The sequence below is a fragment of the Paenibacillus antri genome, from assembly GCF_005765165.1.
Classification (GTDB): domain Bacteria; phylum Bacillota; class Bacilli; order Paenibacillales; family YIM-B00363; genus Paenibacillus_AE; species Paenibacillus_AE antri.
Window position 1 is genome coordinate 56,544 of the sequence record NZ_VCIW01000003.1, and the last position, 57,671, is coordinate 114,214.

49 protein-coding genes (2 of these 49 cut by a window edge) are annotated in these 57,671 nt (G+C 62.0%); 43 read left to right on the forward strand and 6 right to left on the reverse strand.

Annotated elements, in window-relative coordinates:
• The 5 genes in view from FE782_RS05910 to FE782_RS05930 are tightly spaced (at most 20 nt apart) and all read left to right on the forward strand, a layout consistent with a single transcriptional unit that may run on beyond the window.
• Positions 1-452, forward strand: partial view of an SDR family NAD(P)-dependent oxidoreductase gene (locus tag FE782_RS05910; RefSeq protein ID WP_138193149.1) — the 3' portion only. The gene continues 346 nt to the left of window position 1, outside the view; 452 of the gene's 798 nt are visible here — the last part of the coding sequence; its start codon lies off the left edge, out of view; its stop codon occupies positions 450-452.
• A gap of 13 nt (positions 453-465) precedes the next feature.
• Positions 466-693, forward strand: a complete 228-nt coding sequence (locus FE782_RS05915; RefSeq protein ID WP_138193150.1) for a hypothetical protein — start codon at positions 466-468, stop codon at positions 691-693.
• Positions 690-1,076 (forward strand): D-ribose pyranase, encoded by a 387-nt coding sequence (rbsD, locus tag FE782_RS05920; RefSeq protein ID WP_138193151.1) that lies wholly within the window; start codon positions 690-692, stop codon positions 1,074-1,076. Before FE782_RS05915 ends, rbsD begins: the two co-directional genes overlap by 4 nt.
• A gap of 20 nt (positions 1,077-1,096) precedes the next feature.
• Positions 1,097-1,870, forward strand: coding sequence for an SDR family NAD(P)-dependent oxidoreductase (locus tag FE782_RS05925; protein ID WP_138193152.1), 774 nt, complete (start codon positions 1,097-1,099; stop codon positions 1,868-1,870).
• A 15-nt stretch (positions 1,871-1,885) separates the two neighbouring features.
• Complete coding sequence (locus tag FE782_RS05930) at positions 1,886-2,788, forward strand: fumarylacetoacetate hydrolase family protein (protein ID WP_138193153.1); 903 nt, start codon at positions 1,886-1,888, stop codon at positions 2,786-2,788.
• Positions 2,789-2,903: 115 nt separating this feature from the next.
• Here FE782_RS05930 and helD read toward each other — a convergent pair whose 3' ends face one another.
• On the reverse strand, positions 2,904-5,318 hold the full coding sequence (gene helD, locus FE782_RS05935) for an RNA polymerase recycling motor HelD (protein WP_138193154.1): 2,415 nt from the start codon (positions 5,316-5,318) through the stop codon (positions 2,904-2,906).
• A gap of 366 nt (positions 5,319-5,684) precedes the next feature.
• On the opposite strand from helD, the gene FE782_RS33085 reads away from it, so the two are divergent.
• The 5 genes from FE782_RS33085 to FE782_RS05955 all read left to right on the forward strand — a co-directional run bounded on the left by FE782_RS33085 (position 5,685) and on the right by FE782_RS05955 (position 9,654).
• Positions 5,685-5,813 (forward strand): hypothetical protein, encoded by a 129-nt coding sequence (locus FE782_RS33085; protein ID WP_274388707.1) that lies wholly within the window; start codon positions 5,685-5,687, stop codon positions 5,811-5,813.
• Between the two features lie 280 nt (positions 5,814-6,093).
• A complete protein-coding gene (locus FE782_RS05940) occupies positions 6,094-6,927 on the forward strand; it encodes an electron transfer flavoprotein subunit beta/FixA family protein (RefSeq protein WP_138193155.1) in 834 nt (277 codons plus the stop codon).
• Between the two features lie 23 nt (positions 6,928-6,950).
• A complete protein-coding gene (locus FE782_RS05945; RefSeq protein WP_138193156.1) occupies positions 6,951-8,024 on the forward strand; it encodes an electron transfer flavoprotein subunit alpha/FixB family protein in 1,074 nt (357 codons plus the stop codon).
• 32 nt (positions 8,025-8,056) lie between these two features.
• Positions 8,057-9,367 (forward strand): FAD-dependent oxidoreductase, encoded by a 1,311-nt coding sequence (locus FE782_RS05950; RefSeq protein WP_138193157.1) that lies wholly within the window; start codon positions 8,057-8,059, stop codon positions 9,365-9,367.
• A complete protein-coding gene (locus FE782_RS05955; protein ID WP_202914481.1) occupies positions 9,364-9,654 on the forward strand; it encodes a ferredoxin family protein in 291 nt (96 codons plus the stop codon). Before FE782_RS05950 ends, FE782_RS05955 begins: the two co-directional genes overlap by 4 nt.
• Positions 9,655-9,681: 27 nt before the next feature.
• Here FE782_RS05955 and FE782_RS05960 read toward each other — a convergent pair whose 3' ends face one another.
• On the reverse strand, positions 9,682-10,575 hold the full coding sequence (locus FE782_RS05960) for an AraC family transcriptional regulator (RefSeq protein ID WP_158299268.1): 894 nt from the start codon (positions 10,573-10,575) through the stop codon (positions 9,682-9,684).
• Between the two features lie 229 nt (positions 10,576-10,804).
• On the opposite strand from FE782_RS05960, the gene FE782_RS05965 reads away from it, so the two are divergent.
• From FE782_RS05965 to FE782_RS06010, 10 genes are all read left to right on the forward strand, one after another.
• On the forward strand, positions 10,805-12,046 hold the full coding sequence (locus FE782_RS05965; protein ID WP_138193160.1) for an ATP-binding protein: 1,242 nt from the start codon (positions 10,805-10,807) through the stop codon (positions 12,044-12,046).
• Positions 12,047-12,280: 234 nt separating this feature from the next.
• Positions 12,281-12,514, forward strand: coding sequence for a hypothetical protein (locus FE782_RS05970; protein WP_138193161.1), 234 nt, complete (start codon positions 12,281-12,283; stop codon positions 12,512-12,514).
• A 212-nt stretch (positions 12,515-12,726) separates the two neighbouring features.
• Positions 12,727-13,392, forward strand: a complete 666-nt coding sequence (locus tag FE782_RS05975) for a chromate transporter (protein ID WP_238392364.1) — start codon at positions 12,727-12,729, stop codon at positions 13,390-13,392.
• Positions 13,393-13,959 (forward strand): chromate transporter, encoded by a 567-nt coding sequence (locus FE782_RS05980; protein ID WP_138193162.1) that lies wholly within the window; start codon positions 13,393-13,395, stop codon positions 13,957-13,959.
• A 19-nt stretch (positions 13,960-13,978) separates the two neighbouring features.
• Positions 13,979-14,965, forward strand: coding sequence for a formylglycine-generating enzyme family protein (locus FE782_RS05985; protein WP_138193163.1), 987 nt, complete (start codon positions 13,979-13,981; stop codon positions 14,963-14,965).
• A 179-nt stretch (positions 14,966-15,144) separates the two neighbouring features.
• Positions 15,145-18,228 (forward strand): beta-phosphoglucomutase, encoded by a 3,084-nt coding sequence (pgmB, locus tag FE782_RS05990; RefSeq protein ID WP_138193164.1) that lies wholly within the window; start codon positions 15,145-15,147, stop codon positions 18,226-18,228.
• Positions 18,229-18,302: 74 nt separating this feature from the next.
• Positions 18,303-18,953 carry an SGNH/GDSL hydrolase family protein gene (locus FE782_RS05995; protein ID WP_138193165.1) on the forward strand — a complete coding sequence of 217 codons (651 nt, stop codon included), beginning with the start codon at positions 18,303-18,305 and terminating at the stop codon, positions 18,951-18,953.
• Between the two features lie 84 nt (positions 18,954-19,037).
• On the forward strand, positions 19,038-20,321 hold the full coding sequence (locus FE782_RS06000; protein WP_138193166.1) for an ATP-binding protein: 1,284 nt from the start codon (positions 19,038-19,040) through the stop codon (positions 20,319-20,321).
• 91 nt (positions 20,322-20,412) lie between these two features.
• Complete coding sequence (gene glpX / locus FE782_RS06005) at positions 20,413-21,390, forward strand: class II fructose-bisphosphatase (protein ID WP_138193167.1); 978 nt, start codon at positions 20,413-20,415, stop codon at positions 21,388-21,390.
• A 3-nt stretch (positions 21,391-21,393) separates the two neighbouring features.
• Positions 21,394-22,425 (forward strand): lactonase family protein, encoded by a 1,032-nt coding sequence (locus tag FE782_RS06010; protein ID WP_138193168.1) that lies wholly within the window; start codon positions 21,394-21,396, stop codon positions 22,423-22,425.
• An 8-nt stretch (positions 22,426-22,433) separates the two neighbouring features.
• Here FE782_RS06010 and FE782_RS06015 read toward each other — a convergent pair whose 3' ends face one another.
• A complete protein-coding gene (locus FE782_RS06015; RefSeq protein WP_138193169.1) occupies positions 22,434-23,945 on the reverse strand; it encodes a sulfatase family protein in 1,512 nt (503 codons plus the stop codon).
• A gap of 273 nt (positions 23,946-24,218) precedes the next feature.
• On the opposite strand from FE782_RS06015, the gene FE782_RS06020 reads away from it, so the two are divergent.
• The 14 genes from FE782_RS06020 (at position 24,219) to FE782_RS32545 (ending at position 46,148) form a co-directional block, all read left to right on the forward strand.
• On the forward strand, positions 24,219-25,577 hold the full coding sequence (locus tag FE782_RS06020; protein WP_138193170.1) for an ABC transporter substrate-binding protein: 1,359 nt from the start codon (positions 24,219-24,221) through the stop codon (positions 25,575-25,577).
• A gap of 79 nt (positions 25,578-25,656) precedes the next feature.
• On the forward strand, positions 25,657-26,610 hold the full coding sequence (locus FE782_RS06025; protein WP_238392365.1) for a carbohydrate ABC transporter permease: 954 nt from the start codon (positions 25,657-25,659) through the stop codon (positions 26,608-26,610).
• The gene (locus tag FE782_RS06030) at positions 26,607-27,485 is read left to right on the forward strand and encodes a carbohydrate ABC transporter permease (RefSeq protein WP_138193171.1); all 879 of its coding nucleotides are present in this window, start codon (positions 26,607-26,609) and stop codon (positions 27,483-27,485) included. The genes FE782_RS06025 and FE782_RS06030 overlap by 4 nt, the downstream gene beginning before the upstream one ends.
• 7 nt (positions 27,486-27,492) lie before the next feature.
• Complete coding sequence (locus FE782_RS06035) at positions 27,493-28,158, forward strand: aspartate/glutamate racemase family protein (protein WP_138193172.1); 666 nt, start codon at positions 27,493-27,495, stop codon at positions 28,156-28,158.
• 47 nt (positions 28,159-28,205) lie between these two features.
• Entirely contained in the window at positions 28,206-29,129 is a 924-nt protein-coding gene (locus tag FE782_RS06040; RefSeq protein ID WP_138193173.1) for a class II fructose-bisphosphate aldolase, read from the forward strand.
• On the forward strand, positions 29,126-30,511 hold the full coding sequence (locus tag FE782_RS06045; protein ID WP_138193174.1) for a protein O-GlcNAcase: 1,386 nt from the start codon (positions 29,126-29,128) through the stop codon (positions 30,509-30,511). Before FE782_RS06040 ends, FE782_RS06045 begins: the two co-directional genes overlap by 4 nt.
• Positions 30,508-34,029, forward strand: coding sequence for a glycoside hydrolase family 38 N-terminal domain-containing protein (locus FE782_RS06050; RefSeq protein ID WP_138193175.1), 3,522 nt, complete (start codon positions 30,508-30,510; stop codon positions 34,027-34,029). Before FE782_RS06045 ends, FE782_RS06050 begins: the two co-directional genes overlap by 4 nt.
• Positions 34,026-34,754: an MBL fold metallo-hydrolase gene (locus FE782_RS06055; protein ID WP_138193176.1), complete on the forward strand. Its 729-nt coding sequence runs from the start codon at positions 34,026-34,028 to the stop codon at positions 34,752-34,754. The genes FE782_RS06050 and FE782_RS06055 overlap by 4 nt, the downstream gene beginning before the upstream one ends.
• A 25-nt stretch (positions 34,755-34,779) precedes the next feature.
• Positions 34,780-37,239 (forward strand): alpha-mannosidase, encoded by a 2,460-nt coding sequence (locus FE782_RS06060; RefSeq protein WP_202914482.1) that lies wholly within the window; start codon positions 34,780-34,782, stop codon positions 37,237-37,239.
• Between the two features lie 48 nt (positions 37,240-37,287).
• The gene (locus FE782_RS06065; RefSeq protein WP_138193177.1) at positions 37,288-38,094 is read left to right on the forward strand and encodes a DeoR/GlpR family DNA-binding transcription regulator; all 807 of its coding nucleotides are present in this window, start codon (positions 37,288-37,290) and stop codon (positions 38,092-38,094) included.
• Positions 38,095-38,116: 22 nt separating this feature from the next.
• Positions 38,117-40,768 carry a glycoside hydrolase family 2 protein gene (locus tag FE782_RS06070; protein WP_138193178.1) on the forward strand — a complete coding sequence of 884 codons (2,652 nt, stop codon included), beginning with the start codon at positions 38,117-38,119 and terminating at the stop codon, positions 40,766-40,768.
• Between the two features lie 29 nt (positions 40,769-40,797).
• Entirely contained in the window at positions 40,798-42,147 is a 1,350-nt protein-coding gene (locus FE782_RS06075; RefSeq protein WP_138193179.1) for a sulfatase family protein, read from the forward strand.
• Between the two features lie 829 nt (positions 42,148-42,976).
• Positions 42,977-45,559 (forward strand): beta-mannosidase, encoded by a 2,583-nt coding sequence (locus FE782_RS06080; RefSeq protein WP_138193180.1) that lies wholly within the window; start codon positions 42,977-42,979, stop codon positions 45,557-45,559.
• Positions 45,560-45,914: 355 nt separating this feature from the next.
• Positions 45,915-46,148 carry a hypothetical protein gene (locus FE782_RS32545; RefSeq protein ID WP_202914483.1) on the forward strand — a complete coding sequence of 78 codons (234 nt, stop codon included), beginning with the start codon at positions 45,915-45,917 and terminating at the stop codon, positions 46,146-46,148.
• Positions 46,149-46,223: 75 nt separating this feature from the next.
• Here the strand turns inward: FE782_RS32545 and FE782_RS06090 are convergent, their stop codons facing one another.
• Positions 46,224-47,399: an ROK family transcriptional regulator gene (locus tag FE782_RS06090; protein WP_138193181.1), complete on the reverse strand. Its 1,176-nt coding sequence runs from the start codon at positions 47,397-47,399 to the stop codon at positions 46,224-46,226.
• Positions 47,400-47,564: 165 nt separating this feature from the next.
• Here FE782_RS06090 and xylA point away from each other — a divergent pair, with 165 nt between their 5' ends.
• The gene (gene xylA, locus FE782_RS06095) at positions 47,565-48,869 is read left to right on the forward strand and encodes a xylose isomerase (protein ID WP_138193182.1); all 1,305 of its coding nucleotides are present in this window, start codon (positions 47,565-47,567) and stop codon (positions 48,867-48,869) included.
• A gap of 166 nt (positions 48,870-49,035) precedes the next feature.
• Complete coding sequence (gene xylB, locus FE782_RS06100; RefSeq protein ID WP_138193183.1) at positions 49,036-50,532, forward strand: xylulokinase; 1,497 nt, start codon at positions 49,036-49,038, stop codon at positions 50,530-50,532.
• A gap of 57 nt (positions 50,533-50,589) precedes the next feature.
• On the opposite strand, the gene FE782_RS32550 is transcribed toward xylB, so the two are convergent.
• Entirely contained in the window at positions 50,590-51,102 is a 513-nt protein-coding gene (locus FE782_RS32550) for a hypothetical protein (protein ID WP_202914484.1), read from the reverse strand.
• A gap of 164 nt (positions 51,103-51,266) precedes the next feature.
• On the opposite strand from FE782_RS32550, the gene FE782_RS06110 reads away from it, so the two are divergent.
• Positions 51,267-51,803 (forward strand): GNAT family N-acetyltransferase, encoded by a 537-nt coding sequence (locus FE782_RS06110; protein WP_138193184.1) that lies wholly within the window; start codon positions 51,267-51,269, stop codon positions 51,801-51,803.
• Here the strand turns inward: FE782_RS06110 and FE782_RS06115 are convergent.
• The gene (locus tag FE782_RS06115) at positions 51,800-53,596 is read right to left on the reverse strand and encodes an ABC transporter substrate-binding protein (protein WP_138193185.1); all 1,797 of its coding nucleotides are present in this window, start codon (positions 53,594-53,596) and stop codon (positions 51,800-51,802) included. The two genes, FE782_RS06110 and FE782_RS06115, sit on opposite strands and share 4 nt — an antisense overlap.
• 123 nt (positions 53,597-53,719) lie before the next feature.
• Here FE782_RS06115 and FE782_RS06120 point away from each other — a divergent pair, with 123 nt between their 5' ends.
• The 6 genes from FE782_RS06120 to FE782_RS06145 all read left to right on the forward strand — a co-directional run.
• Positions 53,720-53,938 carry a hypothetical protein gene (locus FE782_RS06120; RefSeq protein ID WP_138193186.1) on the forward strand — a complete coding sequence of 73 codons (219 nt, stop codon included), beginning with the start codon at positions 53,720-53,722 and terminating at the stop codon, positions 53,936-53,938.
• Positions 53,939-54,033: 95 nt separating this feature from the next.
• Complete coding sequence (locus tag FE782_RS06125; protein WP_138193187.1) at positions 54,034-54,534, forward strand: DedA family protein; 501 nt, start codon at positions 54,034-54,036, stop codon at positions 54,532-54,534.
• A gap of 99 nt (positions 54,535-54,633) precedes the next feature.
• Positions 54,634-54,822: a YfhD family protein gene (locus FE782_RS06130; RefSeq protein ID WP_138193188.1), complete on the forward strand. Its 189-nt coding sequence runs from the start codon at positions 54,634-54,636 to the stop codon at positions 54,820-54,822.
• A 168-nt stretch (positions 54,823-54,990) separates the two neighbouring features.
• Positions 54,991-55,842: a sugar phosphate isomerase/epimerase family protein gene (locus FE782_RS06135; protein WP_138193189.1), complete on the forward strand. Its 852-nt coding sequence runs from the start codon at positions 54,991-54,993 to the stop codon at positions 55,840-55,842.
• Between the two features lie 32 nt (positions 55,843-55,874).
• Complete coding sequence (locus FE782_RS06140) at positions 55,875-57,047, forward strand: Gfo/Idh/MocA family protein (RefSeq protein WP_138193190.1); 1,173 nt, start codon at positions 55,875-55,877, stop codon at positions 57,045-57,047.
• 19 nt (positions 57,048-57,066) lie between these two features.
• A protein-coding gene (locus FE782_RS06145) for a Gfo/Idh/MocA family protein (protein WP_439116421.1) crosses the window boundary here: on the forward strand, positions 57,067-57,671 show its 5' portion. The gene runs 472 nt beyond the window's last position; the window shows 605 of its 1,077 coding nt (coding positions 1-605); it begins with the start codon at positions 57,067-57,069; its stop codon lies off the right edge, out of view.

Sequence of the window (57,671 nt, forward strand, 5' to 3'; positions counted from 1 at the left end):
ACACGAATGTGAAGTCGATCTTCTTAGCCTCCCAGCTCGCGGCCGGGAAGATGATCGCGAAGGGCTACGGCAAAATCGTCAACGTGCTGTCGACGGCGAGCCTCGTCGTGACGAGCCCGGTCATCCCGCATTATCAATCGTCGAAGGCGGCGGCGCACATGCTGACGAAGGGAATGGCGATCGAGCTCGGCAAATACGGCATCAACGTGAACGCGGTCGGCCCGAGCACGGTCGATACGGACATGTGTACGGATTACCTGGCCGATCCGGCCATTCGTCAGAAGGAAATCGAGGCGAATCCGATGAAGCGTCTCGGCACCGCGCGGCAGATTGGCGACGCCGTCGTATTCCTCGCTTCGGAAGAAGCGATGCAAGTGAACGGTCACCTGCTAATGGTGGACGGCGGCCTGACCGTGAAGGCGGCGCAGCCGGACGACCATCTCGATCGCTAAGGAGGCTTTGCCAATGGCGGCAGCGCGATGGGAATACTTCCGTGCGAACGCGTTCGAGGAGCTCGCGGCGCTCGGCGAAGCAGGCTGGGAGCTCGTGAGCGTCGCGGCGAACGGGAACGGCGGGGAGACGTTTTACTTGAAGCGGCCTTACCCTTCCATACGGGAGGAGCTGACGAGGTCGCAGCGCGAGCAGGCGCTGCGGGCGTCGGGAAGCGGCCATGCGAAGGGGGAGGCGCCATGAAGCGGGGCGGCATTCTGCACCCGACGTTGAACCGAATCCTGTCGGAGACGGGGCACACCGATTTACTGACGATCTGCGATCGCGGCTTCCCGGTGCCTCCCGGGCCGGAACGGCTCGACCTCGCGCTCGTGGACGACCTGCCGACCGTCCTGGACGTGCTCGCCGCCATAAGCGGCGAGTTCGTCATCGACTGCATCATCGTCACCGAGGAGATGGCGGCGGCGAGCCCGGAGCGGTACGCCAAGCTGCGGGCGGCGTACCCGGAGCTCGCGTTCCAGGTCGTGACGCACGAGCGGTTCAAGGCGATATGCCCCGAGTCGCGGGCGGTCGTCCGCACCGGAGACGCGACGCCGTACGCCAACATTATCGTCGTCTCCGGATAAACCTACGAAGGAGTGTAAATATGAGACTAGCGGATAAGGTTACCCTGATTACGGGCTCCGGCTCCGGCATCGGCAAATCGAGCGCGCTGCTGTTCGCCCGCGAAGGCGCGACGGTCGTTGTGAACGACCTGAACGCGGAGCAGGGACAAGCGACGGTCGACGAAATCGTATCTAGCGGCGGGAAGGCGGCGTTCTATCAAGCGGACGTCACGAATCCGGAGCAGGTGAAAGCGATGGTCGACCGGATCGTCGCCGATTTCGGCCGCATCGACGTCTTGTTCAACAACGCCGGCATCAGCGGCGTCGGCCGACTGCACGAGGTCGAGCCGGAGGCGTGGGACCGCGTCATGACGGTCAACATCCGCGGCGTGTTCCTGCCGTCGAAATACGTGCTGCCGCACATGATGGAACGGATGAGCGGCTCGATCATCAACATGTCGTCCTGCATCGCGGAGATCGGTCTCGCGAAGCGCGCGTCCTATTCCGCGACCAAAGGCGCGGTGTTGGCATTGACGAAGTCGATGCAGGTGGATTATGCTCCTTACAACATCCGCGTGAACGCGCTGCTGCCGGGAACGATCCTCACTCCGTTCGTAGAGGACTACCTGCGCAAGTCGTACGACGACCAGGAAGCGGCGTACGCCTCGCTAAAGACCAGACAGCTGAGCGGCGACTTGGGCCGTCCCGAGGACGTGGCGCAGGCCGCGCTGTTCCTCGCTTCGGACGAGTCGAAGTTCATGATGGGATCGCCGTTGTATATCGACGGCGGCGTCGTTTTCGGAAAAAACGCATAGGAGAGGCTGGGGAGCATGAAACTGCTAACGTTTGTTGAAAATGGGGAATTCCGTCTAGGCGTCGTAACGCCGACGGGCGTCGTCGACGTCGCCGCGGCGACGGCGCTGCTGCCGAGCGTCGGCAACGTGCCGACGGACGTGCATGCGGTCATCGAAGGCGGGAACGACGCGGTAGGCGCGCTCGCGAAGCTGGTCGAAGCGGCCGCTTCGGACGCGTCCGTCTCTTCTCGCGTTACGCGCGTCGAGGACGAGCTGACGTACGGACCTTGCGTCACGCATCCGAACAAGATCATCTGCGTGGGTCTCAACTACCGCAAGCATGCGGAGGAGACGAACGCGCCGATCCCGAAATATCCGATCTTGTTCAACAAATTCAACAACACGCTTACAGGCAAGGGCCATGACGTACCGCTGCCGCGCGTCTCGAACGAAGTCGACTACGAGGCGGAGCTCGTCATCGTCATCGGCAAGGAAGCGAAGTACGTCGACAAGGCGGAGGCGCTCGACTACGTCTTCGGGTATTGCAACGTGAACGACTTGTCCGCCCGCGACCTGCAGATGCGTACGGCGCAATGGCTGCTCGGCAAGTCGTGCGACAAGTTTTCGCCGCTCGGCCCGTATCTCGTGACGGCCGACGAAGTGGGCGATCCGAACGCGCTCGACATTCGCTGCATCGTGAACGGCGAAGTGCGCCAGAGCTCGAATACGTCGGACATGATTTTCCATTGCGACGAGATCGTCAGCTACATCTCGCAGCATATGACGCTCGTCCCGGGCGACATTATCTTGACGGGCACGCCGGAAGGCGTCGTGCTCGGCTTGCCGCCGGAGCAGCGCGTCTATCTGCAGCCGGGCGACGTCGTCACGATCGAGATCGAAAAGCTCGGTTCCCTGACGAACCGCATGGTCGCCGAATAATTCGGAACGCGAAACAAGCCCTTCGGATCGCCGAAGGGCTTGTTTTCGTCGGATGGGATGGCTTCGACGGATCCGGATCCGAATCGGCGTCGTTCGATGATATCTCCTTAGGTGTCTATGTCTCTTCTCTATACGATACTGACGCCGACTCGGGCGCGGCGGTTGCAGACGATTCGTTGCCAATGATTTCCGCTTCTTCGACGACGTAGGCGTCCGGCTCGACCTGCCGCAGGAACGGGGACAGCGGGCCGGCCGCGTACAATCGCAGCCGGTGCATCGCTCGGGTGCAGGCGGTATAGAACAGCTTGCGCTCCCGCTCTTTGCCGTATGCCCGCTCGGAAGCGTCCGCGATGAGCACGGCGTCGAATTCTACGCCCTTCGCCAAGTAGGAGGGGACGACGCACGGCCCCTTCGGGAAGCGAGACGTCTCTCTCGTAACGAGCGCGAGCTCGTCGACGAGCGGCTGCAGCCGCTCGAATGCGGCGGCGCCGTCCGCGGCGGTCTTCGCTACGACGGCGATCGTGCCGTAGCCTTCCTCTTGAAGGCGGCGAACGTCCTTCGCGACGGCGGCGTAGACGGCGTCTTGATCGTCCGCGCGGACGAGGACGGGCCGCTCGCCGGGGCGATCGAACGGCACGATATCGGAGCCGCCGTCCGCGAGCAGCCGTTTGGCGAAGCCGACGATCTCCCGCGTCGACCGGTAACAGCGCGAGAACGGCACGAAAGCGGTGTCCGCTTCGCCGTACAGCCGCAGCATGGCGTCGTTCTCGTGAAGCGCTGCGGCGAACGGGAAGATGGCTTGACGGAAGTCGCCGACGATCGTCATGCGCGCGACCGGGAACAGCCGCTTGATATACTCCAGCTGGAGCGGGGAATAATCCTGCGCTTCGTCGATGAGGACATGTCTTACGTCGCGCCGCTCGCGGCCCCCTTCCAACGCGTCGCGCAGGTGGAGGTACAGCGCCGCGTCGTCGTACGGCATCCGCTTCGACTTCAGCGATTCGGCGGTTCGCTCGGTCGCGCCCGACCAGACGAGATCGTCGCTTGAGCGCCTTGAACGAAGGAAAGCGACGTACAATTCCGGCATGTCAATGAAGCGAAGCCGTTTGACGCGGCGGCGCAGCGTCTCGAACCGTTCCTTCGCGATCAGTTCGCGAAGGATGCGTTCTTCGAGCGTATTCTCGTTGAAGACGGCGTCTCGGCCTCTCTGCCGTTTCCGCACTTCCTTGTACGCCAGCCGCAGCAGGTCCGCATCGACCGTCTCCAGCTCCGCGGTTACCCAATCCGCGTCGCGCTCGGCGACTTCGCATTCGGAAAGCTTGCGAAGCAGCAGCTTCTTCGCGGCGAACAGCCGATCGGGGAGCTTCAGGCGTTCGTCCGTCGACGCGAAGACGGCTCTGACGGCGTCGCGGGAGACGAGCGTCTTGCCGTTCAGGCGAATGCCGCGGAACGGGATCGTCTCCGCCGCGAGCCGCTTGACGAAGTCGTCGAGCTCGACGAGCAGCGCCGGGTCCGACTTCGCGCGCACGGTTCGCTCGGTTCGCGCGGCCGCCTCCTCGTCCGTCTCGCCGAGCAGCGCCTCGAGCGCGTCGAACGGCTGCTCGACCTCGAACTCGCGGCCGAATCGATGCTCGAGATACTGCAGGAAGGTCGTCTGGCCGATCGGCTCCTCGCCGAGCTCCGGCAGGACGGTGTCGACGTAGCTCATGAACATCGGATTCGGCGAGAAGAGCAGCATCTGCTCGGACTTCAGCGTATCGCGATGTTTGTAAAGGAGATACGCGACCCGCTGCAGCGCGGCGGACGTCTTGCCGCTGCCGGCCGGCCCGTGCACGACGAGCAGCCGCTTGTCGTCGTTGCGGATGGCGGCGTTCTGCTCCTTCTGGATCGTCGAGACGATCGTCTTCATGCGCGCGTCGGAGTTCGTCGCGAGCATGCGGCCGAGAAGCGCGTCGCCGATCGTGACGCCGCTGTCGAACGCGCCGACCCAATTCCCTCGCTCCGTCAGGAACTGGAGCTTGCGCGTCATCTCGCCGCGAACGAGCCCGTCGGGCGATTCGTAGGCCGCTTCTTCGCCGGGCTGATGATCGTAATAGAGCGACGCGATCGGCGCGCGCCAGTCGGTGACGAACAGCGTCTCGCCGTCGTCGCCGAGCAGGGTGGAAGAGCCGATGTAGACGGAGTGTTCCGCGGCGGGCGAGCCGCCTTCTTCGCGGAAGGCGACGAAGCCGAAGTAGGGCGCTTCGCGCAGCCGCTTCAGACCGGCGATTTGACGAACTAGCGCGCGGTGGGCGCGTTCGCGTTCGCTCACCAGCCTCGCCTGCTGAGTGACGTTGGCGGCCGTCTCCAGCGCTTCGTCGTACGAGCCGAAGTTCAAGGTGACGTCGTCCCAGAACTGCTTACGCAGGTCTACGACGAGATCGCGCTCTTCGCCTGCGAGGGGCTCGAGCCGTTCGAGACGGTCGACGATGAGGCGCCGCACGTCCTCGAATCGGCTTCGTTCCGCTGCCCAGGGGTCGGTTGGATGCAAAGAAACCACTCCTTGAAGAGGATGTTGACATTCGCGCGAGCAGATGATACAATATAATTGAGAAGATTATAAGTATCAACTAATATCGCACGACATGCATTTCTACAGTGTACACTATTAAACCCATACGTTCAAGATGCGGTCGCCTTTTTGGCGACTTTTTTTGTTGCTCCCATATCTGCGCGCCGTGCACTGCCCATCGAACGAACCGCCGCAGCCTCGCCCCGCACCCGACGCTTCACACGCCCAAAGCTGTGCATAGCGCTATAAAGCGCAATTCGGATCGGCACGGCGTATAAACCTTTATGGTTAAACAACGGCCGTCGCGGCTCGCCTGTTCCGGAACCCTTGGGAGATGACCGAAGGTTGGAACAAGCCGCGGTTACCGATCAGGAAGTCAATCCGAAATTCCTGTCCAATGAACAGGAAATCCTCCCGTCCATCGGCCAAAATAATCCGGTTTTCGTTAAGCGAACGGGAAAAGCTCCTGTTTAATCATGCGATGATTCCGAAAACGATCGGTTTTAGCGAAATAAGAGGGAAGTTTTCCCTCTCATTGTTCGTTTATCCTGTTTAATGCGGAATTGAGCCGGAGGTTTTCCCGTTCACGGTGCGGGACATTCGCCCAAATTTCTGTAAGCGGTAACATTTTTGTTGAAGGATGTTTTCGACGCGTCTAGAATAGGTATATATAGATTGTCAGAAAATCACAAAAATTCAGACACCTTGTCCAAGATCATGTACCATTTTTCACAAATGAAAGGATGATCGCTCGTTGCTGCACATCGTCGTATGCGTAAAGCAAGTGCCCGACAGCCGTGAAATCCGCATCGATCCGAAGGACAATACGCTGATCCGCCAAGGCGTGCCCAGCATCGTCAACTTCTACGACCTGCACGGTCTCGAAGAAGCGCTGCGCATCAAAGACGAGCTCGGCGCGCGCGTCACGGTCGTGACGATGGGACCGCCCCCGGCGGAGAAGGGGCTTAAGGAATGTATCTCGCTCGGCGCGGACGAAGCGGTGCTCGTCACCGATCGCGGCTTCGCCGGGGCGGATACGCTGGCGACGTCGTACGTCGTCGCGAAGACGATCCGCAAGGTCGAGGAAACCTGGGGGCCGGTCGACCTCATCTTCTGCGGCAAGCAGACGCTCGACGGCGACACCGGTCAGGTCGGACCGGGCGTCGCCTGCCGGCTGGACACCGAGCAGCTGACGTACGTTTCCAAGGTCGTCGAGGTCGACGAACCGAGCCGTACGATTACGGTTCATCGCCATCTCGAAGACGGCGTCGAAGTGGTGCAAACCCGGATGCCGGCGCTCATCACCGCGCTCAAGGAGCTTAACAAGGTGCGCCGCGCGACGCTGCCGGGCATGCTCCGAGCCGCCCGGTATAAGCCTGTCGTCTGGACGACGGCGGATTTCCCCGATATCGAGCGGTCGAAGATCGGACTGAAGGGGTCGCCGACGATCGTCTCCAAGACGTGGGTGCCGGAAGCGCGCAAGGCGAATACGACGATGCTTCCGGCGGATACGCCGCAGCAAGCGGCGGAAGCGCTGGCCGACAAGCTGTGGGCGAGCGGGCTGCCCGAACGGCTCGGTTGGGCGTAACGGAGAAGGAGGGACGATAGCGAATGAGCGAGAGGGATAAGGATACCGCCATGCCCGACTGGTCGGCGTATCGAGGCGTCTTGATTTTCGTCGAGCAGCGCGGCGGTCGAGCGAAGAGCGTCTCCTGGCAGCTGCTCGGCGAAGGGAAGAAGCTGGCCGACAAGCTGGAGGTGCCGCTGAAGGCAGTCGTCATCGGGCACGACGTCGAGCGGCTGGCGCAGGAAGCGGTCTGCTACGGCGCCGACACCGTCTACCTGTGCGACGCGCCCGAGCTGAAGGAGTACCGGACGCGCCCGTACAGCCGCGTGATGCTTCGCCTCATCGAAGACGCGAAGCCCGAGATCGTCTTGTTCGGCGCGACGGCGACGGGAAGGGACCTTGCGGGCGCGATCGCGACGCATCTGCCGACGGGGCTGACCGCGGACACGACGGAACTGGACGTGGAGCCGCATCCGTCTCGGCTGCTGCTGGCGAGCCGGCCGGCGTTTTCCGAGAAGATGATGGCTACGATTCTATGCAAGCAGTACCGGCCCCAGATGGCGACGGCGCGTGCCGGCGTGTTCCAAGCGCTGCCGCGCGACGCGTCGAGACAAGGCGAGATCGTGCGGATCGAATGCCCGCTGAAGGAGGAGGACATCGCGACGCAGGTGCTGGACTTCCTCGAGGAAGCCGGCGGGGTCAACCTGGAGGAGGCGGAAATCATCGTAGCGGGAGGCAGGGGGCTCGGCGGTCCCGAAGCGTTCCGGATGCTGGAAGCGCTTGCGGACGCGCTGGGCGGCGTCGTCGGCGCCTCTCGGGCGGCGGTCGACGCCGGGTGGATCAAGCATGAGCATCAGGTCGGCCAGACCGGGCAGACGGTGCGCCCGAAGCTGTATTTCGCGATCGGCATCTCCGGCGCGGTGCAGCATACGGTCGGCATGTCGAACGCCGAGACGATCGTCGCGATCAACCGCGACGAGAACGCGCCGATCTTCCGCATCGCCCATTACGGCATCGTCGGCGATTTGTTCAAGATCGTGCCGGCGATTACGGAGCAAGTCAAAGCGCGGCGCGGCGTCGGGGGCATCGCCCGAGCGAAGGCGTCGGAGACGGCGTAGGGTCATTTTCCGAGGGGGAAGGGGTTGGGCGTATGGCGGAAAAGTTCGACGCGGTCGTCGTCGGCGCGGGACCGGCGGGCGCGGCGGCGGCCATGACGATGGCGCGGGCCGGATTGTCCGTGGTGCTGATCGAGCGGGGCGAGTTCCCCGGCGCGAAAAACTTGTTCGGAGGCGTGCTGTATCGCAAACAGATCGAAGAACTCGTGCCGGAGTTTTGGACGGAGCGGAACGCGCCGATCGAACGGCATATCGTGGAGCAGCGCATCTGGCTCATGGGCAAGGAATCGATGGTGACGCTCGGTCACCGGAACGAGGCGTATAAGGCGCCGTACAACTGCTTCACGGGCCTTCGGGTCAAGTTCGATCAATGGTTCGCGAACAAGGCGGTCGAGGCGGGCGCCATCCCCGTGTACGAGACGGTCGTCACCGACGTCATCCGGGAGGGCGACAAGGTCGTCGGCGTGCGGACCGATCGGGAGGACGGAGACCTGTACGCGAACGTCGTCGTCATCGCCGACGGCGTCAACTCGCTGCTCGGCAAGGCGATGGGCATACATCGGGAGTGGGAGCCCGATCAAGTGTCGTTGGCGGTGAAGGAGGTCATCGCGCTGCCGCGGGAGAAAATCGAGGACCGGTTCAACCTCGAGGGCGACGAAGGCGTGACGATCGAGTTCATGGGCGAGACGTCGCTCGGCATGGCCGGCATGGGGTTTCTCTACACGAACAAGGAGACGATCTCGCTCGGCGTCGGCGTCATGGTGAACCATCTGCGCGACAAGAAGGTGAAGCCGTACGCCGTGCTCGACGCGGTAAAGCAGCATCCGATGATAAGGAAGCTCATTCAAGGCGGCGAAACGAAGGAGTACTCCGGACATCTCATCCCCGAGGGCGGGTATCATTCGATTCCGCCGCTGTCGGGCGCCGGCTGGGTCGTCTGCGGCGACGCGGCGCAGCTCGTCAATTTCGTGCACCGCGAGGGCACCAATCTGGCGATGACGTCGGGGCGGTTGGCGGGAGAAGCGATCATACGGGCGCGGGCGGTCGAAAATTATTCCGCGGCCTCGCTCTCGTCCTACGACCGGAACATCCGCGAGTCGTTCGTGGCGAAAGACCTTAAGAAGTACAAAGGCATGCATCAGCTGCTGAAGGACGAAGATCCGGAGCTGTTGTTCGACAAGCTGCCGCGCGCGGTGAACGAGGCGGCGTACCACATGTTCCTCGTAGACGGGGAGACGAAGGCGGCGAAGCAGCGGAAGGCGGTGGAGATCATCAAGAAGGCGGCCGGCGGTCCGATGAATCTGATGAAGCTCGGCTACAAGGGATGGAGGGCGATGAACGGATGAACGGAAACAGCGCGGTGACGGATCGATTGTTTACGATCCGATACAAGTGCGACGATCAATCCCATCTGATCATTAAGGAGCGGGATACGTGCCTCAAGTGCACGACGAAGGATTGTAATTATTTCTGCCCGTCGGACGTGTACGAGTGGGATAAACAGCAGAAGCTCACGACGGTCGCGTACGAAAACTGCATCGAATGCGGCACGTGCCGCATCGCCTGCCCGTCGCACAACATCCATTGGGTGTATCCGAAAGGCGGGCACGGCATCACGTACAAGTTCGGCTGAGCTTCGAGCGGCGCCGAGGCAGACGGCTTACGTCCGGTACTCCCTCGGCGACATGCCGGTCCAGCGGCGGAACTGCTTGCTGAACGTCGCGGGGTCGTCGTAGCCGAGCTTCGCCGCGATCGCTTCGACGGTGAGGAACGGGTCGAGCAGCAGCAGCTTCGCCTCGCGCAGCGTGACGGCGGAGCGGTACGCGCGCGGCGACATGCCGTACGCTTCCCGAAAGACGCGCGCGCAGTGCGACGGGCTGTAGCCGAGGGAGCGGGCGATTCGCAATATCGCGTCGTCCTCCGCTTCGCCGTGCGGGCCTTCGGCGACCGACCGTTCGATGCGCCCGGCGATCGCCTCCGCGAGACGCGCGGCGCCCCCTGCTTGGGCGGGCTTGTCCGCGCTCCGCCGATGCGGCTGCGGCTCTTCGGCGAGGGCGGCGAGCAGCGCGTAGACGGCGGACAGCGTCCGCATGCGGAGCGCGGCGGATTCCGCGTCGGCGTCGGCGGTGGCGAGCTCGATCAGGCGGGATATTGCCGGACCGATCCGCCGCTCGACCTCAGAGCCTTGCGGATACAGCCCGCGATCGAGCGCATGCAAGCTTCGCCGCAGCAACGGGTCGTCCGCTTGGAAATGAAGGCAGAAATAAGCCATCGTCTTTCCGTCGTCCGCCGTCGCCGCATGCCGTTCGCCGGGCCGGACGATCGCGATATCCCCGGGGCGCTGTTCGAGCGTCTTCGACTCGATCGCGAACCGCTGTACGCCTTCCGTTACGACGTTCAGCTCGAACATGGCGTGCGCATGCGGCGGGTACGACCACGGCGCGTCGACCCGCCGCAGGTGCGCGGCGAACAGCTGGAACGTCGTCCGGACGTCCGGCAGGACGTGAACCTCCTTCGTGCCGTGCAGCCGCATGCGTCCATCTAGGTCCTCCATGAGCGTCTCCACTCTCCTTCCGGCTATCATTATACACGATTCGACGAATCCCGCGGGAGGGCGCTGTCGTCGAAACGATGACGGATTTCGGCGGTTTCCCCAAAAAATAAGGCCTTATTCCTAGTGGAATGAGGCTTTAATTCTATCCAATCATTGGCATTTAATGGTATAATGAGGCAAAATTCGACGTCGAGAGGCTTTGAGGACCGATGATTGGGTTTAAGGGACCATGAACAATCTCACATCCATCCTGGTGAATGTCATGCTCATCGCTTTTCCGTTTCTCGTCATTCAGACGTTCTCGCAGCGCTTGCCGTTCCACCGCGCCGGTCCGCTCACGATCGGTTTTTTCATGGGCGTTCCGCTCGTCGGCTGCATGTTTTTCCCCTACACATACGGTCACGGTCTCACCTACGACCTTAAATTTATTCCGCTCATCGCCGGAACGTTATACGGAGGCTGGCCGGCCGGGCTGGCGCTGTCGCTCGTCTCCGCGGCCGCAGGGATCTATATCGCCGAAGCGTATTGGCTCGAGGAGCTGGCCGTCGCAGCGCTTATCGCGTCGCTCGTCGCCGCGGCGCGAACGAAGTTCTTCGCGGCGTCCTGGCTGAGGAAGATGTTGTGGGCGGGCGTCTTCTCCGTCGCGACGGCGGCGTTGACGTTCGGCGGCATTGCGATGTTCGGCGAGACATTGCCGATCGACGAGGCGCTTCTATTCGCCGCCGTTCAAACCGGGCTGCTGATGACGACGCTTGCGCTCGGCGAGCATATTCGCGAGACGGACTCGGTCCGTTCCGAGATCGCGCGGATGGAGAAGCTGACGGTCAGCGGCAGTCTCGCGGTGTTGATCGCGCATGAGCTTCGCAATCCGCTGACGACGGTCAACGGCTTCCTGCAATTGATCAAACGGCAGCATCCGTCCGAGCAGATTCTCTATTACGTCAATACGGCGATGCAAGAATTAAGCGAAGCGGAGAAAATCATTCATACCTACTTGACGATCACGACGCTGAAGGAAGCGGAGAAGAAACACGTCTCGCTCTCGGCGGGCATCGACGGCGCGCTCCGCGACATCTGGCCCGCGATCGAAGCCAAGAAGATCGATCTCGTGAACGCGGTGTCGGACGATATTACGCTGTATTGCAACGAAGATCAGCTAAGGTTATGCCTGATGCATCTGCTGCGCAACGGCGCCAACGCGCTGCACCGCGGAGGCCGGCTGACCGTCTCTTCGTATTGGAAGGGCAAGGAACTCGCGATCGTCGTGTCGGACAACGGCGTCGGCATGACGGAGGAGCAGCTGGAGCAGCTCGGCATGCCGAAGTACAACACGCGCAGCAGCGGGACGGGGACCGGGCTGATGTATTGTTTTCATTTCGTCCATTCGCTGCAAGGCCGACTCCGCATTCAGAGCCAGCCCGGGCGAGGAACGACCGTCACCGTGACGGTCCCGGCGCTTCGGACGACGTAGCCGGAGCGTCGTCTACGGCATGCAATTACGAATATGAATAGATTAGTCCGACGAGATATAGAACGACAAGCGCGTACACCGGCAGCGAATGCAGGAAGTCGGAATACCCGATCGCCGCATGGATGCCAAGCCCCGCGGCGAAGCCTGGAAGATGTGCGTTCCATTGTAACATAGGGCGGAATGGTCTATACTACTCCACATATTCTAGCAGGTACGAAAGGAACGCCAGGTGCTATGATCCCTTTTTCCCATGCATGGCCGTATGAGATTCTCGGGGAGGACGTGTACGTCTCGGAATGTCCGTTCTGCGGGACGAGCAATGTGATCCTGCCGATGCGCAAGAAGGAATTGAAGGAGATCCGAGAGGGCAAGAAGAAGCTGCTCGTCTTCCCGTGCTGCAAGGGCAGCGTCTATATCGTCGATACCGACGCCGATTATTTGTTAGCCAACCGCCGGCTGCGCAAATAGCCGGCGTTTTTTCTTTGCGCCGGGTATTCGCCTAATTCCAAGCGGAAAACTCGACTTAATATCAAAATGGTTGAATGATACCTTCATAAGCAAAAATTATGGCTTATATATAAAAGTAAATAAGAAAATCAGCAAAAGTTTATGCCAAAATAGAAAAAACTACGGTATAATGAACGTAACAAGCATCATCATTCGGAAAGGGAGGGATCGCCGTGCTGCGAACCGGGCTGGAGAGCGGCATCGAACTGAACCGCCGCACATGGCTGGAACGCTTCAGAATGCTGCCGTCGATTTTCCTCTGCTTCCTAAAGATCGGTCCGGTCACGTTCGGAGGCGGCTTCGCGATGATTCCCTTGATCGAGAAGGAAGTCGTCGAACGCCGGAAATGGCTCGAAACCGAGGATGTCGCCGACGTCTTCGCGGTGGCGCAATCGGTTCCCGGAGCGGTGGCGATCAATTCGGCCACGTTCATCGGTTACCGATTGGCCGGAACGGCCGGCGCCGTCGCCGCGATGGCTGGCGTGCTGCTGCCGACGTTCTTCATCGTGCTGCTGCTATCCGTTTTCTTCCTGCAGCTGCACGACCATCCGAAGGTGGAAGCGGCGCTGTTCGGCATTCGCGCCGGGGTCGTCGCTTTGATTTGTTATGCGGGATGCAAGATCGCCAAGACGGCCGTCGTCGACAAGACGACGCTCGGCGTCGCGATCGCTGCGATGCTGGCGCTGTTCGCGGGGCTTCACCCGTCGTTCGTCATCGTCGGCGGTTTCGTTCTCGGGATCGCCCTCGTCGCCTGGCGGGCGCGTCTCGGGTTGAAGACGGAAGCGAAGCCGGAAGCGGAATCGGAGGAATGGGGCTACATGATGGGAGATGGCATCTAGATGGATTCGACGACGGTGTTGTGGGAGCTGTTCGCAACGTTTCTGTTGATCGGGGCCGTGTCGTTCGGCGGCGGGTATTCGATGATCCCCGTCATCGAACGGGAGGTCGTGCACCGGCACGAATGGATGACCTTGCCGGCGTTCACGGACGCTATCGCGGTCGCCGGCATGTCGCCGGGGCCGATCGCCACGAATTCCGCGATCTTCGTCGGCTTCCGCATCGCCGGCGTACCCGGCGCGATCGTCGCTACGCTCGGAACGATCCTTCCGTCATTGATCTTTATCTTGATCGCGGCGTCTTTCTTTTATAGAGTGAAAAGAAGCAAGGCGGTAAAGAACGGCTTCTACGGGCTGCGGCCGATCATCGCGGCGCTGATCTTCTACGCCGCGACCGCGTTCGCGATCGGCAACGGCGTCGTTCCGACGAGCCTCGAAGCGTTCGGCTGGAAGACGGTCGTCTTATTCGCGATTTTCGCGGCTTCGCTTCTTGCGCTCTTCAAGTTCAAGACGCATCCGATCGTCGTCATTATCTTATGCGGTCTCGTCGGAGCGGCCGTATTCAGTTAATTCAGAGGGGGCGCTGGCCATGGCGTTTAAAAAAATCGAATCCATTCCCTCCTGCTGCGCCCCGATGCGCGAAGGGGCGGCGCCGAGCGCGGAGCCGAAGACGGATGTCCTCCCCGGGAACGCCGCGGGGGACCCAGCTCGGGACGGGGGCAAGAATGGCATGATCCGACTTTCCGGCGGCTCGTTCCTAATGGGAACCGACGACGAGGAGGGCTTTCCCGCCGACGGCGAAGGACCGATCCGGGAAGTGACGGTCGCGCCGTTCCTCATCGACCCGTACGCGGTGACGAACGACCGATTCGCCGCCTTCGTCGCCGATACCGGCTATCGGACGGAGGCCGAGCGGTTCGGCTGGTCGTTCGTCTTCCATCTGCTCGTACCCGAGGAGGTGGCGAAGTCGGTCACGCAGGTCCCGCGGCAGACGCCGTGGTGGTATACGGTGCACGGCGCGCATTGGGCGCAGCCGGAAGGACCGGGCACGTCGATCGAAGGGCGCGGCGACCATCCGGTCGTCCATATCAGCTGGAACGACGCGGAGGCGTTCTGCCGATGGGCGGGCAAGCGGCTGCCGACGGAAGCCGAGTGGGAATACGCGGCGCGCGGCGGGCTCGTCGGCAAGCGCTACCCGTGGGGCGACCTGCTGAAGCCGGACGGCAAGCATATGTGCAACATTTTCCAAGGCAAATTCCCTGAGAAAAACAACGCCTCCGACGGCTACGTCGGCACGTGCCCGGTCGACGCGTTCGAGCCGAACGGCTTCGGGCTGTATAACGTCTCGGGCAACGTCTGGGAGTGGTGCGCCGACTGGTTCCACCCGACGTATCATCGGGAAGCGAATCCGCTGAACCCGAAAGGTCCGCCGAACGGGACGAGCCGGGTCATGCGCGGCGGCTCGTACTTGTGTCATAAATCGTACTGCAATCGGTACCGCGTCGCGGCCCGCAGCTCCAACACGCCCGACAGCTCGACCGGCAACGCCGGCTTCCGCTGCGCGGCGGACGCATAGGAGGCGGAAGACCGGCTGCATCTGGTTTATGCTCCTTCATGTGCGCATCGTTAACGCAATCCGACGACCGAACCGCCGCAAGGCGGTTTTTCTTATGTCGTCCGAGAAGGCTCGCATGGTTCGCCCCTTCTTGTTACATGCTAGCCAATAGCAGATGTTAACAAAAGGAGATATGCATCATGGGCGGCACAGGAACGACGAATGGCGATTTCAAACCGAAGTACGCGTACGACGAATGGTCGGTCGTCGAAGACGGATGGGACGAGGAGACGAACCTCGTGGACGAAACGATCTTCAGTCTCGGCAACGGGTACCTCGGCATGCGGGGCAATCTCGAGGAAGGGTTCCGCGGAGCGGAAGGGCGTTCGACGCGCGGGACGTACATTAATGGGTTCTACGAAACCGAGCCGATCCGATATCCGGAGGACGCGTACGGATACGCGAGGGTCGGCCAGACGATGCTGAACGTCGCCGACGCGAGAGGGATCGAGCTGTACGTCGACGGCGAACGCGTCGACCTGTTCGCATGCAAGCTGCTCGACTTTAAGCGAACGCTCGATTTTCGCAGAGGTACGCTCGCGCGGACGATGCGGCTCGAGCTGTCGAACGGGAACAAGGTGGACGTGCGCGTCGAACGGCTGGTCAGCTTGACGCGCAAGCATGTCGCGGCCATTCGGTACGAGGTGACGACGGTCGACTTCCACGGGCTGGTCGGCCTCGTCTCGACGATCGACGGCGCGGTGCGCAACCAGGTGTCCAAGGGCGATCCGCGCCTCGGCTCGGCGCTGACGGAGCCGGCCTTGACGACGATCGATACCGCGGCGGTCGGAACGCTCGCCTTCCTTCACCAACGGACGAAGCGTTCGGGATTTACGATCATGTGCGCGGCGGAGCACCGGCTGGACGCGGAGGAAGCCGCCTCGATTCAAGCGGAGGCGTCGGCGGAAGGCGCGTCGATTCGGTTCGCGTTCGCCTCGCATCAGGGCGTGCCCGCGACGCTGACGAAGACGATCGCATACCATACGTCCAAGGAGGAGCCTGGGACGCTGGACGAGCGGAAGCTGCGTCTGGAGACGGAACATTCGGTTCAGGAAGCGAAGGCGGACGGCTTCGACGCGCTGCTCGAGGAGCAGCGAGCGTTCCTCGAGCGGTTCTGGGAGCGGACGAACGTAACGATCGAAGGCGATCCGGCGCTGCAGCAAGGCGTTCGCTTCAACGCGTTCCAGCTGCTCCAATCGGTCGGCCGGGACGGGGAGACGAACATAAGCGCGAAAGGGCTGACGGGGGAAGGGTACGAAGGGCATTACTTCTGGGATACCGAGACGTACATTTTGCCGTTCTTTCTCTATACGAACCCGGATATCGCGAAGCAGCTGCTGACGTACCGGTACGGCATCTTGGACAAGGCGCGCGAGCGGGCGCGCACGATGTCGCAGAAGGGCGCGTTGTTCGCGTGGCGGACGATCGGCGGCGAAGAGACGTCGGCGTATTTCCCGGCGGGCACGGCGCAGGTTCACATCAATGCGGATATCGCCTACGCGCTGAAGAAATACATGGCGGCTACGGAGGACGACGAATTTTTGATCGAAAAGGGGGCCGAGCTCCTCTTCGAAACGGCGCGTTTCTGGGCGGACCTGGGAGACTACATTCCGCATAAGGGGTTCTGCATCAACGGCGTCACCGGACCCGACGAATATACGGCGCTCGTCAACAACAACGCGTTCACGAACCTGATGGCGAAGGACCATTTGGAATACGCGGCGGCGACGGCGCGTCGTCTGCGGATCGAACGGACGGACGCGTATCGGGACGTCGCGAGCCGGATCGCGCTGGACGACGCGGAGGTCGACGCTTGGCAGCGCGCCGCGGATCGGATGTACGTCCCGTACGACGCGGGGCTCGGCGTGACGCTGCAGGACGACGCGTTCCTCGACCGGGCGGAGTGGGATTTCGCGAACGCCCCGGCGGACAAATATCCGCTGCTGCTTCACTATCATCCGCTCGTCATTTATCGGCATCGGGTGCTGAAGCAGGCCGACGTCGTCTTGGCGTCGTTCCTGCAGAGCGACCGGTTTTCGCTGGCGCAGAAGCGCCGCGATTACGCATTTTACGAGCCGCTCACGACGCACGATTCGTCGTTGTCGCCGTGCATCTACAGCATCGTCGCGGCGGAGATCGGGGACGTCGACAAGGCGTACGACTTCTTCCTCCGCACGGCTCGCATGGATTTGGACGATCGGAACGGCAACGCGAAGGACGGCCTGCACACCGCGGCGATGGCCGGGACGTGGCTGTCGCTCGCGAACGGGTTCGCATGTATGCGGGAGCGGGACGGCAAGCTTCGCTTCCGCCCGTCGATCCCGGCGCGCTGGACGGCGTACGCATTCGTCGTCGCGTTCCGCGGGCGGCTGCTGCGCGTTCGCGTCACGCCGGACGACGCGACGTATTCGCTCCTCGAGGGCGACGACCTGACGATCGAGCACGAAGGCCGGGAGCTGCGGCTCGCCTCCGGCCGTCCGGCGGTCGTCTCGATGCGGCCCAAGCTCGAAGCGGTCATCTTCGATCTCGACGGCGTCATCGTCGACACGGCTTCGTTCCATTACGAGTGCTGGAAGCGGATCGCCGACGAGCAGGGCGTGCCGCTCGATCCGTCCGTGAACGAGCGAGTGAAAGGCGTCGACCGGCGGACGTCGCTCGACATCGTGTTGGAGCGCGCGAGCCGATCTTACGCGGAGGAGGAGAAGGCGGCGCTCGCGCGCCGAAAGAACGAGCTCTACGTCGAGCGGATCGAGCGGCTGACGCCGGAGGCGCTGCTGCCGGGGATCGAGGCGTTCCTCCGCGACGTCAAATCGCGGGGCCTCAAGACAGCGATCGCCTCCGCGAGCCGGAACGCGCGGCTCGTCGTCGAACGGCTGGGCGTCGGCGCGTATTTCGACGCGATCGTCGACGCCGGGTCGGTGGCGAAGGGCAAGCCCGATCCGGAAATTTTCTTCGCGGCGGCCGAGGCGTTGGGCGTGCCGTATCGAAACTGCGCGGCGATCGAAGACGCGGAAGCGGGCATCGCGGCCATCCGGGCGGCGGGCATGTTCGCCGTAGGCGTAGGGACGGAGGCGCGCATGCGCGGAGCCGACTGGCTGCTTCCCGGCACGGAGATGCTTTCGCTCGACGAGCTGTCGGACCGGTTTGCCGGCGGGACGCCGGCGCCGAAGCGGGAGCCCGAGCCGAAGCCGAAGCCGGAGCCGGAGCCTGTAGGCGCGCAATAATCGGCTATCGACGATGGAAACCCTTTCCGGTAAGATAAGAAATAAACATGAATCTTACCGGGGGGAACGGGCGTATGTTGTTGCGGCAGGGGCAGACGTTGGTCATGATCGGAGATTCCATTACGGATTGCGAGCGGGCGCGTCCTCGCGGGGAAGGGCTGTTCGGCGCCATCGGCAAGGGGTATGTCGCGCTCGTCTCCGCGTTGCTGAACGAACGGTATCCCGAGCGGGCGATTCGGGTCGTCAATATGGGGACGAGCGGCAATACGGTGCGCGACTTGAAAGCGCGCTGGGAGACGGACGTCGTCGAGCTGAATCCGGACTGGGTGTCGATCATGATCGGCATTAACGACGTGTGGCGCCAATACGATACGCCGACGATCGTCGAGGGGCACGTGCTTATCGAAGAATACGAAGCTACGCTCGACGGGTTGATCGAGCGGACGAAGCCGCTGGTCGAAGGCCTTGTGTTGATGACCCCGTATTACATCGAACCGAACCGGGGCGACGCGATGCGAGCCGACATGGACCGCTACGGCGCGGTCGTGAAGCGGCTCGCCGAGAAGCATGGGGCGAGGTTCGTCGACGCGCAGGCGGCGATCGACCGGCTGCTCGAGCACATCTATCCCGCGACCCTCGCCTGGGACAGGGTGCATCCGAACATGACGGGACACGCGGCGCTCGCCCGCGCGTTCTTGAACGCGGTCGATTTCGAGTGGAACTGACGTTGCGTAAGGCCGACGGGAATCCGTCGGCCTTTTTCTCCATAGAATACACATATTTCTGACGCACGAAGGGGTAGGGGCGCGATGTTGGTTCATGAGTTTCGCGAATTGCTGTTGAACGTCTTTATCGTGCTGCTCCCGCTGCTGTTCTACCAGTATGCTTACCGCTGGACGAGCTCCGGCTGGCGGCACGGCGCGGCCGTCTTCCTGCTGTACGTCGTTCCCTTGCTCTTCACGATGACTTTTCCCGTTTATTTTTTGGGTTCCACCATCGATTTCCGTTCTTTGCCGCTTATTACGGGGTCTCTCTACGGCGGACCGATAGCGACGACGTTTCTTTTCGCCGCGATGATAGGGTATCGAGACTTCTTGGGCGGGCTCAACATGTTACATTATATGGCGAGCGTCGCTCCCGCGATATTGCTCCTCTTCGCCGCCCACCGACGGTTCGAACGATTCGAAGGGCTGGGGCGCGTCTGGACGGCGATCGGCATCTGCTTCGTGCTGCGAATCGGCTCCGTCGTCGTTTACTTCGGACTGCAGGGCGATTTCGCAAGCGCCTTCAACGACAGGCTGTTGCCGCAGCTGCCGCTGATCGCCGCGCAGTGCGCGCTGATCGGGTTGAACGTCTATCTGTTCGAAGCGATACGCAAGCACCAGCGGATGAAGAGAGACATCTTGGACGCCGAGAAAATGAAACTCGTCAGCGAACTGGCCGCCTCCGTCGCTCACGAAGTTCGCAATCCGCTGACCGCCGTGCGCGGGTTCATCCAGCTGCTCGGCGACTCGGCGCTAGGCGCGGAGAAGCGCGCGTCGTATTCGGCCATCTGCCTGGAAGAGCTCGATCGCGCCCAGCTCATCATTTCCAATTACCTCTCCCTCAGCAAGCCCGAGGCGGAGAAGAAGGAACAGCTTTCCATGAAAGAAGAGTTCCATTACATTGCGAACATATTGAATTCGTACGCGAATTATCAGAACGTGACGATCGTGAATCGCGTCGACGGCGACGGAGCGGTGTACGGCAATCGGTCGAAATTTCGCCAAGCGATGATCAATCTCGGGAAGAACGCGATCGAATCGACGCCGAGCGGAGGTGCCGTCGAGTTTTGGTCGTTCGAGAAGGAACAGGGGATAGAGTTGTACGTCATCGATACGGGGAGCGGGATGACCCCGGAACAGATCGCCCGCTTGGGTACGCCGTATTATTCGACGAAGGAGAAGGGCACGGGGCTCGGCACGCTCGTTACGTTCAATATCGTCCGCCAGATGGGCGGAACGATCGAGGTGAGGAGCCGCATCGGCGAAGGAACGACGTGCAAGGTGACGCTCCCGTATTTCGACGAGGGGAATTGTCGGATGAAATCTTAGCCGAAACCCGACGAATTTCGTGTACAATGGGAGGTACAACCAGAATCTGCGGGAGAGAGGGGCATTCGAACAAGGGGGGCGGAACGGACGTATGGAGAGAGAGCTTGCGTTGGAATTGGTGCGAGTGACGGAGTTGGCCGCATTGGCCTCGGCGCCTTGGATGGGACGCGGCGACAAGGACGGGGCCGACGGGGCGGCCACGGAAGCGATGCGCGCGATGTTCGACTCGGTTTCCATTAAGGGGACGGTCGTCATCGGCGAAGGCGAGATGGACGAGGCGCCGATGCTGTACATCGGCGAATCGGTCGGCAACTTGGACGGACCGGAGGTCGACGTAGCGGTCGATCCGCTGGAAGGGACGGAGATCGTAGCCAAGGGGCTGAACAACGCCTTGTCCGTCATCGCGGTCGCGAACAAGGGACAGCTGCTTCATGCCCCGGACATGTACATGGAGAAGCTCGCGGTCGGTCCGAAGCTGAAGGGGAAGCTCAGCATCGAACGGCCGCTCGAGGAGACGCTTCGCGTCGCCGCGAAGGAGCTCGGCAAGTCGATCTCGGATTTGACGGTCATGATTCTCGACCGCTCGCGGCACGAAACGCAAATCAAGACGCTTCGCCGCGTAGGCGTGCGGATCAAATTTTTGTCCGACGGAGACGTAGCCGGCGCGATCGCGCCCGCCTTCGAAGATGCGGGCATCGACCTGTACGTCGGCTCGGGCGGGGCGCCGGAAGGCGTGCTCGCGGCCGCCGCGCTTCGCTGCCTCGACGGCGAGCTGCAAGGCCGGCTTATGCCGGCGAACGCCGAGGAATTCCAACGCTGCATTCGGATGGGCATCACGGATCCTTATAAAGTGCTGACGATGGACGATATGGTCGGTACGGAGGACGTCATCTTCGCCGCGACCGGCGTTACCCCGGGCGAAATTTTGGGCGGCGTCCGGTATTTCGCCGATCAGCGCGCGGAGACGCAATCCGTCGTCATGCGGGCGAGGACGCGAACGATTCGGTACGTGCGATCGCTTCATTATTTGCCGAACAAGCCGATTCTCGAGAAGCTCAAAGGGAGATAACTTATGTACCTGTATGTCGGAAGTTACGAGCAAGCGTCGAAGCCGGGCATTCGCCGGTATCGGTACGACGCGGAGAGCGGGGCGTTAACGTACGAGGCCGGATTCTCCGGCTTGGAAAACCCGTCCTTCTTGACGGCGAACCGCGCGGGTACCGCGCTGTACGCCGTAAGCGAGACGTCGGAAGGGGAGGTCGCCGCGTTCGGGATCGGTCCGGACGGGGAGCTGCGGCCGCTCGGTCGACGATCGACGGGCGGCGCGCACCCGTGCCATCTGACGTTATCGGAGGACGAGACGCGGCTGTTCGTCTCCAATTACTCCGGCGGGAGCGTCGCCGTCTTCCCCGTCTTGGCGGACGGCTCGCTCGGAGAGCGTTCGAGCTTGACCTCGCACGAAGGCAACGGCCCGAGAGCGGATCGGCAAGAGGCGCCGCATCCGCATTCGGTCAACCTGACGCCGGACGGGCGCCATCTGCTCGTGCCGGACCTCGGCATCGACCGGGTGGCGGCGTACGCGCTCGAAGGAGGGCGATTCGAACGGATCGCGTCGATCGCCTTGGCGAGCGGCGACGGACCGCGGCATATGGCGTTCCATCCGACGCTTCCGGTCGCTTACGTCGTGAACGAGCTTTCTTGCACCGTCGCGGCGTTCGGGACGGCGGACGGCGACCCCGCCGCTTACGCGGCGCTCGGAACGGTCTCGACGCTGCCGGCGGGGTACGCCTTGGACAACACGTGCGCCGACATTCATGTATCGCCGGACGGCCGGTTCGTCTACGCCTCGAACCGCGGGCACGACAGTTTAGCCGTCTTCAAAGTGCAGGACGAGGGGCGTCTCGAGCCGGCCGGCTTCGCGCCGACGAACGGAAAGACGCCCCGGCATTTCGCGATCGCGCCGGACGGCCGGTTCGTACTGGTCGCGGCGCAGGATTCCGACGCCATCCGCGTCTTCGCCGCGGACGCGGCGACCGGCCGACTGGAGGAAGCGCATCGGTACGATTCGATCCGCCGCCCGGTGTGCCTGACGTTCGTCGGTTGACGCGTTCGTTATACGCGGGACGGCCGCGGGTTCGTCGGCTCGCCGCGCTCCAGATCGGCGAGCAGCTCGAGCAGCAGACGTTGTTTGATCGAATCGTATTCGGGGAGCGCGTACAGATTGCGGCGCTCTCCCGGATCGTTCTTTACATCGTATAGTTCGCCGAACGATTCGCCGGTATAAACGGCGAGCTTCCATTCCGGCGTCACCCAACACTTGAACCGGATGCGATCCGGTTCTTCTTTGTATTCGATGCGAACGCCGGTCCGCTTCGGAGGTCCCTCCCCGCGGAGCATCGGGAGCAAGCTGACGCCTTCGCGCCGAATCGGATCGGCGATGCCGGCCGCGTCCGCCAGCGTCGGCAGCACGTCGACGAGCGAAGCACACGGCTCTGCCGGAGCTTGGGGCTCGAATCCGTCAGGATACCTCATTAGAAGCGGGATTCTAGTCACGCCCTCGTACACCAGCGGCCCCTTCTGCCCGATGCCGTGATCGCCGAGCATCTCGCCGTGATCCGACGTGAACACGACGAACGTATTCCGGGCAAGCCCGAAGGCGTCGAGCGCATCCAAGATGCGTCCGACTTGCCGGTCGATCAGTTGAACCATCGAATAATAATACGCCCTCGTTTGCTTCGAAAATTCCTCTCTTTCAAAATAAGGCCCCCAAGCGTATTTTCCGTTGCCGGCCATCTCGAACGTACCGTTGAAGCGGCTCTCGATCAGCGTGCCGTTCCGGAACAGCGGAACGTGCTCCGCCTCGTCCGCCTCCCGATCGGCGCGAGCCGCGGGCGGAGGCACGAGCTCCGGATCGACCCGATCGAGAAAATCGGACGGCAGGATGTGCGGATGGTGAGGGTCCTGAAACCCTAGATTCAAGAAGAAGGGGCGGTCGTCCCCTTCGCCGTCCGCGCGCCGTTCCATCCAATGAATCGCCCGCTCGGCGACCCAAGCCCCTTGGTGATAGCGCTCCGGCAGCGCCGAATCGCCGGTGCCGTTATAGTCTCCCTGGCCCTTGAACAGAAACTCGACGCGGATATCGGCGGGGTCGAGGCCCTGCGCCTCCAGCCATGCGCCGTAATGGCCCGAGGTCGCGGCCCAGGGACCGTGACCTCGGGAAAGCTCGGCGGTTTCGAAGCCGGCGAAGTCTCGGAACGGCTCGCGCGAGCGTTCGGGTCCGAGCGTCTCCGGACTCGGCGATTCCCAAGGGTACCAATGCGCTTTCCCGACGTGATGCGTACGGTAGCCGCTCTCGCGAAGCAGCGAGCTGAGGAAGAGGGACGGATCGGAGGCGACCGTGCCGATATTGTAGGAGCCGTGGCGGGACAGGTGCAGTCCGGTCATCATGGAAACGCGCGACGGCGTACAGACGGTGTTGGGGCAATACGCCCGGCGGAACGTCACGCCTTCGTTCGCGAGACGATCCAAATTCGGCGTGCGCAGGAACTCGCTCCCGTTGGCGGCGATGCTGTCGTAGCGCTGCTGGTCGGTGGAAATGAGAATAAGATTCGGCCTCGAGGACATAGTATACGTAACCTCCGGTTCAGGGAATTGTGTGGAAATATGGCGCCATTATAGCATGAATGGAGGATTCCCACAGGTAAATGTCACAATAAATAGAAAACCCACATAAAACAACGCGTAATTTTGTTGAAAGCGCTAAATTCCTTATTGACAATGCGTCATAATGTGATGATAATAAGGGATGTAGCCAAGAAACAACATTGAAACCGCTTCAAAGTGTTGCCTTGTGTGTGGTCTTGGGGATTTTATATTACTTAGGGGGAGTGCCACAATATGAAGAAGGTAAGAAAATCAGCGTTCATGCTTATGGCGTCGGTCATGAGTTTGTCGGCATTGCTGGCCGCTTGTTCCGGAGGCAACGCAGAAAAGCCTGCCGCAGAAACGCCTGGATCGGGAACGACAGCGGAGCAGCCGGCCGTCGATAAGCCGAAAGAGAAAGTCGAACTCGAGTTCTGGACTCACTGGGGCTCCACGACGCGCCGTCCGATCATCGAGAAGATCGTCAGCGACTTTAACGGCTCGCAAGACTGGATTACTGTAAAACACGTCTTCTTGCCGTACGGCGAAGGCTGGACGAAGGCATTGGCGCAAATCGCAGCCGGCAACCCGCCGGACGTCATCATTCACGAAATCGCGAAAGTCGCGCAGCGCGCGGATAAGAACCAAGTCGAAAACCTGTCGCCGTTCCTCGCGAAGGACGACATCAGCGGCCGCTTCCACGAGTACCTCTACGAAGCGATGAAGTACAACGGCGATGTGTACGCGCTTCCGTTCAACACGGACACGCGCTTCTTATTCTACAACAAGAAGATGTTCGCCGAAGCGGGTCTCGACCCGGAGAAGCCGCCGACAACTTGGGCGGAGATGGAAGAATACGCGAAGAAGCTCGACGTCATCGGCGCCGACGGCAAAATCGAACGTCTCGGTTACCACCCGCTGTTGGCAGGCGGCCACGAGATGTTCATGCTGAACGCCGGCGGCGGCAAAGCATGGGTATCCGCCGACGCGAAAGAAGTGAACATCAACACGCCTGAGCACGTAGAAGCGCTGAAATGGCTCCTTTCGTGGAATGAGCGTCTCGGTCAGCAAAACGTTGAAACGTTCAAAGCGACGTTCGGTTCCAAGACGAACGAGCCGCTTATCGCAGGCAAACTCGCGATGAAGGTCGAGAACGGTACGTTCTGGACGCAAATCCGCGACTTCGCGGCGAACCGCGACGACTTCGGCGTCGCTCCGATGCCTGAATTCAAGCCTGGCTCGGGACACCACAGCTTCAGCGGCGGCTTCACGATCGAAATTCCGAAGGGCGCGAAGCATCCGGAAGCAAGCTGGGAGTTCCTGAAGTTCATGACGGATTACGACGCGCAGAAGTATTGGGCTCAATTCAACTTCGACAACGTGGCGAACAAAGAAGTCGCGCTCGACGAAGATTTGCTGAAAGATCCGGTGTACGCGTTCTCCGTTCAAAACCTTGAAGTATCCAACCTGACGCCGGCTCCGGTGTCCGCGCCGGACTTCCAGACGCTGCTGAATCCGGAGATCGAAGCTGCGATCCAAGGTCAGCAATCGCCGGAAGACGCGCTCGCCAAAGCGCAGAAGGCGGTCGAAGATTTGATCGCGCAAAACCAGTAATCATCGGTAAGGCGTGAACGAAGGGTGGAGGGGTTCTCGAACCGCTCCGCCCTTTACTTCTTAAGAAGGAGGGATAGGCGTGGAATCTGGAACGACGCAATCGATGCCGAAAAAGAAAAGAAAATGGCTGTCGCTGGATAAAAGAGAAGCTGCGCAAGGATACATGTTCGTCGCCCCGTGGATTATCGGATTTCTCTGCTTTACCGGAGGGCCGTTGTTGTTTTCCCTTTACGCGAGCTTTACAAATTACGATATTACTTCTCGAATGGACTGGGTCGGTCTCCGGAATTATCAAATCATGTTCAATCGGGACCCGCTCTTTTGGATATCGCTTAAGAACACCTTGTACTACGTAGCTATCATGGTGCCTCTCACGACGATCGGCTCTTTGCTCGTCGCGGTGCTGCTGAATGTGAAAGTGCCCGGCATGCGGATTTTCCGTACCATCTACTACTTGCCGGCCGTTCTCTCGGGGATCGGCGTTTACATGCTGTGGATGATGCTTCTGGAACCGCAAAGCGGTCTTGTAAACACCGTGCTCGGTTTCGTCGGCATCGACGGGCCGAACTGGCTGACCGATCCGAATTGGACGAAGGATTCTCTCATTTTGATGCGGTTGTGGGCGGTAGGCGGAGGGATGCTGCTTTACTTGGCGGCTCTGCAAGGCGTCTCCGAACAGCTGTACGAAGCCGCGGAGCTTGACGGCGCCGGCCATATCCGAAAGTTTTGGCATATTACGGTTCCGATGGTGACGCCGGTTATTTTCTTCGATCTTGTTACCAGCTTGATCGGCGGCTTCCAAGTGTTCCAGGAAGGTTATATCATGTCGGCCGACCCGACGAATCCGGGCTCGCCGATGAACTCGCTCCTTTTCTTCAATCTTCACATGTTCAATAAAGCGTTCAAGGTGTTCGACATGGGCTATGCGATGGCGATGGCATGGTTCTTGTTCTTGATCGCGATCGCCGTCACGATCTTCAACATGGTCGCGTCGAAGTATTGGGTTCACTATGAAGGAGGGGACAACCGATGAGCCAAACGACATCGAGCGGACCGTCCTACTTCGAAGGCCGCCGCAATCGCGAACGCATTCGGAAAACGTTGATCTTCATCCTGCTCATCGTCGGCAGCGCTTCGTTCTTAATGCCGCTGTGGTGGATGCTGCAGACGTCTCTCAAATCGCTGGAAGAAATCGTGCAATATCCGCCGACTTGGTGGCCCGAGAAATTCGTCTGGAGCAACTACACGGAAACGTGGGCGGCGGGCAATTTCACTCGATATACGTGGAATACGACGATCATCGCGTTCTTCGTCGTTATCGGACAGGTGCTGTCGAACTCGTTCATCGCCTACGGCTTCGCGAAGATCAAGTTCCCGGGCCGCGGTCCGTTGTTCTTGATCATTCTCGGCACGATGACGATTCCGGGCTTCGTCACGATGATCCCGACGTATTTGTTGTTCTCGAAAATCGGCTGGGTCGGCTCGTACCTGCCGCTCATCGTACCGGCGTTCTTCGGCGGCGCATTCCAAATTTTCTTGTTCCGCCAATATTTCATGACGATTCCGAACGATCTGGTCGAAGCCGCGAAGATCGACGGCGCGAACCATGTGTACGTGTGGGCGCGACTCATGGTGCCGCTGTCGAAGCCGGTTATGGCGACGATCGCGATCATGGCGTTCAACGGCGCGTGGAACGACTTCCTCGGCCCGCTCATCTACGTTGCGAGCGAAGATATGTACACGCTGCAGATCGGCTTGCAAGCGTTCAAGGTGAGCTCCGGCGTGAACCAGTGGCATTATTTGATGGCCGGCTCCGTATTGGTCTTGCTGCCGGTGCTCGTCCTGTTCTTCTTCTTCCAGCGTTACTTCATCGAAGGGATGAACATTTCCGCGGGGACGAAAGGGTGATGGCCATATGACGAAAAGGAAGCTGGCGATCATTCATACGACGCCTGTCACGGTCGAATCGCTCAAGGCGCTCGTGGCCGAAGAAATCGGTCCCGACTGCGAAGTGATCAATCTGCTGGACGATTCGATTCTTCCGGAGCTGGCGCGGAACGGCGCGGATGTGGGAGCGGTCGAAGCGCGCTGGGTGACGTACGCGAAAATCGCGGAGTCGCTCGGCGCCGACGTCGTGCTCGGCGCCTGCTCGTCGGTCGGCGAGCTGGCGAAGGCGGCTTCTCGCGAGGTCCGCGTCCCGGTGCTGCGAATCGACGAAGCGATGGCCGAAGAGGCCGTCCGGCGCGGGCGCGACATCGGCGTCGCGGCGACGCTCGAGACGACGCTCGGACCGACGACGCGGCTGCTCGAAGAGAAGGCGCGGGAAGCCGGTTCCGACGCGACGTTCCACAAGATGCTTGCGGGGGAAGCCTACAAGCTGCTGATAGCCGGCGATCGGGCCGGCCACGACCGCGTGCTCGGCGAAGCGCTGCTCGAGCTGCAAGGGCGGTGCGACGTCGTCGTGCTGGCGCAGGCTTCGATGGCGCGCGTCGTCGAGACGCTGCCGGAGGACGTCCGCGGCAAGTTCCTGTCCAGTCCGACGCTCGGCGTCCGACGCGCGAAACAGCTGCTAAATAAATAAAGATCGGACGAAACCATCAGAATCAGATAGAGGGAGAGATAACGGCCATGACTACCAGAGAACGGCCTAGCAACGTATATACCTTGAAACAGGCGCTTGAGGTCGCGGAGAAACACGGATATGCGATCGGATCGTTTTCCCCGCGGTATACCGCGATGATTACGCCGGTGTTGCGGGCCGCGCAGAAGATGAACTCGCCCGCGATCGTGCAAATTTCGAGCAAGGAGCTCGAGCGCTACGGCATTACGCCGAAGCAATTCGCCGACGAGTTTTACGCGCGCGTCGCTTCCGAAGGCATTACGGTGCCGCTCGTGCTGCACCTCGATCATACGAAAGTAATGAGCATTATCGAGCAGGCGGTCGAGGCGGGCTTCACGTCCGTCATGATCGACGCGTCGGAGAGCCCGCTGCAAGAAAATATCGCTAGATCGAAGGAAGCGGCCGATTACGCGCACGCGCGCGGCGTCTCGGTGGAAGCGGAGCTCGGCATGATCGGCACGACGGACTTCGTGGAGACGGATAAGGACGAAGAATTGTACACGGATCCGAAGGAGGCTCAAGTTTTTGTACAAGGAACGGGCGTAGACGCCTTGGCCGTCTCTTGCGGAACGGCGCACGGCGTCTATATGGTGAAGCAGCCGAAGATCGATTACGAACGGCTTCAAGCGATTCGCGAGCTGACGCCGGTTCACCTCGTGCTGCATGGCGGCTCCGGCGTCCCGGCGGAAATGATGGCCGCGGCGATCTCGCTTCCGGGCGGAGGCGTCAGCAAGGTCAACATCGCGACGGATCTCGAGCTGTCGCTGCTCGGAGCGCTCGGCCGCACGGAGAGGATGACGAACGACGAGTGCTCGGCGCTCGACGCCGAGACGCTTGAGCGCGGCCGCGCGGCGGTCGAAGCGACGGTGGCCGACAAGATCGCTAACTTCCTCGGCAGCGCCGGGAAGGCGGAGAGGTTCGAGCTCCGATGAACAAAGCGCGAGACGCGGTGCCAATTCGCGGCGTCATCGAAGGGTTTTACGGCGTATATTACACGTTCCAAGAGCGGGACGATATGATTCGATATATCGGCTCGCTCGGATTCAACCAATATATTTACGGGCCGAAGAACGACCGCCAGCATCGCATGCGCTGGCGGGAGCCGTACCCGGAGGACGTCATGGAGGCGTTCTCCCGGACGGTCGAGGCCGCCGAAGAAGCCGGCGTATCGTTCGTCTATTCGATCGGGTCCGGCGTCACGATGAGTTATGCGTCGGAGGAAGATTTCCGGCTTATCCTAGAGAAGTTCGAAGCGTTCTATCGAATCGGCGTAAGAGACTTCAGCATCCTGCTCGATGACATTTCTTCGGAATTTAAACACCCGGCCGACGGCGAGCGATACGGTTCCTTCGCGGAAGCGCACGCCGACGTTTGCAACCGGCTGTACGCGGCGCTGCAAGCCCGCGACCCGGCTTGCACGCTGAGCATGTGTCCGACGGATTATCACGGTACGGCCCCGTTTTCGGCGTATTTGCACGAGCTCGGGAAGCGCATGCGCCCGGAGGTCGCGATATTCTACACGGGCGAAGACATCTGCGCGAAGGAGATCCGCCGGAGCGACGCGGAAGCGTTCGGGGCGGCGGCGCGCCGGAAGCCGGTCATCTGGGACAATTACCCGGTGAACGACCTCGCCATGCGGCCGGAACTGCACGTCGGACCGATCCGGGGGCGCGAGGCCGGGCTGCTCGAAGCCGTCGACGGTTACGTCGTCAACCTGATGGCGGAAGGCGAGGCGTCGAAGATCGCGCTCTCTACGTTCGCCGATTATTTCCGCGACCCTGCCGGGTACGATCCTGAGCGCTCTTGGACGGCCGCGATCAAGCGCGTAGCGGGCGAGAAGAGCGCGGAAGCGTTCCGTCTGTTCGCCGAGCAATCGCTCGAGTCGTGCCTCGCCGAACCGAATTCCGTTCGACTGAACGAGCTGACGGAGGCTGCCCTGAGCGCGCTCCGTTCCGGGACACCGGGCGCGTCCGGCGCCGAAGAAGTCGAGCGGCTGGAGGAGCTCCTGACCGCATTCGACGAGGGCTGCTACCATTTGAAAAATCGGATGCGCAACGTCGCGCTTCGAAACAATCTGCTGCCTTGGATCGAAGCGCTTGAGCATTGGCTCTGGATGGCGAGACGGGCGCTGCTCGTCCTCGCGGCGATCGAGCGCGGCGAAAGCTTCGAGGGGCCGCTGCGCATGATGAAGGAGTCGCTCGAAGAGATCGACCGGGCGCCGAAGCGCATGACGGACGGCTCGCTGCGCGCCTTGGCGGCGTTCGCGCTCGAGCGGGCGGAAGGGGCCGGTACCGGGAAGGAGTCTTCGCTATGAAAGAACGGTTGTGGAAGATCGGAGAGCCGGACGGCTCCTCCGATCAACTGCTAGATAACTATAAAGATCCGTGCAAGCTCGGCGACATCGTATGGGATGCGGACGTCGGGCGCAGCGCGGACGGCGGCGAACGGTGGCCGATGTTTCAACCGAGCGAGGCGGACCCGGATTCCGGGTATCGCCTGCATCCGTATACGATTCGTTTCACGATTCGTCGGACCCCGGCGCCGGCGTATTTGCTGCGTCTGCATGTGCTGACGATCGCGCCGAGACTCTGTTATTTGGACATCGGGGCGAACGGAACGTTCGGCGAAGTGCAGCTTCGCGCCGCGCCGTCGGCATCCGGCGACATCGCGCTCCATTCCGGGCTGCATACGACGATCTATGCGGACGGCGTCGCCGACGTCGTCATACCGGGGCGCTTGCTTCGCGAAGGCGTCAACGAGCTGACGCTGATCGGACGGGACGCGGGCGAAGTCGTCGTCGTCGATCGGATCGAGGCGATCAAGCGGCTCGACCGGATGGCCAACGCCGCGGGCGTGCTGTACAAGTGCATCGAGCTGTTCGAAGCGGGCGAAGCGGATGCGCCCGCGGAGCCGATTCGACGCGCGGAAGCGATCTCGACGGTCGTATACCGACAAGAAGAGAACGGCGAGCTCCGGAACGAGTGTTTATTATATGTAGAGTTAGGAACGAGCGTCCCATCCGCGGAGTTGACGCTCACGCTCGAAGCGGACGGCGCCCCCTCGCGGACCGTGCCCGTTCGTCTCGACGCCCGCCCCTTCGGTCATCTTGCGTTCCCTTTCACGATTTCCGACGGGGAAGGGGAAGTGCGTTATTCGTTGTCCGGCGACGTCGGCGGCGTACCGGTGTCCGCCGGCGGAACGTTTCGCCGGCGACGGAAATGGACGGTATACGTCACGCCGCACGCCCATACGGACATCGGCTACACCCATCGTCAATGGGAAGTGGCGGAGCGGCTGTGCCGCAACATCGATACGGCGCTGGATTGGCTCGAGTCGGAGGAAGGCGCGGCCTCGGCCTCGTTCGCCTATCATCTCGACGCGGGCTGGACGCTGGAGACGTATTTGCAGACGCGCTCCGAAGCGCGCATCGCGCAGCTGTTCCGCGCGATGAAAGCCGGCAAGATCAGCGTAGCGGGCAACTACGTCGATCTGCTTACGCAATATGCGGGGCTCGAAGACTTGATTCGCAACGGAGAGTTCTTGTCGGACACGCTGAAGCCGCACGGGCTGAAGCCCGAATTCGTCGCGTTCGTCGACGTCGCTTCGCTTACGGGCTCGCTGCCGGCGTTGCTGCAAGAGAGCGGCATTCCGTACGTCGTCCACGCGGATAACCAAGACCGCGGCCCGTTCCGTCTGAACGGCCAATTGCATAAGGCGTCGCCGTTTTACTGGGAAGGGACGAACGGCGGCAAAGTATTGTGCTGGCTGGCGAAGATGTACTGCGAGCTGCGCAAGGTGTGCGGCAGCCCGCCGACGCCGTACGCGGCGGCCCGCGGACTCGACATGTGGCTGCAAGAATACGAGCGCGACGATTACGCGCCGGACGTCGTCATGCTGTACGGGCAAGAGGCGGATAACACGGACCTCGATCCGCAGCCGAACGATTTCGTAAGGCGCTGGAACGAGACGTATGCTTATCCAAGGCTTGTCCCGAGCGACGTGCTCTCCTTCTTCCGCGAGGTGGAAGCGAAATTCGGCGACCGGCTCGTCACCGTGCGAGGCGACGGCGGCGCCTATTGGGAAGACGGCGTCGGCTCTTCGATGCGCGAGACGATCGCCGTGCGCGGCGCGCAGGCGTCGCTGCCCGCGGCCGAACGTCTCGAGACGCTCGCCGTGCTGCATAACGACGGATGGTCGTACCCGCTGGGGCAGTTCGACGCCGCATGGCGGGACGTCCTGTTATACGACGAGCATACGTGGGGCGCGTTTCTCTCGGGTCCGGAACCCGACGCGCTGCTGGCGCACGATCAGTGGGAGACGAAGCGGTTGATGGCAGACAACGCCGACCAGTGGGGCAAGCGGCTGCTGCACGTCGCGGCGACGCGCCATTCGCTCTGCTGGAACAACGACGGCCGCGAAGTCGTCGTCTACAACCCGCACAGCTTTCCTGTCGGCGGTCCGGTCTCGGTCGAGATCGCGCCGGGGGAGGCGGCGTTCGATCCCGACACGGGGGCGATCGTGCCGCTGCGGCCGATTCGGACGCTGCCCACCCAAGCGGTGGTGGAGCTGTGGCTCGATCCGGTGCCGGGCTTCGGCTATCGCAGACTCGTCTTGAAGCCGTCGGACGAAGGAACGGCCGTCGCGAGCGGACCGGCCGTATCGTTCGAGGCAAAGCCGCGAACGCCGATCAAGCTCGCGAACGAATGGTACGAAGCGACGTTCGATCCGGAGCGCGGCTGCTTGACGTCTTGGATCGACCGCGAGCTCGGCAAGGAGCTGCTGCCAGATGCGGGCGCTTCGACGTACGGCTTCGGACAGTTCGTCTACGCCGAAGGCGGGGAAGGCACGCGCCTCATGGGCAACCAATCCGACTTGGCGGAAGGCCGCATGAATCCGAGAGCCGAATTCCGGCTGACGGAAGCGACGTTGACGGCTTCCGCCGTCGGCCGCACGCTGCGGCTCGAGGGCGTAGTGCCGTACGGCGAGCTTACGATCGAGTGGACGTTATACGACAAGGCGAAGCGGCTGGACGTGCGGTATACGTATCGGAAAGCCGAACGCCGGGAGAAGGAAGCGGTCTACGTCGCGTTCCCGACGGCGCTCGAAGACGCGGCGGTCCGGTCCGATTCGCAGCTCGGCTGGGTGCTGTGGGATCGCGACCAGCTGCCGGGCGGCTGCAAGGAGTGGCTGCCGCTGCAGACGGGCATTCTGATCGAACGCCCGGAAGCCGCGGTGTTTATCGCGTCGCCGGACGTGCCGCTATTTACGATCGGCGATATGGTGCAGGGCCGGTGGCCGAAGGAGAAGTCGCTCCGCAGCGGCACCGTGTTCTCTTACGTGCTGAATAACTATTGGCATACGAATTACAAAGCTTCGCAGGGCGGGGAGCTACGGTTCGCCTATTCGTTCGTCAGCGGCAACGTCATTCGCCCGGAGGAAGCGTACCGCGCCGGCTGGTCGACGCGCAGACCGCTCTATGGGCAGCGCATGAGCTTTCAAGATTTCCGGGAGACGAAGGAGCCGTACGCTGCGGCGGGCGGCGGGACGTTGGCCGCCTTCGAGGCGGACGGACTCGCCGTCACGACGATGAAGCGGGCCCGGGACGGCGACGGGTTCATCGTCCGCGTCCAAAACATCGGCGGCGCGGAGGAGACGGGAACGCTGTCGTTCCCGAACAAGCGGATCGCGCGCGCCTGGCGGACCGACCTGCTCGAGCGGAACGTCGAAGCGCTCTCGCCCGGCGAAGACGGATCGTTAAGCATCGGAGCGGCCGCCTACGGACTTACGACCGTGCGAATCGCCTTCGCAGAGGATGGGGGAAAACAAGCATGAGTCACGCGGTAAAGCTGACAGGCAATCTATACGTCGTCGCCGGCGACAAGCTGACGCACGGCTGGGACGCCAGCGCCTATCTCGTGCTTGGCGACGAGCCGGCTTTGATCGACTGCGGCAGCACGGCAGGCTACCCTGCGTTGAAGCGCAATTTAGAGGGGCTCGGGTTGTCGCCGCGCGACATCAAGCGCGTATACGCGACGCACGGCCACTGGGATCATATTTCGGGGTACGCCTTATTGAAGGAGGACAACCCCGACGTCGAGCTGCATATTCACGAGGCGGCTCGCGCTTCGGTCGAAGCCGGCGACGCGGAGCTGACGGCGGCGTTCCTGTACGACCTGCCTTTTCCGAAGATGGCCGTGGACGGCCTGCTGGAGGACGGGGCGACGACGACGATCGGCGGCAACGAGACGAAGCTGATCCATACGCCGGGCCACACGCCGGCTTGCGTATCGTTCCTGCTGCAGTGCGGCGGGAATCGCGTCCTGATCGCCGGCGATACGATGTGGGGCGGCTTCCATCCGCGCATCAAGTCGGACATGGACGCATGGCATCGCTCGCTCTCGAAGCTGGCGGCGGAGGAGTTCGAGTATATGTCGTTCGGCCATCTGCCGCCGACGCTCGTCGTCGACGCGAAGACGAAGGTCGTCGAAGCGCAGAAGCAGCTCGGGGTGTATTTTAACCCGTGGTTTAAGCCTTTCCATACGAAATTCATGTACTAAAAGAGAGCGGGGAGAAACCTTACTTATGGCAACCAAAAATATGAAAGACTACAAGTTCTGGATGATCGGCAACGCCCACCTCGACCCGGTGTGGCTGTGGCAATGGCAAGAAGGCTTCCAAGAAGCGAAGGCGACGGCGCGGTCCGCGCTCGACCGGATGAAGGAATACGACGACTTCGTCTTCACGAACTCGTCGGCGGCGATGTACGAATGGATCGAACTGAACGATCCGGGCATGTTCGAGGAAATCAAGCAGCGCGTCGCCGAAGGCCGTTGGCACATCGTCGGCGGCTGGTGGATCCAGCCGGACTGCAACATCCCGAGCGGCGAATCGTTCGTTCGCCAAGGCTTGTACGGGCAGCGCTACTTTAAGGAGAAGCTGGGCGTGACGGCGAAGGTCGGCTACAACGTCGACTCGTTCGGCCACTTCGGCATGATGCCGCAAATTTTGAAGAAGCAAGGCATGGACTATTACATCATGATGCGCCCGATGCCGAACGAGAAGGGGCTGCCGAACCGCCTGTTTTATTGGGAATCCGACGACGGTTCGCAGGTGCTCACCTACCGACTGCCGTTCGAATATTGCTCTTGGGGCAAGGACCTCGAGAAGCACATCCGCCGCTGCATGACGGAGTTGAAAGACCCGTTCAACGAGCTGGCGGTGTTCTACGGCGTAGGCAACCACGGGGGCGGTCCGACGAAGGAAAACATCGACAGCTTGAAGCGGATGAACGCCGATCCGGAGTTCCCGACGATCGTGCTCGCGAACCCGACGGAATATTTCCAAGAGATGGAGCGCCGCGGCCTCCCGATTCCGGTCGTGCACGACGATCTGCAGCATCACGCCAGCGGCTGCTACGCGGCGCATTCGGGCATCAAGCAGTGGAACCGCCAAGCGGAAAATAAGCTAATGGCCGCCGAGACATGGTCGGCGATCGCGAAGGCGACGACGGGCCAGCCGTACCCGGCCGATTACCACCAAGCGTGGAAGAACGTGCTGTTCAATCAGTTCCACGACATTCTCGCGGGCACGTCGATCGAGCCGGCGTACGAAGACGCGCGCAACGCGCACGGCGAGGCGATGTCGATCGCGGAGCGCGGGCTGAACTACGCGATCCAGTCGCTCTCTTGGAATATCGACATCGAGCAGGAGGAAGGCATGAAGCCGCTCGTCGTGTTCAACCCGCATTCGTGGGGCGGCCCGATGAACATCGAACACGAGGTAGGCGGCATGAAGGAGACGTCCGTCCTGTACGACGACGCCGGCAAGCAAATTCCGTTCCAGCTCGTTCAATCGCAGGCGACGGCGGGCGGCCGCTTCCGCATCTCGTTCATCGCCGATCTGCCGCCGATGGGCTACCGCGTATTCAAGGTATACCCGCAGCCGCGCAGCTCGACCGAGCCGAAGCTCGTCGCGCCGACGATCAAGGCGTCGGACACGTCGCTCGAGAACGACCGCATTCGCGTCGACTTCGACCCGAAGACGGGGCATATGACGAGCTTGTTCGACAAGAAGGTGAACAGCGAGCTGCTGCGGGGGCCCGGACGCCCGGTCGTCATGGAGGATAAGTCCGACACGTGGAGCCATAACGTGTTCCACTTCCAGAAGGAGATCGGCGACTTCCAGGCGCGCTCCGTCCGCCGCGTCGAGCACGGCCCGATCAAGTCGGTCGTTCGCGTGACGAGCGAATACGGCAGTTCGAAGCTCGTGCAGGACTTCGCGATGTACAAGGATCTCGACTACATCGACGTTAAGGTGACGGTCGACTGGCGCGAACAGTTCAAGATGCTGAAGCTCGTGTACCCGATCAATCTGCACTTCACGAAGCAAACGTACGAAATTCCTTACGGCTTCAAGGAGCGCGAGCATAACGGCGAAGAGGAGCCGGGTCAAAACTGGGTCGACTTCAGCGGCATTCTGCCGAGCACCTCGCCGGGACACGGCGGCACGGCGTACGGCGTGACGCTCATGAACGATGCCAAATACAGCTACAGCATCATGAACAAGGAACTCGCGATCACCGTGCTGCGCAGCCCGATCTACGCGCATCACGATCCGCTCGTTCCGGATCCGAACGGTCACTACACGTTCATCGACCAAGGCATTCAGACGTTCAACTACCGGATCTACCCGCATGAAGGCAGCTGGGAGACGGCGGGCGTCGTGCAGAAGGCATGGGAGCTGAACCGGAAGCCGACGACGATCATCGAGACGTATCACCGAGGCAAGCTGCCGCAGCGCAACTCGTTCCTAAGCGTCGACGACGACAACGTCATCGTCAGCGTGTTGAAGAAGCACGAAGACAGCGACGACTTGATCGTCCGCGCGTACGAGACGACCAAGAGCGCGACGAAGACGACGATTCGCCTGCCTGGATTCGACCGCGTCATCGAAGCGTCCTTCGGGCCGTGCGAAATCAAGACGTTCCGCGTGCCGAGCGACGCGTCGAAGCCGGTCGTCGAGGTCGATCTGATCGAGTGGTAAACCGATAAATCGCAATGCATTTTCCAAGCTGTAACGGGGGGGATCGCCATGTTCGTCGCGCAACGGCGCCGTAAAATCAAGGAGCTACTGATTCAAGAACGCAGCGTCAAGGTTGCGGATCTCGTCAAGACGTTCTCCGTGTCGGAGGAAACGATTCGTCGCGACTTGAGCCAGCTGGAGCGCGAGGGCATTCTTCGCAAGGACTACGGGGGCGCGATCCTCGTCGAGGATTTCCGGGACTCGCTCTCGTCCGTCCCTCCGGTGCAGCACCGCGTGCAATACTTCACGGAGGAAAAGGAAGCCATCGCCGAAGCCGCGGCGTCGCTCGTCGGTCCGGGCGACATCGTCGTGATGGACGCGGGCTCCACGACGCTTTGCCTCGCGAAGCATCTCGGCGGCATCGACGCATTGACCGTGCTGACGAACGGCATGAACGTGGCGGAGCAGTGCAGCCAAAACGAGAACGCTAACGTGTTCGTCATCGGCGGCAAGCTCATCCGCAAGTCGATGAGTCTCGTCGGCTCGCAAGCCGAGGGGGAGCTGCGCAAGTACAACGCGGATATCGCCTTCCTCGGCGCGTCGGGCGTCTCGACGAACCGCGGCTTCGGCAGCTTCGATCTGTACGAAGCGGAGATGAAGAAGGCGATGGTCGCGGCCGGCCGGAAGGTCGTCATTCTCGCGGACCATAGCAAATTCGAAAAGCAAGCGCTCATTTCGTTCGCGTCGTTCAAGGACGTGGACGTATTGATTACGAGCGATTTGGTCGATCCGCATTTGCTTCGATCGATCGAGCAGGCGGGGGTTCGCGTGATCGTCTGCTCGGTGCGGGGCGCGCTGCTTCGAGAAGAAGCGTAGGCGGAATCGGTTTTCCAAATTTATGGGGGTGTCTTCGATCCGAACGCAAATTCCGTTATCCGACCTCGATTGGCAGGTTCGCGGCTACTGGCCGTGGGTGCCGATCAAAGACCGCAGCATGGAAACCGGGCAGGAGCTGATCGGGGTGACCGATTGGATGCCGGCCCTCGTGCCGGGCGGCGTCCACGTCGACTTGTTCCGAGCCGGCTGGATCGAGGATCCGTACTACGAGACGAACAGCTTGAAATGCGAGTGGATCGAAAATCGATGGTGGGTCTATAAGACGTCCTTCTCTCGTCCGTCCGGGGATTTCTCCCGGGCGGAACTCGTGTTTCTAGGCATCGATTACGAAGCGATGATTTATTTGAACGGCACGCTGCTCGGCGAACACGGGCATATGTACGAGCCCGCCGTCTTCGACGTCACCTCGACGCTTCGCGGGGCTGCTCCGGGCGAACCGCTTGAGCTTCGCGTCGTCATGAAGGGCGTCCCCGACGAGATGGGGCAAATCGGCAAGACGTCGATGACGCGGACGCAGAAGAGCCGGTTTAATTACAAGTGGGACTTCTCGACGCGCCTCGTCAATATCGGCTTGTGGGACGGCGTCGAGCTGCGGCTGCACGACGAAGCGTCGCTGAAGGACCCTGCCGTCGCCACTGACGCGGACGTCGAGGCGAGCGCAGGCGCCGTGCGGTTGTACGGCCGGGTGGAGCGGTTCGCATCCGAATCGTCCTCCGGCTCGGAGGCATTGACGCTCCGGTTCGCTTGTCTAGACCCGGACGGAGTCGTCGCGGCGGAGCGCGAGCTGCGGCTTTCCGCCGCCGACTCCGAATACGATTGTACGTTAACGGTGGCGAATCCGCGGCTTTGGTGGCCGAACGGGTACGGGGAGCAGCCGTTGTATACGGTGTCGGCGCGGTTGATGGCGGGGGATCGGCAGCTTGACGAATGGACGTTCCGCGTCGGCATTCGCTCGCTCGCGTATCGCCGGAACGAGGACTCGCCCGCGGACGCGCTGCCGTACACGTTCGTGGTTAACGGACGCCCGATCTACGTTCGCGGGGTGAATCTGACGCCGCTCGACCACGTGTACGGCAATGTCACGGAAGCCTCCTATGCTTGGCAGGTGTACCTCATGAAGCGGGCCAACGTCAACATGGCGCGGATATGGGGCGGCGGCATTATCGAGAAGCCGATCTTCTACGAGCTTTGCGATCGGAACGGGATTTTAGTGTGGCAAGAGTTTATCCAGTCGAGCTCCGGCATCGATAACGTTCCGTCGAAACTTCCGGCGTTTCTGGATTTGCTGCGCCGGACGGCGGCGTCGGCGCTGCTCGGCCGCCGCAGCCACGTCTCGCTCGCGGTGTGGAGCGGCGGCAACGAGCTCATGAGCGCGCCGAACACGCCGTCGACGGTCGACGACGACGAGAACTTGGCGATGTTGCAACGGCTGGTCGCGGCTTACGATCCGCAGCGTCTGTTCCTGCCGACGTCGGCGTCCGGGCCGGTCGAATTCGTTACGACGGAGAAGGGCGTCTCGCACGACGTTCACGGCGGCTGGCAATACCAAGGCAATCCGTACCACTACGAGCTGTACGGCGAATCGGACAATCTGTTTCACAGCGAATTCGGCATGGACGGCGTCGCGTCGGTGCAGACGCTGCGGAAAATTTTGCATCCGAAGAACCATGTGGCGACGCCGATGCGCGGACACGTCGTCTGGCGCCACCATGGCGAATGGTGGGGCACGTACGACCGCGACGCGAAGCTGTTCGGTCCGCTGCCGGACATGGAGCGCTTCGCCCGGGTCAGCCAGATCGTGCAGGCCGAAGGGCTGCGCTTCATCGTCGAAGCGAACCGGCGCCGGCAGTTCCGACAGAGCGGCTGCATCATCTGGCAGCTGAACGAGCCGTGGCCGAACAGCTCGTGCACGAACCTCGTCGAATATTACGGCGCTCCGAAGATGGCTTATTACGCGACGCGCTCGGCCTATGCGCCGGTGCACGCGTCGCTGCTCTACCGCCGGATCGACGCCGCCGTCGGCAGCGAATTCCGCGCGGACGTGTTTCTGCACTCCAACGGAGTCGAAACGGCGGAGCGGCGGGTGCGCGCAACGGTGTACGGCGAGGACGGCCGGGTCGCAATCGCGTTCGACTTCGGAGGGGTGTGCCCCGCCGACCGAACGACGGCGCTCGGAGAGCTGCGCTTCCCGGTGGAGGCGGCGCTTGGCGGCATGTTCTTCGTCGCGCTCGAGACGGACGAGGGCGACGAGCCGCGGTCGGGCGGCGGCGCGGACTTGTATTTGTTCGGCACGAGCGCCGAAACGCCGTATGCTCCGGTCTTGCGGAACGTCGACGGGCGGCTTGCGGTTTCGGCGCTCGACGAATGGACCGCGGGCGAGCCGTTCGAGGGATTGGCGTTTTGGACCCGTACGTTCGAGGTGCGGAACGAAGGCGCCTCCCCGGCGCTGTTCGTCCATCCGGTCGAGACGACGAACGCCTATTGGATGGAGGCGGACCGCGCGTATCTGACCTTGATGCCGGGCGGTTCGGCGCGGGTGACGGTCCGCTGCACGGTCAAGCGCGGCGGCGGCTTCGCGGTCGTCGATCAGCCGGCGCCGGGCGCCGACGTGCCGATGCCGGAAGTCGACTTCGAGTTTCTGCACAGTTCGTAAGCGCGTAAAGGGGGAGGGGGCGTACTCGCATGAAACGATATAATGCCATCTGGATTTTCGGCGACCAGCACCGCGGACAAGCGATGAGCACCGCCGGGGATCCGAACGTGAACACGCCGAATATGGACATTCTCGCCGCGACCGGCGTCAACTTCACGCGGGCGGTATCCGGCACGCCGCTCTGCTGTCCGTACCGAGGGGCGCTGCTCTCCGGCCGGTACCCGCATCATAACGGCGTTCCCGGTCACGAGTACCGGCTGCCGCCGGAGCGGCCGACGATCGCGCATGCGTTCGGCGAGCGCGGCTACGACACCGCTTATTTCGGGAAATGGCATCTCGACGGCTTCCATGAAGGCGATGGCCGCCGCGCGGGCAAGCATATCGTGCCGCCGGAGCGCCGCGGCGGATTTCGCCGCTGGATCGGGTACGAAAACAACAACAGCCCCTGGGACTGTTGGGTGCACGGCGGCGAAGGCGAGGATGCGTTCCAATACCGTCTGCCGGGCTTCGAAACCGACGAGCTGACGAATTTGTTGATCGGCTATTTGCGGGAGAAGGCCGAAGCTCGGTCGAGCGGGGCGGACGACGCCCCGTTCTTCGCGGTGCTGTCGGTGCAGCCGCCGCACGATCCTTACGCAGCTCCCGAGCGGTTCATGGGGCGGCATAACCCGGCGACGCTTCGGCTGCGCCCGAACGTGCCGGCCGTGCCGCGCGTCGAGGAACGGGCGCGTCGCGAGCTGGCCGGGTATTACGCGATGATCGAAAATCTCGACTGGAACCTCGGCCGGCTGCGGGAGGCGCTGGCCGATACGGGGCTCGCGGACGACACGCATCTCGTGTTCTTCAGCGATCACGGCGACATGCACGGCTCGCACGGCCAGTTCCGCAAGACGACGCCGTTCGAGGAGTCGATCCGCGTGCCGGTCATTATCAGCGGCGCGCAGCCGTACTACGAGGGGTATCGCAACGGCTTCTGGACGAACGTGCCGATCAATCACGTCGACCTCGCGCCGACGACGCTCGGGCTGTGCGGCTTCGAGCCGCCGGAGTGGATGGAGGGGACCGACTATTCGGGGTATCGGCTCGAAGGGCGGCCGAAGCGGGAGGAGCCGGTCTCGGCGTTCCTCCAGTCGGTCGAGCCGACCGGCCACCACAACAGCGTCGACCGCGCTTGGCGCGGCGTCGTGACGAAGGACAACTGGAAATACGTCTGCTTCGAGGGCACGCCGTGGCTCCTGTTCAACCTGAACGAGGACCCGTACGAGCAGGTGAATTTGGCGCACAACTCGCTGTACGCGGGCGAGCGCCGACGGCTGCACGGGCTGCTGCAGGAGTGGATCGATCGAACGGGGGATTCGTTCGCGTTGCCGGCGGTCTAGGCGGGCAGAAACTCTGACCACCCCGGCCTGCCGGCGCCGCGGGTGGCGGATAGTCGGAGAAACTCCGACTAAACCGCCCTGTGGGCACCGCGGGAGGCGGATAGTCGGAGAAACTCCGACTAAACTGCCCTGCGGGCGCCGCGGGTGGGGGATAGTCGGAGAAACTCCGACTAAACCGCCCTGCGGGCGCCGCGGGTGGCGAATAGTCGGAGAAACTCCGACTAAACCGCCCTGCGGGCGCCGCGGGAGGCGGATAGTCGGAGAAACTCCGACTAAACCGCCCTGCGGGCAGCGCGGGTGGCGGATAGTCGGAGAAACTCCGACTAAACCGCCCTGTGGGCGCCGCGGGAGGCGGATAGTCGGAGAAACTCCGACTAAACCGCCCTGCGGGCGCCGCGGGAGGCGGATAGTCGGAGAAACTCCGACTAAACTGCCCTGCGGGCGCCGCGGGTGGCGGATAGTCGGAGAAACTCCGACTAAACCGCCCTGCGGGCGCCGGTATTCACGTCCGAACGGGAAATGCTCCCGCTCAAACCGGCCCCGGTCGGGCGTAACGGGCATCGAACGGGAAATCCTCCGTCTTATTCCGCCAAAGCCAATAGTTTTCTAGGATTTCCCGTTTATAAGCAGGAGCTTTTCCCGTTCGTTACGCGGAGAGGCTCCCACGCTGCCGATGAGAGGGAGGCTTTCCCGTTCATGCGGGAGCGGCGGACTCGAGTCGGAAGAGAGCCCGCCGGAGCGACTCCGACGAACGACTAAAAAGACGTACGCGGACGAGGCGCGTACGTCTTGTCCATTTTCCGAGGCATAAAAATGAGGGGGAACTGACGTGGGAACGATATTATCGCTGAACGGCAGCGACTGGGAGTTTAAAGACTTCGTCGGCGAAGATTGGATCTGGCGCAATTCGGAGAAGCCGGACACGAAGGACGTCCGCTGGTGGCGGCGGGGCACGGTGCCGAGCTCGGTGCTGCACGATCTGCTCGCTCTCGGCGAAGTGCCGGACCCGTATTACGAGCGCAATTCGCTGCTCGTCGAATGGGTTCCGCAGCGGACATGGGTGTACCGCAAGCGGTTCGCCGTTCCGGCGTCGTTCCGCGGGCGGCGACTGAGGCTCTGTTTCGACGGCATCGATTACGAGGCGCATGTGTTTCTCAACGGCCGCCATCTCGGCGACCATCGGGGGATGTTCGTGCCGGCGGAATTCGACGCGACGGAGCACATTCGGTTCGACGGCGACAACCATGTCGCGGTCGTCATCGAGCGGGCGCCCGACGAGCAGCCGCAAGTCAGCAAGACGCGGTACGTGCGCACGCATAAGAGCCGGATGACGTACTGGTGGGATTTCTGCCCTCGTCTCATCCATCTGGGCATCTGGGACCGCGTCTATCTCGAAGCGACCGGGGACGTCCGCCTCGAGGACGCGTTCGTTCGACCGACCCTGACGGACGACTTCGCGAACGCGGACGTCGCCGTGACGACGACGCTGCATGCGGCGACGGCGGCGACCGTCGAGACGGACATCGTGCTGTCGCTCGCGGGCCGCGAGGTCGCGAGAACGTCGTCGACGCGAACGGTCGAGCCAGGGCGGGCGACGTTCGCGGAGACGCTGCGCATCGAGCGGCCGGAGCTATGGTGGCCGAACGGAGCCGGCGCGCAAACGTTGTACGACGCGAAGGTGACGGTGGCGGTTCGCGAGAAGGACGGGACGACGACGACGTCGGACGAGCGAACGACGACGTTCGGCATTCGGCGTATCGAATGGGCGCGCAACGAGACGCCGGACGAGACGGCGCTGCCGTACACGCTCGTCGTGAACGGACGCCGCCTGTATATGAAAGGCTGGAACTGGGTGCCGATCGACGCGATGTACGGCGTGGAACGGCCCGAGAAGTTAGAGCGGTTGCTCCGGCTCGCGCAGCGGGCGAACTGCAACTTGCTTCGCGTCTGGGGCGGGGGCCTCATCGAGAAGGAGGCTTTCTACGAAGCCTGCGACCGGCTCGGCCTGCTTGTCTGGCAGGAATTCATCCAATCGAGCTCCGGCATCGCGAACAAGCCGTCCGAGGATCCAGACTTCATCGACATGATGGTGCGCGAGGCCGAACGGTTCATCCCGCGCAAGCGCAACCACCCCTCCCTCGCCATCTGGTGCGGAGGCAACGAGCTGCAGCATGACGACGGCCGTCCGCTGGACGACGGCGAGCCCGTGCTTGCCGCGCTGAAGGACGTCGTGCGCCGTATCGATCCGGACCGGCTGTGGCTGGCGACGTCGCCGACTGGCCGACTGTTCAACAACACGCTCGAAAATATCGAAAAAGACCCGGCCGGTCTCCACGACGTCCACGGTCCATGGGAGCATCAGGGTCTCGTCGAGCAGTACGAGCTGTATAACCGAGGCACGTCGCTGCTTCACAGCGAATTCGGCGTCGAAGGGATGACGAACGCGAAGACGCTGTTCCGGACGATCGCGCCGGAGCGCCGCCTGCCCGCGACGCGGGACAATCCGGTGTACTTCCACCGGGGCTCCTGGTGGAACAACGAGCCGCTCGTGCAGCGTTCTTTCGGCGGCGGCATCGAGGACATCGAGACGCTTATCCGCGCCAGCCAGCTGCTGCAGGCGGAGGGGCTGCGGTATGCGGTGGAGTCGAATCTGCGCCGTCAATACCAGAGCAGCGGCACGCTCCCGTGGCAGTTCAACGAGCCGTTCCCGAACGCGTTCTGCACGTCGGCGCTCGACTACTATGCCGAGCCGAAGTCCGCGTACTACGCGGTCGCGCGAGCGTACCGGTCGCTATCCGTAACGGCCGCGTTCGGGGCGCAAGCGTGGGCGGGAAGAGATGGGTTCGAGGCTGAGATTTGGGCGGCGAACGATACGATGAATTCTCTCGAAAACGCTACGCTTACCGCCGCGCTCGTCGATGCCTACGGCAACGTGCAGGCATCGGCGACGACCGCCGTCTCGATCGGCGCGAACGGGTCGACGCGGCTCGCTTCGTTCGCATCGCCGCTGACATCGCTTCGGAGCGATTGGTTTTACCTCGATCTGACGCTTTCGGACGCGGAAGGCCGCAGGCTCGCCGACAATCGATACGTCTTCAGCGCGACGGCCGATCTCCGGCCGCTGCTCGGGGCGCCGTCGGCATCGCTTCGGGCGGAGGCGACCGCCGCGGCCGAAGACGCGATCGCGATCGCGGTGCGCATAACCAACGCGGGCGACGTCGCGGCGATCCGCGTGCGGCTCGAGGACGATCGGGAGCTGGATCGGATCGGATATGTCTTTTTCCAAGACAACGATTTCGATCTGTTGCCCGGCGAGAGCCGCACGGTGAACGTCTCGTTCTCGGGCGTGCCGAAACCGGAGCGGTCCATCCTCCTGGGCGGATGGAATACCGAGCCGATCCGCCTCGGGTAACGGGACGCGTCGAAGATAGGGTGCTCACGTGCAATGGCGCTGGCATCGGTAGAACGTGCGTTCCGGCACCTTGCATGTTATGATGGGGGGAAATGGTTCGCCGACGGAGGAGTTTTCGATGAAGCCGAAGAAGCCGTCCGACCTCTTAGCCGAGACTCCAGTAACCTATGAAATGTATGCAAGTTTGCCGGAAGACGGGAATCGCTACGAAGTCGCTACAAGATTATTACATCTTTAGCGCACCGATCGACGTCGTATTGTCCGAATCGCGTCCGAACATTCGCGCAGGCGAGACAAGGTGCAGAAGACGAAGGTATAAGCGCATTACGGCGTTCCTGAGTATTGGATCGTCGATTTGAAGAACTTTACGCTGGAGCAATATTCGCTTCGTGGGAACGTGTACGAGCTCGCGGAGGTTTATGCGGGGGGCGAGCCGGTTCGAAGCGAGCGACTCGATTGCGTCTCGTTTACGATGAACGATTTAACTCGAGATCTGCCGCCGGAATGGGCGGAACGATTGCAAGGAAGGCCGCTTTCGGGCCGCGCGCGATGCGCCGGCTCGAGAGCGGCCTTTTTGGTTTCGGACTAGTGAGCGAAAAAATCCGCTTTATAGCCGTACATGTGAGCGAACCGAAAGTATCCGCCTATATCCCTGCTCGCGCGCCTACAGCGACGCCTCCCCCGCCTTGGCGGCGGCGAGGAAACGCGAGATCGCGAGGGAGGCGGCCCCGAGCGCGGCGGAGTCGAGCCCGAGCGACGCGAACTCGATGCGGGAGCGGTCGCGGTGGTGGCGCAGCGAATGTCGTTCGACCGCTTCCCGCAGCGGTCGCTCGATCCAAGGCCGCGCCAAGGCGAGCCGGTTACCGATGATCGTCATCTCCGGATTGAACGCGTTGACGATGGTGGCGATGCCGATGCCGAGGTAGCGGCCGATCTCCTCCAGGACGCGAATCGCCGAAGGATCGCCCGCCTCCGCGAGACGGAGGGCGCCCTCAAGCTCCGCAAGCTCGGGAGAGACGCCCGAACGGGCCGTAAGCGCGATCTCGGAGGCGTACATCTCCCAGCAGCCCTCGCTGCCGCAGCCGCACGGGAGCCCCCGATCGGCCTGAATCGTCATGTGCCCGAGCTCGCCGGAGAAGCCGGAAGCGCCGCGGTACAGCTTGTGGTCGACGATGAGCCCGGTGCCGATGCCGACGCCGGCGCTGATATAGATGAGGTCGCCGACGTCCTTCCCGATGCCGAACTGCTTCTCGCCGACGGCGCCGACGTTCGCTTCGTTGTCGATGACGACCGGCATCGAGACGCGCGTCTCGAGCATCTCCGCCAGCGGCGCGTCGCTCCAGCCGAAGTTCGGCGCCGTGAGCACGACGCCGGCGTCGTCGACGATGCCCGGCACGCCGAGCCCGACGCCTACGACGCCGTACGGCGACGCGGGCGCGCCGTCCGCGAGCGAGCGGATCGTCCGCGCCGCGACGTCGGCGACCGCCGCCGGGTCCGACACGCGCAGCCGATGCCGTTCCTTCGCGACGATAGCGCCGGACAGATCCGTCAGCACGGCCGACACGGAATTGACGCCGAGATCGACTCCGACCGCGTACCCGGCTCCGGCGTTATATAACAGCATGACGGGCTTCCGACCGCCGCTCGATTCGCCGAGCCCGGTCTCGAGCACGAGCCGTTCCTCCAGCCATTCGGCGACGAGTGAGGAGACGGACGCCTTGTTCAGACCGATCTTCGCCGAGATGTCCGCGCGGGAGATCGGCGCATGCTCTCGAATCGTGTCGAGCACGAGCGATTTATTCATTCGTTTGATCAGCGTCTGGTCGCCGGTCATCTTCATGGGGCTTCGTTCGCTCCTATCGGAAGCAAGATTTCACTTATCATAGCACAATTTATGAAAATGATGAAACTTAGTTTGTTGTATCGACAAACGAAGTTGCTCATGATAGACTGAAGTCAGTTGGTCATACTAACGAAGAACTAAATCTTGGGAGGGCTTACAGGGATGAGCGTTTTCAAAGAAATCGGCAACATCCGTTACGAAGGCAAGGATTCGAAGAACCCGCTGGCCTTTAAACATTACAATCCGGACGAGGTCGTCCTCGGCAAGCGGATGGAGGAGTATCTCCGATTCGCCTGCGCGTACTGGCATACATTCACTGCGGAGGGTTCCGATCCGTTCGGCGCAGGCACCGCGATCCGACCGTGGAAGGGCTCCGGCCTCGACCTTGCGAAGGCGCGCGTCGAAGCGTCCTTCGAATTTTACGAGAAGCTCGGCATTCCGTTCTTCTGCTTCCATGATCGCGACATCGCGCCGGAGGGCGCGACGCTGCGCGAGACGAACAAAAATCTTGACGTCATCGTCGGCATGATGAAGGACTATATGAAGACGAGCAAGGTAAAGCTGTTGTGGAATACGGCGAACATGTTCACCAACCCTCGCTTCGTCCACGGCGCGGCGACGACGAGCAACGCGGAGGTGTTCGCGTACGCGGCGGCGCAAGTGAAGAAGGGTCTCGAGACGGGCCTCGAGCTCGGCTCGGAAAACTACGTCTTCTGGGGCGGCCGCGAAGGCTACGAGTCGCTGTTGAACACGAACATGAAGCTCGAGCTGGACAACCTGGCGCGCTTCTTCCATATGGCGATCGCGTACGCGGACGAAATCGGCTACAAGGGTCAATTCCTCATCGAGCCGAAACCGAAGGAGCCTTCCAAGCACCAGTACGACTTCGACGCGGCGACGACGATCGCGTTCCTGAAGACATACGGTTTGGATGACCGCTTCAAGCTGAACATCGAGGCGAACCACGCGACGCTCGCGGGCCATACGTTCGAGCACGAGCTGCACGTCTCCCGCATCAACGGCATGCTCGGCTCGATCGACGCGAACCAAGGCGACACGCTGCTCGGCTGGGATACGGACGAGTTCCCGACGGACCTGTACTCGGTGACGCTCGCGATGTACGAAATCGTACAGAACGGCGGCATCGGCTCCGGCGGCGTCAACTTCGACGCGAAGGTGCGCCGTCAATCGTTCGAGGCGGACGATTTGTTCTTCGCGCACATCGCGGGCATGGACACGTTCGCGCGCGGTCTGAAGGTCGCGGCGAAGCTCGTCGAAGACAAGGTGCTCGAGAACGTGCTGGACGATCGTTACGAGTCGTTCCGCTCCGGCATCGGCCTCGACATCGTCAGCGGCAAGGCGGACTTCAAGTCGCTGGAAGCGTACATTATCGATAAGGGCGAGATTGCGAACAAGTCCGGACGTCTCGAGCAAATTCGCGCGACGCTGAACGATTACATTTTCTAAACGATTCAGCACGTATATCCTGCGGGTGTAACACCTGAATCGTCTCGGAAAACGGATGCCTTCTTTTAGAGGACGGCGAAGCCGTTTATCCTTGATCCATATCGAAAATGCAACCAAGGAGGGCTTCCGACAGGCGGCCCTCCTTCTTTAGGGAGGAGATTCAAGGATGAAGTACGTTATCGGCATCGACCTCGGCACGAGCGCCGTCAAGGCGCTGCTCGTAGGCCAAGACGGAACGATCAAAGCGGAGGCGTCGCGGGAATACCCGCTGCTGCAGGAACGGTCGGGGCATAGCGAGCAACGGCCGGAGGATTGGGTGCGAGGCACGATTCAGGCGATCCAAGACGTCGTTCGCTCCTCGGGCGCGCCTGCGGAGTCGATCGAAGGCATCAGCTTCTCGGGTCAGATGCACGGCTTGGTATTGCTCGACGCGGCGCGCCGTCCGGTGCGCAACGCGATTCTGTGGAACGATACGCGCACGACGAAGCAATGCCGCGAGATCGAAGCGGCGCTCGGCGCCGAGCTGCTCGACATTACGCGCAACCCGGCGTTGGAAGGCTTTACGCTGCCGAAGCTGCTTTGGGTGAAGGAGAACGAGCCTGAGTTGTATGCGCTCGGGGAAGTGTTCGTGCTTCCGAAGGACTATGTACGGTACCGCTTGACGGGCGACATCGCCATGGATTTATCGGATGCGGCCGGGACGCTTCTGCTCGACGTACGCGCTTTGGGCTGGAGCGACGAGGTCGCGCGACGCGTCGGCGTCGACCGCTCGCTGTGTCCGCCGCTCGTCGAATCCGGCGCGCTCGTCGGTACGCTGCTGCCGGAGATCGCCGCCGAGGCGGGACTGTCCCCGAAGACGATGGTGTTCGCGGGCGGCGCGGACAACGCGTGCGGCGCGACGGGCGCCGGCATCCTCGGCGAAGACGCGGCGATGTGCAGCATCGGCACGTCCGGCGTCATCCTCGCGTACGAGAACGATAAGAACCGCGACTTCGCCGGCAAGGTGCACTTCTTCAATCACGCCGCGCCGGACGCGTACTACGCGATGGGCGTAACGCTCTCCGCCGGCCACAGCCTTGGCTGGTTCCGCGACACGTTCGCGGCGGGCGTCTCCTTCGGCGAGCTGCTCGCGGGCGTCGGCGACGTGCCGGTCGGCTCCAAGGGCCTTCTTTATACGCCGTATCTCGTAGGCGAACGGACGCCGCACGCGGACGCCGTCATTCGCGGCAGCTTCGTCGGCATGGACGCGTCGCATTCGCGGACCGACTTCGCGCGCGCCGTCATGGAAGGCATCACGTTCTCGCTGAACGAATCGATCGAGCTGTTCCGCGCCGCGGGCAAATCCGTCGGCCGCATCGTCTCGATCGGCGGCGGCGCGAAAAATCCGGATTGGCTGCAGATGCAAGCCGACGTGTTCCGCGCCGAGGTCGTGACGATGAAGAACGAGCAGGGGCCGGGCATGGGCGCGGCGATGTTAGCCGCGGTCGGCTGCGGCTGGTTCGGGTCGCTCGCCGATTGCGCGAAGACGTTCCTCGAATACGGCGCGGCATACGAGCCGAAGGCCGCCGACGTCGAAAAATATGCGCAGCTGTTCCAGGTTTATAAAGACGTATATGCGCAAACGCGCGAGCTGAACGAACGGCTGGCGCCGTTCCGGGTGTAAGAACGAACGTATAAGAAAAAGCCGACGAATCGTCGGCTTTTTCCCGTTTTCCGATGGCTAAAGGATCGTGTTCTGCGCCGCGGATTGCGCTTGCTGCACCGCCTGCTGCGCTTGCTGTACCGCTTGCTGGGCTTGCTGGGCTTCCTGCTGCAATTGCTGTTGCGTCTGTTGGAACTGCTGCATCGCTTGCTGCGTAGAAGCCTGGGCTTGCTGCATCGTTTGCTGCGGAGCGGCCTGCGCTTGCTGCATCGCTTGCTGCGAAGCGGCCTGCGCTTGCTGCATCGCTTGCTGCGAAGCGGCCTGCGCTTGCTGCATTGCTTGCTGCGAAGCGGCCTGCGCTTGCTGCATCGCTTGCTGGAGCTGCTGCTGTTCTTGCGCGGTCATTTGGGCGCCGAACTGCGTGCTCGCTTGCTGCAGCTGTTGCTGAGCTTGCTGCAGTTGTTGCTGCGCCTGCTGAATCTGCTGCGGATTCATGGAGGCTTGCGCCTGCGTCAACGCTTGCTGCGCTTGCTGCGCGGTTTGGATCGCTTGCTGCACGCTCTGCTGGGCTTGGGTCATCTTTGTCGTCAACCTCTCGTCTCCGGATATGGTTGGATAGAAGAACCATCCGAACTTAAGATGCGGCAAGTCGGCTCAAATTATTACAACCCGAGTCCGATGTCGAAGAGGAAACGCTCGACCCGCGTCGAAATGATGGGTTGCGCGACGATGAACAGAAAAATGGAGTGACCCATATGACCATTCGATTGAAGCCCTTCGACCTCGACGAGTCGGAAGCGCTCGTGTCCTTCTTGACCGGCCAGCCTTGGCCGTACCACGGCAATCCGAATCCGTCCGAAGAGAGCGTCAGGGACGGTATCGCGAACGGAAGATACGCGGGAGAGGACACGCTGACGTTATGGATCGTAGAGGGGGACGAGAAGCTCGGGCTGATCCGCTTGTTCGACCTCGGCGACCTGACGCCCGTATTCGATATTCGCATCGACGCCGCCCGACGCGGCCAAGGCGTCGGAACGGCGGCGGTCCGCCTTCTGGCGGATTACGTATTCACGGAATTCCCGGACAAAATCCGGTTCGAGGGCCATACCCGGAACGATAATTACGCGATGCGCAAGACGTTCGCCAAGGCGGGCTTCGCGAAGGAAGCGTACCACCGGAAGGCGTGGCCGACGAACGGAACGTTGTACGACTCGGTCGGTTATTCGATCCTTCGCGAGGACTGGGCGGAGGGAAAGGTCAGTCCGGTCGATTGGAACGACGTCCCTTATTAACAGGGGTCGCCTTCCGCCACCTTGAACCACACATGGCGGTAATCGATCATGCCGAGCGCGTTGTGCTCCACGCCGCCGATCTTCGGGTCGAAGTACGCGTCGAAGGCGGAATGGAAGAGGAACACCATCGCGTGCGACGAGCGGATCGCCTCCGACAGCTCGTCGACGCATCGCCAGCGGCCCTCGGCGGTCGGCTCGAGGTACATGCGGCGCATGAGATCCGCGGCCATGGCGCGATGCGCGTCGTCGAGCAGATGCATGCCGACGGCGCTCGCCGGGGAGAAGACGAAGTCGACGAACGTCGCTTCGCCTTCTTCCATGACGACGCTGTAATAGACGATGTGCCCGGGCTGGCGATCGACGTTCGACTGGAAGTCGCAAAATCGAGAAATCCGCGGCTCGAGCGCGATGCCGTACCGCGCGGCGAATTCGCAGATGAGCTGCGTCTCCTTCGCCCGGTTCGAGCTGGAATCGATTAGCAGCGTGCTTCCGTCGTACCCGGATCGCTCGAGGAGCGATCGGATGCGATCGGGATCGGGAGACGGCGCGGCGCTCTCTGCGCCTTCGACGAAGCCGTAGGCGGGTCTCAGCCGATCGTCGCCGAGCGCCGCGAGCATCGCCGCGCGGTCGATCAGCTCGTCGAGCGCCTGCCGGAACAGCGGGTCATGCTGCGGGCCGGGCTGACGCAGATTGAACGTAAGCATACGGCAGCTCCGGGCCGAAGAGGTTCGGAGCCTGGCGTACTGCTCCGAATCGTCTCGGAACGCGAGACCGCAAGCCCCCTTCTGCACGAGGTCGAGCCGGATCGGCAAGGAGGGCAGCTCGTTGTCTTCGCTGATGAAGTGCATCTCCACCCGATCGAGATGCGGCCGTCCTAAGAAATAATGCGGGAACGCGTCCAGCACGCACAGCCGATCCGTCCGTCGCGCGATCTGGAACGGGCCGGTTCCGACGGGCTCGTCGAAGAACGCGTCTCCCCGTTGTTCGAGCAAATCCCGCGGAAGAATCGAAGCGCCGTCGAAGCCGAGGATGCGGGGAAACCAGACGCATGGCTCGTTAAGCTCGAATTCCACGACATGCGAGTGGAGCGCGGCGACGCCGCGGAGCAAGCCGAAATTCGGATGCCGTCTTAACCGCTCGAACGTAAAAACGACGTCGTCCGCGGTCAGCTCCCGCTTATGATGGAACAACGCCCCTTTGCGCAAATACGCCGTCCACCGGCGTCCCTCGGCGTCAGATTCCCAGTGGTGGGCGAGCCTCGGGACGACGTCTTCCTGTTCGGGACAGTACTTGACGAGCGTATCGAAAATTTGCCGGCACAGATGCCCTTCCCCGACGAAGTAGATGCGGGCGGGATCGAGCGAGCCGATCTGGTCGTACACCGGAACGCGAAGCGTATCCAGCGCCCGTTCGCTTCGGTCCTCCCGCGAGAAACCGAAGAAATCGTTCAACCACGACGAAAAGCGCTCCGCGCCCTCGGGCAGTCGTCCTCGCTCCTGCACGAGCCGGATCGCGCCTCGAACGTCCCCTTGCTCGGCAAGCCGCCGGGCGACCTCCTCCACGATTCGCTCTCGATCGGCGAGCAGCTCGATTTCCGACGTGCGTCCGCGGCCGCGGCCCGGGTGCCAGGCGATCCACGCGGCTTCTTCCATCTTGCGCAGGATGAACTTCGCGTTCCTCTCCGTACACTGGAACACATGGGCGAGCCGCTCCAGCGTAACGGGCGTTCGATCGCCGGCTCTCGCGACGTCCAGCGCATCGGACAAATTCATGTAATGCGTCTCGAGTTGCATGCTCCGCTCCCCCTTCAAGTCTTCGTATCGAAAAGGTGAAAAGGAAAAACTTTGATTTTCACTTTTCTTCTCCTTTTAAAAGCTTACAATGAATATAGGAGAACGTTCAAGGGGGAATTCGGGATGCACCATCCTTTTTTCGAAGAATGGAAGGCGCAAGAAGAAGCGAGAACATTGGAACAAGTCGGGAGGCACGCTTGGAAGTCCTCCGTCGCGGAACCGTCGCTGGCGGAGCCGTCGTTCGCGGAGCGTTGCGGAGACCGCGTGTGGCGGCTGCGGCTCCGCTTCGCATCGCTTCAAGTATGCGTCTCGTTCCGTTGGCGCGGACAGCTCGACCGGTAATCGGGGATTTCCCCGGTCTTCCGACGGTTTCCCTTTCGCCCGAAACGCGATACACTATCCTGTAATGGATAGGGAGAAGAGAGAGGGCGTTACGGGTGGAGTTCGAGGCATTGTTGGCCGATTTCGGCTATGCGGCATTATTTTTGGCTTTTTGCTTAGGGATCGTCGGACTTCCGATTCCGAACGAGGTCGTCGTCATGTCGGGCGGCGCGGTGTCCTCGGAGGGGCTGCTGCTTCCGGTTCCTGCGTTCCTCATGGCGTTCGGCGGCATCTGCTGCGGACTGACCGTCGGCTTCGTCATCGGCCGGTACGTCGGATTGCCGATCTTGAAGCGGTTCAGCGCAAGGGGACCCAAATTCGAAAAAAATATCGAGCGGGCGCAGCAGCTCGTCGGTAAATACGGAAGCGCCGCGCTGTTATTCACGTATTTCATTCCGTTCCTTCGCAATTTGATGCCGTACGTCGTCGGCGCCAATGCGATGAAATACCGGACGTTCGCGTTGTACGCATATACCGGCGCGTTCCTATGGACGGCGATCTTTTTCCTCGTCGGTTACTTCACCGGATCCAACGTTGCATGGGAAGCATGGGAATAATGAAGAACAACGATGGAAGGGAGCGTTCGCCCTCGCGGCTGAACGCTCTTTTTTTGACGCATAATACGGGTGTCTCGTCACAAGGAAGGAGGGATACCGATGGGCAGAGGCAATAACAAGCAGTCCGTGGACAATAACGAGTCCCAGATGCCGCAAGCGCCGAAGTACGACGTGCGCGACCGCGGCGCCGCTTCGGAAACCGAGTTCGCGCAGGAGCTCGGGGACCGCTACGAGGTCGAGCGGAAGCAGGGCTTTCCGGCGACGGGCGTTCGAAGAAAAAGGAAGTAACGCGCCTTACCAGCGTTCGCCGGCGATGTCGGCGGGCGCTTTTTTCTTATCCGCAAGAAGTCAACCACAGTTAAATGATGACCCGTACTCCCCACCGGGAGTTAACCCGATCGTCTCGTCCGTATGGTAAGGTTAATAGCAGAACGGACGAAAAAGGAGCAACGAAACATGAAGCTATCCGTATTTACGGTCGCGACGCCGGATTTGACGCCGGCCGAACTGATCCCGGTCGCGAAGGAAGCCGGACTGGACGGTTTGGAATGGCGGTACACGTCTACTGCTCCGGAGCGGAGGAACGAAGCCCCGTCCTTCTGGGGCAACAACTTATGTACGATCGATCCGGCGACGACGACGGACGAGGAACTGGACGCTCTCGCGGAAACGGTCCGCGGCCATGGGTTGACGACGGCGGCGCTGACGCCGTATTTAACCGCCGGCGACGTCGAAGGGACCGAACGGGCGATGCGCCATGCGGCGCGGCTCGGAGCGAAGGCGATCCGCGTCGGCGTACCGCGGTACGACCGCACGGCCGATTATAACGAATTGTTTGCGAAAGCGGTTGCGTACCTGGAATCGGTCGAAACGCTGTCGGAGAAATACGGCGTGAAGGGACTCGTCGAGACGCATCACATGACGATCACCGCCAGCGCTTCGCTAGCGCATCGACTTGTCGGCCGGTTTTCTCCGGAGCACGTCGGCGTGCTGTACGACCCCGGCAACTTGATCCACGAAGGCTACGAGAACTACCGCATGGGATTGGAGCTGCTCGGACCGCACCTCGCTCACGTACACGTGAAGAACGCGGGTTGGTTCCCGGGCGAAACCGCCGGTGCGCCGTGGACATGCCGGTGGGTCGCGATGGACCGGGGCATCGTCGATTGGAAACAGGTGCTCGCCGATCTGAAGTCGGTCGGGTACGACGGTTGGTTCGGCGTCGAGGATTTCAGCGGCACGCACGACACGAAGACGATGCTCGCGACGTATGCGACATGGTTTCGCTCCTTGGCGGAGCAAGCGTAAGGATACCATTTTCGAACGGGGAGAGATCAAGCATGAATCAAGTCCGAATCGGCATCGTCGGCATGGGCAACATGGGGTGGGGCCATGCGAAGTACCTTACGGAAGGCAAAGTGAAGGGCGCCGTATTGACGGCGGTCAGCGACTTGTTCGAATCGAAGCGACGGCAGGCGAAAGAGACGTTCGGCGAAGGGCTCGCGACGTTCGAATCCGCGGAGGAGCTGTTCGCCTCCGGCCTCGTGGACGCTGTGCTCGTCGCGACGCCGCACTACGATCACCCGGAATGCGCGATTCTCGCGTTCCGCCACGGGCTCCATGTCCTCGTTGAGAAGCCGGCAGGGGTATATACGAAGCAAGTGCGCCTCATGAACGAAGCGGCGGCGGCGAGCGGGAAAGTATTTTCCATCATGTACAACCAACGCACGAACCCGATCTATATGAAGCTGCGCGATCTGATCGCCTCCGGCGAGCTGGGGGAAATCCGGCGGACGAACTGGATCATCACGAACTGGTACCGTTCGCAAAGCTACTACAACTCGGGCGGCTGGCGCGCGACGTGGGCGGGCGAAGGCGGCGGCGTCTTGATCAACCAGGACCCGCATCAGCTCGATCTGTGGCAGTGGACGATCGGCATGATGCCGACCCGCGTCCGCGCGTTCTGCCATTTCGGCAAGTACCGCGACATCGAGGTCGAGGACGACGTAACCGCCTATGTCGAATACGCGAACGGCGCCACCGGCGTGTTCGTGACGACGACCGGCGAAGCGCCGGGCACGAACCGGTTCGAAGTGACGGGCGACCGCGGCAAGATCGTCATCGAAGACGGCAAGCTGACGTTCTGGCGTCTGCGCGTGTCCGAGCCGGAATTCAACGCGACGTACACGGGCGGCTTCGGGCAGCCGGAATGCTGGAAGTGCGACATTCCGATTCATGGGACCAGCCCCGAGCATATGGGCATTACGCAAAACTTCGTCGATGCGATACTGAACGGCGCGCCGCTCATCGCTCCCGGAGAAGAAGGCATCAAGGGGCTTACGCTGTCGAACGCGATGCATCTGTCCACCTGGACCGACAATTGGGTCGATCTTCCGATCGACGAAGAGCTGTACTACGAGCTGCTGCAGGAGCGTATTCGCGCTTCGACGTTCAAGAAGCCGGAAGCTTCGGGCGACAAGGTGCTGAGCGTCGGCGGCACGTTCAATTCTTAAGGGCGGGGGATTCGGGAAAATGGTGCAAAAAAACGACGGCATGAACTATGCCCCGCAAGGGAAACCGAAGCCGGTCGTCGGTTCGGGCGAATTCGTCTTCGCCGCGACGGCGCTGGAGCACGGGCACATCTACGGGCAATGCAACGGCTTGGTCGAGGCGGGCGGCACGCTGAAGTGGGTGTACGACCCCGATCCGAAGAAGGTCGAAGCGTTCGCGGCGAAATACCCGGGCGTACAGGTCGCTAGATCGTTGGATGAAATATTGCAGGACGCCGACGTCCGTCTCGTGGCGGGAGCGGCGATCCCTTCCGATCGATGCGCCCTCGGCCTTACGGTTATGAAGCATGGCAAAGATTACTTCACGGATAAGACGCCGTTCACTTCGCTCGAGCAGGTGGAGGCGGCTCGCGAAGCCGCGGCCGCTACCGGCCAGAAGTACATGGTGTATTACAGCGAACGGCTGCACGTCGAGAGCGCGGTGTTCGCGGGGCAGCTCATCGCGGACGGCGCGATCGGGCGCGTCGTGCAGGTGATCGGCACGGGGCCACATCGGTTGAACGCGCCGTCGCGGCCGGACTGGTTTTTCAAGAAAGCGCAATACGGCGGCATTCTGTGCGACATCGG

What these genes read in the sequence shown, in the direction of transcription:
- FE782_RS05915 (WP_138193150.1), top strand. Translation starts at nt 466, where the DNA reads ATGGCGGCAGCGCGATGGGAATACTTCCGTGCGAACGCGTTCGAGGAG.
- rbsD (WP_138193151.1), top strand. Translation starts at nt 690, where the DNA reads ATGAAGCGGGGCGGCATTCTGCACCCGACGTTGAACCGAATCCTGTCG.
- FE782_RS05925 (WP_138193152.1), top strand. Translation starts at nt 1,097, where the DNA reads ATGAGACTAGCGGATAAGGTTACCCTGATTACGGGCTCCGGCTCCGGC.
- FE782_RS05930 (WP_138193153.1), top strand. Translation starts at nt 1,886, where the DNA reads ATGAAACTGCTAACGTTTGTTGAAAATGGGGAATTCCGTCTAGGCGTC.
- FE782_RS05945 (WP_138193156.1), top strand. Translation starts at nt 6,951, where the DNA reads ATGAGCGAGAGGGATAAGGATACCGCCATGCCCGACTGGTCGGCGTAT.
- FE782_RS05950 (WP_138193157.1), top strand. Translation starts at nt 8,057, where the DNA reads ATGGCGGAAAAGTTCGACGCGGTCGTCGTCGGCGCGGGACCGGCGGGC.
- FE782_RS05955 (WP_202914481.1), top strand. Translation starts at nt 9,364, where the DNA reads ATGAACGGAAACAGCGCGGTGACGGATCGATTGTTTACGATCCGATAC.
- FE782_RS05960 (WP_158299268.1), bottom strand. Translation starts at nt 10,575, where the DNA reads ATGGAGGACCTAGATGGACGCATGCGGCTGCACGGCACGAAGGAGGTT.
- FE782_RS05965 (WP_138193160.1), top strand. Translation starts at nt 10,805, where the DNA reads ATGAACAATCTCACATCCATCCTGGTGAATGTCATGCTCATCGCTTTT.
- FE782_RS05970 (WP_138193161.1), top strand. Translation starts at nt 12,281, where the DNA reads ATGATCCCTTTTTCCCATGCATGGCCGTATGAGATTCTCGGGGAGGAC.
- FE782_RS05980 (WP_138193162.1), top strand. Translation starts at nt 13,393, where the DNA reads ATGGATTCGACGACGGTGTTGTGGGAGCTGTTCGCAACGTTTCTGTTG.
- FE782_RS05985 (WP_138193163.1), top strand. Translation starts at nt 13,979, where the DNA reads ATGGCGTTTAAAAAAATCGAATCCATTCCCTCCTGCTGCGCCCCGATG.
- pgmB (WP_138193164.1), top strand. Translation starts at nt 15,145, where the DNA reads ATGGGCGGCACAGGAACGACGAATGGCGATTTCAAACCGAAGTACGCG.
- FE782_RS05995 (WP_138193165.1), top strand. Translation starts at nt 18,303, where the DNA reads ATGTTGTTGCGGCAGGGGCAGACGTTGGTCATGATCGGAGATTCCATT.
- FE782_RS06000 (WP_138193166.1), top strand. Translation starts at nt 19,038, where the DNA reads ATGTTGGTTCATGAGTTTCGCGAATTGCTGTTGAACGTCTTTATCGTG.
- glpX (WP_138193167.1), top strand. Translation starts at nt 20,413, where the DNA reads ATGGAGAGAGAGCTTGCGTTGGAATTGGTGCGAGTGACGGAGTTGGCC.
- FE782_RS06010 (WP_138193168.1), top strand. Translation starts at nt 21,394, where the DNA reads ATGTACCTGTATGTCGGAAGTTACGAGCAAGCGTCGAAGCCGGGCATT.
- FE782_RS06015 (WP_138193169.1), bottom strand. Translation starts at nt 23,945, where the DNA reads ATGTCCTCGAGGCCGAATCTTATTCTCATTTCCACCGACCAGCAGCGC.
- FE782_RS06020 (WP_138193170.1), top strand. Translation starts at nt 24,219, where the DNA reads ATGAAGAAGGTAAGAAAATCAGCGTTCATGCTTATGGCGTCGGTCATG.
- FE782_RS06030 (WP_138193171.1), top strand. Translation starts at nt 26,607, where the DNA reads ATGAGCCAAACGACATCGAGCGGACCGTCCTACTTCGAAGGCCGCCGC.
- FE782_RS06035 (WP_138193172.1), top strand. Translation starts at nt 27,493, where the DNA reads ATGACGAAAAGGAAGCTGGCGATCATTCATACGACGCCTGTCACGGTC.
- FE782_RS06040 (WP_138193173.1), top strand. Translation starts at nt 28,206, where the DNA reads ATGACTACCAGAGAACGGCCTAGCAACGTATATACCTTGAAACAGGCG.
- FE782_RS06045 (WP_138193174.1), top strand. Translation starts at nt 29,126, where the DNA reads ATGAACAAAGCGCGAGACGCGGTGCCAATTCGCGGCGTCATCGAAGGG.
- FE782_RS06050 (WP_138193175.1), top strand. Translation starts at nt 30,508, where the DNA reads ATGAAAGAACGGTTGTGGAAGATCGGAGAGCCGGACGGCTCCTCCGAT.
- FE782_RS06055 (WP_138193176.1), top strand. Translation starts at nt 34,026, where the DNA reads ATGAGTCACGCGGTAAAGCTGACAGGCAATCTATACGTCGTCGCCGGC.
- FE782_RS06060 (WP_202914482.1), top strand. Translation starts at nt 34,780, where the DNA reads ATGGCAACCAAAAATATGAAAGACTACAAGTTCTGGATGATCGGCAAC.
- FE782_RS06065 (WP_138193177.1), top strand. Translation starts at nt 37,288, where the DNA reads ATGTTCGTCGCGCAACGGCGCCGTAAAATCAAGGAGCTACTGATTCAA.
- FE782_RS06070 (WP_138193178.1), top strand. Translation starts at nt 38,117, where the DNA reads ATGGGGGTGTCTTCGATCCGAACGCAAATTCCGTTATCCGACCTCGAT.
- FE782_RS06075 (WP_138193179.1), top strand. Translation starts at nt 40,798, where the DNA reads ATGAAACGATATAATGCCATCTGGATTTTCGGCGACCAGCACCGCGGA.
- FE782_RS06090 (WP_138193181.1), bottom strand. Translation starts at nt 47,399, where the DNA reads ATGAAGATGACCGGCGACCAGACGCTGATCAAACGAATGAATAAATCG.
- xylA (WP_138193182.1), top strand. Translation starts at nt 47,565, where the DNA reads ATGAGCGTTTTCAAAGAAATCGGCAACATCCGTTACGAAGGCAAGGAT.
- xylB (WP_138193183.1), top strand. Translation starts at nt 49,036, where the DNA reads ATGAAGTACGTTATCGGCATCGACCTCGGCACGAGCGCCGTCAAGGCG.
- FE782_RS06110 (WP_138193184.1), top strand. Translation starts at nt 51,267, where the DNA reads ATGACCATTCGATTGAAGCCCTTCGACCTCGACGAGTCGGAAGCGCTC.
- FE782_RS06115 (WP_138193185.1), bottom strand. Translation starts at nt 53,596, where the DNA reads ATGCAACTCGAGACGCATTACATGAATTTGTCCGATGCGCTGGACGTC.
- FE782_RS06120 (WP_138193186.1), top strand. Translation starts at nt 53,720, where the DNA reads ATGCACCATCCTTTTTTCGAAGAATGGAAGGCGCAAGAAGAAGCGAGA.
- FE782_RS06130 (WP_138193188.1), top strand. Translation starts at nt 54,634, where the DNA reads ATGGGCAGAGGCAATAACAAGCAGTCCGTGGACAATAACGAGTCCCAG.
- FE782_RS06135 (WP_138193189.1), top strand. Translation starts at nt 54,991, where the DNA reads ATGAAGCTATCCGTATTTACGGTCGCGACGCCGGATTTGACGCCGGCC.
- FE782_RS06140 (WP_138193190.1), top strand. Translation starts at nt 55,875, where the DNA reads ATGAATCAAGTCCGAATCGGCATCGTCGGCATGGGCAACATGGGGTGG.